This window comes from Bradyrhizobium sp. CCBAU 45394 (assembly GCF_028128655.1).
GTDB lineage: Bacteria > Pseudomonadota > Alphaproteobacteria > Rhizobiales > Xanthobacteraceae > Bradyrhizobium > Bradyrhizobium diazoefficiens.
Genome location: NZ_LBIX01000004.1, coordinates 62,104 through 119,774, shown reverse-complemented (window position 1 = coordinate 119,774; position 57,671 = coordinate 62,104). Strand labels below are relative to the sequence as shown.

The window sequence follows — 57,671 nt, the reverse complement described above, 5'->3', positions numbered from 1 at the left end:
TTGCGCAAGCGTGTCGGCCCTTTCGCGCTCCTTCTGCATCAATTGCCTCAAGTCTGCGGCGCTGGCCTCCGCCGCCCGACTTCGCTGCGACATTTCCTCTTTTGCCTCGTTTGCCTTTACCACCAACGCAGTTTGGGACTCGACGTTTTGCCGCGCCGCTGTGAGATCCTGCTCCAACCGCGCTGTCCGCTCGCTCTCCTGTTGTAGGGCCTTCTGCAGCTCCACGGCTTGGCTCTCTTCTGCCTGTTTCAGCCGGGACGTTTCCTCACCTGCTTTCGTCGCCAGCGCAGTCTGGGTATCGGCATCGTGCCGCGCGGCTGCGAGATCCTGCTCCAACCGCGCTGTCCGCTGGCTCTCCTGTTGTAGGGCCTTCTGCAGCTCCACGGCTTGGCTCTCTCCTGCCTGTTTCAGCCGGGACGTTTCCTCACCTGCTTTCGTCGCCAGCGCAGTCTGGGTTTCGGCATCGTGCCGCGCGGCTGCGAGATCCCGCTCCAGCCGCGCTGTTCGCTCGCTCTCCTGTTGCAGGGCCTTCTGCAGCTCCACGGCTTGGCTCTCTCCCGCCTGTTTCAGCCGGGACGTTTCCTCACCCGCTTTCGTCGCCAGCGCAGTCTGCGTTTCGACATTGCGCAGCGCGGCTGCGAGATCCTGCTCCAGCCGTACCGACCGCTCGCGCTCCTCCTGCAGCGATGCCTGCAACTCAGCCGGCCCACTCTCGCCCGCTCGATTCGGCCGGGAAGCTTCCTTCAGGCGGGAAGCCTCCTCGACGGCCTTCGCCACCAACGCCTTTTGCGTTTCGACCTCGCGCCGCGCAGCGTCAAGATCCTGCGCGAGCCAGTCGGCCCGGTCGCGCTCCTGCTCGAAATGTTGCAGCAGCGCAATGTCGCGCCTTGCAAAGGCAAGTTCGCAAGACAGTGACTCTGCCCAGTCGCGTTGCTGCTCCGGAGGTTGCTGCAGGGCTCCTGTGTGGGGAGTCGTTGCTTGCGCAATCTGTATCGATTTGTCGCTTCCTGAGCGCGGCGGCCAGGTCGCGAACTCGTCAGAACCGCGGTCGCGGGCAGTCGTCGCCTGTTGCGCGTCTGCGAGGTGCCGCGCCTGACGCGGGGAAGCGTCCGTTTCCGAGACCCATGTCATAGCGAGCATGACCGCTGCCATACACAGGGGTGCACGTTCTCGCCGCGTGAGGGAGATCTTCACCACTTTCCCGTTGAACATGACCCTGCGACTCATCTGCAATCACCTGTCGCGTGGCGGTACGATTTCCCCCTGATGCATCATTATGCCCAGCATCTTTACGCGAATCATATAGCTCGGATGGAGGACCCTCCCCACCACTTTCGGGTTAGGCCACAGATTGTGCCCGATCATCGAAGCCGTGAATTGTTCAAAGGCCTCTCCCGTGTATCTGTGTTTCGCGAACGGAACTGATCGCCAACGAACGGTGGCGGGCCCGCCGTCTTCGCCAATGAGCGGCTCCAGTGAGCTCGAGCCTGGGACCGCCCATTCCGGGCCTGCCTTCAGGGTGCACCAAGAACAAGAACGGCAAGCGCGCTCTATCGCGCCTGGATAGGGGCGCGGAGCAAGCACTACAGGTTGCTACTGCCTTCGGCCGAAACAAACGGGTCGTCAGTTCTTACGTGCAACCACAGCAGCTATTGTTGCCAAGAAGCAGCTCTTCAGAACAACTGCCATGGATGGGTACTCCCTATGCATGGCAGCCTGTACCAGATCGAGCGTCTAATGATGTTTTGCACGCTGCGTACGAAGAATACTCGCTGACTCGTTATGAGTATTGAAGTTGCCGTTTGCGGTGGGTGGAGGGAACATGCTCTTGATATCGAGTCTCGGAAATGAAAAGCCCCGGCTGGGGCTACCAATCGGGGCGCGTTAATGGTTCGCACCGCTCTTCTTCGGCTTGTCGCGTGGCTGCTCGCGGCGGCTGTCACTTTCGTAACGCTCGGACCTGAGGACGTTCGGCCTCACCCTGTTCTCGGACAGCAAGGCGATCACGCGCTCGCCTTTCTTCTGGTGGGGATTCTCTTTTCCCTAGCCTATCCGCAGCGACGCTGGACTGTTTCAGCGATCGCCGTTGCCCTGATCGGCCTGCTTGAGATTATGCAATTATGGGTGCCGGGACGGCACGCGAGGTTTGCGGATTTTGTGGTCGATGCGCTCTCGGCCTGCGCTGGCTTCGCGCTGTCCGCCGCGGCCGGCCGGCCGATAGCGCAAGTTGGCGAAGATCCCGACCCACTGACACGCGAACGTCCCCAATGAGCAGGGCTGATCTGCCTAAACCAAAGCTTCTTGCGCGTCACATACCACGCGCGGAATCTGAGAGCACGGTGAGCAGCACCGCGACGGTCAGGCGGTGTTACCGGTGTTTCCTGCCGCCTTCGCCGAGGAGATAGTTCACCATGGAAGCGACGTCCTCAACCGCCGGCAGGCGGCGCGACGCGCTAACGCCGGCGATGCGCGGGTGGCCGTCGCAGTGCGCGATGATGAAGCCGGCTTGCTCATGCGGAGCGGGTCGCTGTCGACGCCTTGAAAGCGCGTACCGGCGAGTAGTTGGCAGTCGAGCCGCAATACAAATTGTCTGTGGAGCGGACCGAGGCGAACGCGCAACGCTCAATCGAGCACTCAGTGCATTGGTGCGCGGACACTTCGTCGCCGCCTGGATCGGTGCTGCGGAGCGTCGAATTTGAGCTCGGCAACCAGTCGCCAAATCTGAACCTCGTGACCATCCGCCAGCCGCCCGGCCCGCTTGGTTGCGGACGCGTCGTCAGGGCAGTGAAGGTTGACCACGCTTCCCAATTGGCCGTGTTCATCCAGGACGTACGCACGATAGTGTGGCATCGCAAATCCCCACGCGCGACTGCATCTTACCTGCAGGCTTGCTCCGGGGTGAGGGTCATTACGAGCTACCTCTGATGGGGGCATGCGCGCTGCCGCGGCTCGCCCCGAACTCCACTCATGCGGTCAGCCGCTCCGGTGCGCGTTCCAACACCTCGGACGCGCACGCTCACGCATGATGACGGAGATGCCTGGACCGCTCTCGGACCTTCGGAAGCTCGCTGCCCTGATAGCCATTGGGGTTCTGCAATTGCCAACGCCAGTGGTCCGCACACATTTGCTCCAACGACCGCGTCGATGCCCAGCCCAACACGTCCTTCGCAAACGTCGGGTCGGCATAGCAGGCGGCGACATCACCGGCCCGGCGCTCCCCGATTTCATAGGGGATTGGTCGCCCGCTCACCGATGCAAACGTACGGACGATGTCCAGAACGCTGCTGCCGTTGCCCGTTCCAAGATTGACGGTGATCAGGCCGGGTTGCTGGAGATGGCGCAGGGCACTCAAATGCCCGGATGCGAGATCGACCACGTGAATGAAGTCGCGGATTCCGGTGCCATCGGGCGTATCATAGTCGTTTCCCCAGATCCGCAGCTTCTCCCGTCGTCCAATCGCCACCTGCGCCACAAACGGCAACAGGTTGCTGGGAACGCCCAGCGGGTCTTCCCCGACGAGCCCGCTTTCGTGCGCGCCAACCGGATTGAAGTAGCGCAGATTGCCGATCCTCCAACGGTCGTCGGACCTGCAGAGATCCTTCAGCATCTCTTCGATGACGAGCTTTGTGCGGCCGTACGGATTGGTCGGACCGAGGGGATGCTTCTCGTCGAGTGGCAGGTACCTGGGTATCCCATAGACGGTCGCGGACGAGCTGAAGACGAGCGTCTTTACATTCGCCCTCTTCATGGCCGACACCAGCCGCATCGTTCCCAGGACGTTGTTCTCGTAGTACATCATGGGCCGTACGTTGGAATCGCCCACCGCCTTCAGCCCTGCAAGGTGAATGACTGCAGTCACTCCGCAGGCACGAAGCATGTCGCAGATCACCACTTCATTCCGGATGTCTGCGTGCCGGAAGACGAGCGATCGCCCGCAGATGGATTGGACCCGCTCAAGCGAGGCCTTGTTGCTGTTGGAAAGATTATCGACGGCAACGACGTCGAACCCGGCGTCCAGCAACGCGATACAAACGTGGGACCCGATATAGCCGGCACCTCCGGTCACCAAGATCATCTCGGACACCTTCCGTGTGCGCAACGATGTGCGGGAAGACGCCGCAGCTTCCGTTCCGGAATTGCGTCGGTCCTTATCATCTCTGTCCGACGCGCAGTGAATCGCCCGCGGCCGCATCGGTCCGGCCTGCCTCTGATGGAATGGTTGAACTGCCTAGCCTTCGAGGAGAGACGGCAGGACCATCCTGGTAGTGGAGGCTGACCTCGACAGCGTCACCCGGCTGCAGCTCGGTATCTTCGCTTGCGATGATCCGTTCCTGCCCCTTATCGCCCTTCCTGATGACGGCGATCTCTACGTGGTTGCCGGCGCCTTGCACGAGTTGTGATCGAACCATTGTGGTGTACTGAAGCTTCTCGCCGACGCTCTGCAGCTTTTCGCGAATCTGATTGAGCCTTACGCTGGTCTCTTGCAGCTCACGGAGCAGGTCGAGCCTCCGCTGGTCATCCAGCTTCGCCAGCTTTCTGACGAACTCGTCCTGCTGCTTCTTGACCTGCAGCAGTTGCGCAGAGGTCTGCAGCTTCCGGGTTGATGACAGCAGCACCGCGCGACGCGCATCCGTAACGCGAGGGCTGATCAGGGACCCCTTGCCGAAGAGCTCGGTCGCTTTCTGCAGCTCTTCAAGATCCCCCTGAAGTCCTTCTTCGTCCTTCTTCTGCTGCTCTGACAGCACGCGGACCTCGTCGTCTCCCTGTCGAATACCGCGCTGAAGGAAGGTTTTTTCCTGCTGATAATCACTCTGCTTGGTCTTCAGATATTCCTTTTCTGAATTCACGATCTCCGAAATTGCCGATCGAGCTAGGGGCGCGTCCATCAAAGCGCCTGGACTGATCTGAGCTCCCTCTCCAAGTTCAGTCTTGATGCGCCACATGCGCGCCTGCTCTTTGGCCAGCTCCGTCCAAAGCGAACCATACTCGCTTCTCAGGTCTGCTGACTCGAGATATGGGTTGTTCATTCTGATGCGCATGATGTCGTAGCCGCCGGCCACGGCGACGAGCTGGCGTGCGGTGATGGACGGACGATAGGGGTACTCACCCGGCTTCGATACATCCCCGTTTACGTAGATCGGCTTGTATTCCGCGATGACCGTCGTGACCTCGTCTGCGTCGATCACGACGGCCGTCTCACGGCCATCGGACGTCCTCTGTCGAAATACCTTCCTCGCCAGTGCAGCCCCGATTTTGGCTCGGATCTGCGGTAAGGGCAGGCCGGCCACCGGAAGCGTTCCGACCAGTGGCAACGAAACGTTCCCGTCCATTTGGACGGCCGCGCGATGTCGCAGCTCCGGCACGCCCGCAACCGCGACCTCCAGAACATCTCCGACGTTCACCAGATATTCGGCCTTTGCTTGAGTGACGGAAATCGTCAGACCAACAGCCAACAAGCCCCATTTGATGCAACGACCCAGACGGCAGCCAGGGACGCCGATATTGATATGGAGGCTATTGCGCAGTCTGGAGTTCGGCATGGCGTCAATCCCGCACGAAGTTGTTACCGCTTCAAATGTGTTCGCGGAAGGCAGCACGTCAACAACCGTCCGAGTAATCGTCCGGACAGGCGATCCGCAAAATTTCGTTCTGCTCTCTCATTGACGCCGAACCGCTCGGTGCCTTCTTCCACTCTGTTCGACTGATCGGTCCTCTATCAATATTGGGCATTCCCATCGAACCCATCGGGGAGGGCGCTTCGACGGCTGCCCGAATCTAATCCCGCGCCGTCGCGGCTCAATCGACCATCGTAGTTACCTACTTTTTGCCCGTCCCATCCGGCTATTGCGAATTTCCATCCAATGACCCGGACTGTCCTGGTTCGGCTCAAGTGGCGAGTGATCGGGTAGCTCACTGCTAGGAGTTGTGCGTCCTTCCAACTTGCCGGCGTCTACCGAGCTTCCGGCACGTTAGGTCGATGGCGGCAGGGCGATCGAGGAGCCGTGGGAAGGGGCAGATTGACTGCTCTATTGATATTGGCACCAGCCGGCTCGTGGTGTGCCGTTTTCGGATCTTCGGTACAGCGATGCGTCGCCGGCGAGCAAATGCCAGCAGGCATGTTTCGGAAATCTGAAAAGCACGCCTCGAGCCTTGCCGATCCGTGCGGGCACTACACTCTACAGCAATTCTGCGCAGCAGCAGGATTGTCCCACGGCTCCATTCCGGTCGACACGTTCACCAGATACGCATTGTCAGCAGCGTCTCGTTCCCGTGGTGGAAGATGTATTGGTAAGGGCGCTCGAAAGAGCAGACGAGTTTGACTTGAGGCTGGCGGACGGGCAGTTGCCCGGAGAGCTGCGATCACACAGCAGCGTCCATCGCGACCTGAGCCACATCAAAGATCGCGACGTTTAGCCGGGATGACCCTCTGCCCTTCCTGATGGCACGGGCTCGTATTGCGATGCGGGGCAAAATACTCTGGATTGGACCGTTCGAGTCCAACGCCACCCGTCAGTCGACTAGCGCGGGTCAACGGTGCAAACCGGATCAGGCGATGCCGATTACAGGATACGGTGCGCGGTCCCGCTCGATGTCGATCATGGGTCCACTATGGCGGTCTCTGGCGCGGCCGTGGTCGGATTGACGGATGCCGCGCACTTGCTCGCTCCCAATGGCCGCCTTCCAGTTACCTGCATGCTCATCGATGATCCTCCGCTTCGCCTACCGCTCCCGCAGCGACTCCTGCTTGTATCTCGCCAGCGGCGAGAGGAGGTAGCTGATGATCCTGCGCGCACCGGTCTTGATCTCGACCGTCACCGCCATGCCGGGGCCGAGCTTGACGAGCTTGTCCTCCACCTGCATGTGCGTGCGGTCGAGGGAGATCCGCGCCGCATATTCCAGCTCCTGGCCTTTCGGCTCGCTGCTGCCTTGCGCCGTGCCCGACGCGCGGTCGTTCGGTCCGCCCTGCCTGTCCCGCGTGATGGCGTCGGTCGACACGCTGAGCACGTCCCCATGCAGGAGCCCGTAGCGCGTAAAGTTGAAGGTATCGATCTTGATCTCCGCCTTCTGTCCAGGATGGACGAAGCCGATGTCGCGGTTGGAGAGCATGGCCTCGATCTCGAGCTGGCTCTCGCTTGGAACCACGATGGCCAGCGCCTGTGCCGGCGTCACCACGCCTCCCACCGTGTGAACGGCGAGTTGTTGCACGACGCCGTCGACCGGCGCAGTCAAATGCTGAAGCTTCGTGCGCCGCTCCGCCTTGACCACTTCCTGCGCAGCGCTCGCCGCCTTCTGCTCGGCTTTCGCGAGTGCGTCATAGGTGGCGCGCCGATACTCCGCGGCAGTCCTTTCTTTCGTTTCCTTCAGCAAGGCGATGGCGGCGTCGGCTTCGCCGAGCCGGCTCTGCTGGAGGACCAGATCCTGCTGAAGGCCAACCAGCTCCTGATACTCGGAGAGATAGACAACCTTCGAAGCCAGGGCCTTGTCGACGAGACCCTTGCGAATGTCGACCCGCTCCTGCAGCACCGGTATCGTCGCCTGGAGCTTCGCCACGCTCGCCGATGTGGTCGCCCGCTCCGCTTCCTTCTGACCTTGCTGGCGTTCGATCTCCGCGAGCTTGGCACTCTGCTCGGCGCGCTGGCTGATCAGAAACTGACGATGCATCTCGATCTCCGCGGCACTTGCGCCCTGTGGTGATCGGAAGGCGGCGAGCGGATCGCTGGTGAGCGCCGCGCGCAGCCGCGCGACGTCGAGTTCGGCTGCAACGAGATCGCTTCTCTGGCGCTCCTGATCGGCTTCCGTCATCGTCGGGTCGAGTTCGATCAGAACGTCGCCGGCCTTGACGCTCTGTCCATCACGCACGTGAATGGCGCGGACGACGCCAGTCTCGAACGGCTGGATCAGCTTGGTACGTCCGCCAGGCACGATCTTGCCCGTCGCAGTGGCGACGATGTCGACGCTGCCCAATGATGCCCACAACAGCGCGACGCAAAAGACCGCGATGATGCTCGCCCCGATCGCGCGGCCGATCGGCGACGGCGGCGATTCGGTGATCTCGAGCGCCGCGGGCAGAAATGCAATCTCCTGCTCACGCCGTCGAACCTCGGCTCTCGGAAACGGAACGATATTCCGGCTAGCGGACGTCATGGATACCGGCCTGCAGATAGTGGAGATTTGCGTAGCGCCCGTTCGAGCGAATGAGTTCATCATGGCTTCCGTCCTCGACGATGCGGCCATGCTCGAGAGTGATGATGCGGTTCGCATTGCGCACGGTGGAAAGCCGATGAGCGATGACGATGACAGTCCGGCCGGCGGAGATCCGTTTCATGTTCTGCTGGATGGCGCGCTCGCTTTCGTAATCGAGCGCGCTGGTGGCCTCGTCGAGGATAAGGATGCGGGGGTTGGTAATGAGTGCGCGCGCGATCGCGACACGCTGGCGCTGCCCGCCGGATAAACTACTGCCGCGCTCGCCCACGATGGTGTCATAGCCCTCGGGCAGCTCCAAGATGAAGTCGTGAGCGCCGGCGAGTGACGCCGCCTCGATGACGCGCTCCATCGGCATGGCCGGGTCCGCGAGTGCAATATTCTCGCGAATCGAGCGATTGAAGAGCACGTTCTCCTGCAAAACCACGCCGATTTGGCGCCGAAGCCAGGTCAGGTCGACCGTCGCGAGGTCAACGCCGTCGACCAGCACGCGTCCGCTCTCCGGTACGTAGAGACGCTGGATCAGTTTGCCGATGGTGCTCTTGCCCGAGCCCGAAGAGCCCACGATACCGATGACCTGGCCGGGCTCGATGCCGAAGGACACATCGTGCAGCACCTCGGGGCCGTCGACACGGTAGCGGAAGGTCGTGTGCTCGAATACGACCTTGCCGCGGATCGCCGGCAGCGCGGCGCGGGCCGAGCTGAAGCTCGGCTCCGGAATAGTGTTGAGAATGTCGCCGAGACGATCGACCGACAGCCGGGCCTGATGGAAATCCTGCCACATCTGCGCGAGCCGAAGCACCGGCATGCTCACCCGCGCCGCCAGCATGTTGAACGCGACCAGCTCTCCGACGGTCAGGTCGCCGCCGATCACGAACCTGGCGCCGAAGTAGAGCGTTGCGGCCGTGACCAGCTTGTTGATCATCTGGACCGCTTGGCTCGCCGTATTGTTTAGGCTGAGTACGCGGAAACTCGCCCCCACATAGCCGGCGAGTTGCTCCTCCCAGCGGCGTTGCATCTGGGGCTCGACTGCCATTGCCTTCAGAGTCTCGACGCCCGTGACGCTTTCGACCAGGAAGGCCTGGTTCTCCGAGCCGCGATTGAACTTCTCGTCGAGTCGCCGGCGAAACAGCGGCGCGGCGCCGGCGGAAATTCCGATGTAGAACGGGAACGACGCCAGAACGATCCACGTCAACGCCGTCGAGTAGTAGAACATGACCGCAAGGAAGACGACAGTGAACAAAAGATCGACGACAAGAGTGAGCGCCGAGCTCGTCAGGAACTGACGGATGTTCTCAAGCTCGCGAACGCGTGCGACCGAATCGCCGACGCGACGCGTCTGGAAGTATGCGATCGGCAACGCCATCAGGTGACGAAACAGCCGGGCGCCGAGCTCGACGTCGATGCGGTTCGTCGTGTGCGCGAACAGATGGACGCGCAACGTGCCGAGAACGGTTTCGAACAAGGTCAACGCGACGAGACCCGCGACCAGGACATCGAGCGTACTGATGCTTCGATGCACGAGTACCTTGTCGATGACGACCTGGAAGAACAGCGGCGCGACGAGGGCAAAGACCTGAAGGAAGAACGACGCGATCAGCACTTCGCCGAGAAGACGGCGATACTTGTGGACCGCACCGAGAAACCAGCCGATATCGAACCGCCTGGAGAGATCCGTCAGGGCCGCACGCCGGGTCATCAGGATGATGTCGCCGTCCCAGATGGCCTCGAGTTCGGCCTGCGTCATGGATTCGGGTCGGGAAGCCAATGGACGCTGAACGAGAAGGCTGTCGTCGACGACCTTGCCCAGGATCAGGAAGCTGCCGTCGCGCAGCGCGGCTATTGCCGGCAACGGCGTGACGGCAAGCCTATTCCAGCTTGACCGTTGTGCCCTGGCCTTGAGGCCGAACTCCCTGCTACAGCGCAGGATTTCGGTCACACCGATCCGCGAGGTGCCCATGCGATGGCGTATTTGCTCCGGGTCGGCCGCAATGCCATGGCACCGCAGCAATATCGCCATCGCAATGAGCCCCGACTCATCGCCATCCGTAGGTTCAGGACCCGACTCCTGGACGGGCATATCGCTACGTTCGGCGGAGCGTGCAGACGCCAGAGCATCGCCGGCGAGCGCAACCAGGTCACGCCCGCGCGCAATCAGACCGGCAAAGGCATGCTGCGCCCGATCGGCAAGGCTTTGAGATCCGGCCAGGAGCAAGCGGCCGTCCCAGATTTCTTCAAATTCCGCACGCGGCATCAACTTCGGATGTGACGAGGTCGGATGCAGCACAAGCGCGGCGTCGTCCTCGACCTTCCCGAGCAGCAGAAATCCGCCATCACGCAGCGCTGCGATTCCGGGAAGGCTGATGCCTGCGAGCTGTTTCCAATGTGTCGTGCGCGAACCGACCTTCAGTCCGAAATCGCGGGCGCAGCGAAGCATCGCACGGATGCCGATTGCGCTTTCCCCGCAACGATCGCGGAGCTGGTCGGGCTCGGCGTTCACGCCATGAAGGCGCAGGAACAGAGCCAGGGATCGAAGCCCGAGATCTGCGGCATGGGCATTTCCATTCTGGATCGCCATTTAATACTCAACCCTTCGCGGCTACCGGCCGCGTATGATGTTCCTTCTCATGCATTCCCAAACATTGACGGGGCCGCACCCAGGCGCTGAACCTGGGTGCGGCTCGGCCTTAGTGTTGCGGTCGGGCCAGCAACGAGTCGTGCCCCCAACCGGTCGCCTGCGACACAGCCGCCACGATCTGACCGGGATCCACCTGGCCGGTGTGAGCGGCCAAGTACTGGTTCAGCAGCGCAAAGCTCTGGCTTGCGAACGACGCCATCGTGGTACCGGTCGCAGCCGGATGATCTGCCGGCATGGTCGGATGGGCAGCGGTCGTTGCCAGGGTGCTGGCAGCCGGGTCAAAATGCTGCTGGAGCAGCGCAAAGCCCCGGCTTGCCAAGAACCCCGTGTTTGCAGCGGCCGCCTGCTGATGATCCGTAGGCTCGATCGTCTGCGAGGTCGTTGGGGCCGCGGCCGTCGTGGTGGCAACAGGCTGCTGATCCGTCGCGGTGTGGTGGTGGTGCGACGACGTTGTGGTCGTGGCGGCCTCAGGTCGGGGATCCACCACGGTGATGCTCTGCGGCGAGGCCGTAGCAACGGCACCGGTGGTCGGATCCTTTGCGCTTGCGGTCAGCGTGAGCGTTGCGGTCGGGTGGCCCCCGCCGCGATAGTACGAGTGCAGTTCGAGTCCGCTGTCGACCTGCGCTGCCGTCAAGGTGATGTTATTCCCCCGGAACGTCTGACCATCGAGCTTGTCGGTGATCGTCTCGTACTTGGGCAACCCCGTGATGTTCACGGTCACGATGTCGTTGGAGTCGGTCGTGGTCACCTTCGTGCCCAGGTCGACGGTACCGCCTCTCCCGGCCACCCAGAGCGAGTTATCCGCGATCGTGAGGACAGGCGTGGCCACGGATGGGGTCGGCGGAGTCGTTGGCGACGTTGGCGACGTTGGCGACGTGGGCGTCGTTGACGTCGGGTCGATCTGCAGACCGGAGAACGTCTTCACGGCGCCAGCAAGATTGGCAGCGACACCGCTCGCGTCCTTGATGGCCGCACCGCTCGGTAGATTGACACCGGTGATGGCGAGCGCCGAGGTGCTGGTGTTGGTCGACGCGACGGTTGTTTTGAAGGAGAGCGTACCCGTGCCCGAACCACCGACATAGGTGGCCGTGCCGCCGTCATTGAGCGACAGCGTGGGCGTGCCCGTCACCGTCACGGCCTCGTTGAAGCCAAGCGCCAGCGTGATCGTGTTCCCGACGTGCTCGGTGCCCGTTCCCGGAACAGCCGTGGCCTGGGTCACCGCCGGCAAGACCGGATCGATCTGGAGACCGGTGAACGTCTTCACCGCACCCGACAGGTTCGCCGCGACCCCAGAGGCGTCCTTGATGCCCGCACCGCTCGGAAGATTGACGCCGGTGATGGCGAGCGCCGAGGTGTTCGTGTCGGTCGACGCAACGGTCGTTTTGAAGGTGAGCGTGCTCGTGCCCGAGCCGCCTGCATAGGTGGCGATATTGCCGTCGTTGAGCGACAGCGTCGGCGTGCCCGTCACCGTCACGGCCTTGTTGAAGGCAAGCGACAGGGTGATGGTATCTCCGGCATGCTCGATGCCCGTTCCCGGAGAGGCCGTGGCCTGCGTCACGGCCGGCGTCACCGTGGGCGTTGTGGGTTGTGTCGGAGCCGTGGCGCCCACACCCGTCCAACTGGCCGCCTGCGATCCGGTGACCAGTGTCATGTTGCGATAATCAACCGCGGCTGTCTCGCTCGCCGTCGAGCGATAGATGCCGTATTCCCAATAGGTGCCTTGCCCATAACCCAGCGGACCCTGGTAGTTCACAACCTGCTTGCCGTTGATCCAGACGTCCAGGTACCCGCCGCCGCTGTTGGAAACATTGGCTTGGATCCTGATGTCGTTGTAGACACCGGTCTGGATCGGATTCGGGTCGGTCCAGAGCGTCATCAGATGGAGATCGGATGAGGAATTGCTGGGATTCCCACCGGGCTGAACATAGCGGGCGACAATTTGCAGATGGTCGCCGTCCATCTGGATCGCGAACGGCGGTGAGGTCCCCACGCCGCTCGCAATGTCGTCATTGTGCATCTGACCGACGATAAACCAGCCGTTCGAGCTGTTTTGAGTGTTTACAAATGACCCATTGGGCCCATTGGCCTCCACCATCAACTGATAGTCCATGCCAATCGGAGTGCCGGCCGGGATCACTGCGCCCCAGCTGGTCCCGACGCTCGCCGAGTCGTTCTGAATTTCAGAGCGATCAACGTGTGAGCTATCACCACCCCCTGTCCAATTGTCGCCCTGGTGGACCTCGAACCGCAGGGTCTGCGAGTCCGGACTGGTCATGCTATAGCTCTTGCCCGCCGTCTCAATGCCGTAGACGTCGCCCCCGACGCCACTAAACCGAGTTCCAGGCGTGGTCGTGAAATTCGTGATAGTTCCGGTAGTATCCAATTTCAGGCCTCCGAGTTACAGAGAGTCTCTTTGACGTTGACAAGGGAATTCCACTGCCGCGTGCGCGATGGCGAGCGACATACCGCGTGCTCGCAAGCGGTTGGCATTGCGAGCCGATTTCATAGCAGTGGGAATTGCCCCCCCAACTGCTGATGGCCGGCTGGTTAATGAGCGAGTGTGGCCAAAAAAATAAGCGAGTAAGGCAAAAATTCCCGCAAATGCGGCGCGCCAGGGGCACTTGCCGGCAAGTCCCTGGAACTGCTTCCGATTTCGGCGACCTGCCTTGGGAAGGCAACTTGGTTTCTACACATAATACCAACGTATGTGCTTGCCCTTGCGAATGATCGCGTGGGCTCGCTCCAAGCAGCTCGCCAGCGGGACCCTGGCAAACGTTGCGGGTATTACGGGGCGCCTCCGTAGCGCGTGATCTCGTGCTCTCCAGGCGCAATCCGCAAGTGGCGATCGTCAATGCCGGTAAACCGCCGATCACGGAGCCCGGTCTCGAAGGAGCCTCTGTAGAGCGTGCCGTTAGGAAAGGTCTGCTGAGCGCGGTCAAGCATGGGAGCGACCAGCGCGTCGGACCGTTCTCGCAATCTGAGCTCTGTCGTGGAGGCGTCCCCTCAAAATCGCGGATGTCGGTCTTCCAGACGCGACCATCACGATCCGGCTGTGCTTGACCGCTGCCGGCTCCTCACGAGCTCTGGCCATGAGCGAGGCGCTGAGAGCACATTGCCGCGTTCGACGCGATCGAGAGGAATACGATCGAATGATTAATCATCGACCATATCTCTAGTAATCGCTCCTTCCTCTGTCGCGCGCCCCGTCCTATACGCCATCCTCCGATAAAGGCAGAGATATGCGTTACACATCGCATCGAGCGAGAATGCTGTTTCAACACGCCGACGCCCTTCGATACCGAATTGACTGGCAAGCGCTCGGTCATCGAGGAGTCTGAGCACACGATCGGTCAACATTCCAGCGTCGTGGCTCGGCACAAGAAATCCCGTCTGTCCGTCCAGGACCAATTCAGGAGTGCCCCCATCGTTTGTTGCAACGATCGGCTTACCCAATGCCATGCATTCGGTGATTGCGTTGGAGATGCCTTCCCCGTGCAGACGGTTGTTGGTGGCGAGTACCCCCACAGTGAAGAGATTAGCGATGCTCTCTATATCTTTCCGCCGCCCCAGAAACTTTATACGCGGCGAATGTTCTGGTGGAACGCTATCGCGCACTCGCGGCAACATCTTGCCGCTGCCAACAGCCAGAAAAGTAACATCGTCCCTAAGGCGGCAAATGCGGCACGCCATCTCGACAAAGGTTGCGTAATCTTTTCCGGGCCTGAAGTTAGCAACCATCCCGACAATGTGGGGGGTCGTGATGCCCAGCGTGCTACGAAGCTCTGTTCCGTCCGTTAAGTTAAGGACTCTCGCAGGATTAAACCCATTGTAGATCGATAGACCTTTGCGCTCGGGAATATGGTAGGCAGCTAGGCCCGCGCGCGAATTGGCGACGACAATGTCTGAAAATGGGACTGTCAGCTTGCCCATTACATAGTCTTTATTCCACAGCGTCAGATGCGACGGCGCGTCTCGCACGAAGCCATTGACGAAAGCCGCGCCGCACAATTTCGCAACTGGAGCAGCATAAATGGAGCATATGGAGCCCCATGAGTGGACGATATCAATTTTCAAACTAGAGGTCAGATCGTACAAACTCTTGAAAAGGTGCAAATCCCTCCTGCCTTTGCGAAGGAGCGGAATGTATTGCGCATGTTCACTGTCAATTTCGAATTGATCATCCTCCTCATAGATAACCGCGACGAATGACTCAATGTCGCGATGAGGGGAGAGTCCCCCCAAAAGTTCGACGATTTGCCGTTCTTTCCCTCCCCGGCCTATGCATTCAGTGAAGTGTAGTATACGCATCTCAGCGCTCTCCCACGTGGACTGATTCAGTCCAAGTCGCAACGGGGCGGTTCACCACGAAATTCAACGTTCAAGCGCGCTCGATGTAAAGCTTCTCATTTGCAGCATGCGAGCCGCCGCCGCTTGAATGCCGCTCATGCGAACCTCGAACCTGATCCTCGTATCGAATGGCCCCCCAACGCCGACACGAGGAAGCGCAAAACGATCTGATTTGCTATCGGATACTTGCCCACTCCGCGTCGTTACTGCGGTCGAAAAGCCGATTTCCTTCGCGAGATGTGCTTCGCGGGGACCACATGCTTTAGAGTCGCCGTAAGGATAAGCGAAGTGCCGAACCGGAAGCTGCAGCAATTGTTCCAGATAGCAGCGGTTATCCGCCATTTCGGCCCGCGCTGAAAGAACGTCCAGGGCCGACAGTGCTGCGTGCGAAACGGTGTGCCCGCCAATCGACGCGAGAGGATGCTGGGCCAGCTTTTGAAGCTCGCGTTCATTGAGGAAATACGCCTCGTTCAAAGCCGATAGCGATATACCCGCCTTTTTGAACGTTGAGGCGAGCGTTTCAACTCGGTTATAGTCTTGGTGAATCCACTCAATGACCTTGTTTAAGCCCGACACCTTTTCGTGAAACTCCGGACAGTGGAGGCGCATGCCCATCGCGTCGATCGTAACCGCGTCTCCAATGCGAAACAATTCGCGCAATCCCAGCCACCACGATTGCAGCGTTCGTGTTGGAGCGCCGGTGGGAACGTACATCATGAACGGGGCGTTGTTTCGCTCGAGGATTGGAAGCGCGGTCGCGAGATTGTCTCTATAGCCGTCGTCAAAGGTAATCACCGCATAGCGACGTGGTCCAGGATCCGTGGCCAATCGCTCGAGGCATGTTTCGAAACTGACGATCTCCCACCCTTCCTGACGCAGCCAGTTGAGTGAATGTTCGAAAAGGGCAACTGAGGTCCCGGTCGTCAGCTCCGAGCGATAATCTTGTTGAATCTCATGGAACATCAGAATAGCTGCCCTGCCGGCAAAGATCCTGCGGCAGGTTGGCATTAGCCCAGACCGATGAGCCAAGTGGATCATGCCGTCCTTGAGAGCCTGCTTCATGCTAACCCTCGATTGGTCGGCGCTGAAATGCCTCTTCGAGGCTCCGTTGGTCGGTGAAGGTCCAGCCGTCGCATTGTCGTCATCCGCTCCGCAGCAAACGCTTGCCCACTGCCTTTGCCCTGAGGTTGGAGAGAACGTCGTCATATACCCCGACGATCTTTTCCACCGTGAGCACCTGATCGTATCTCGCCATTGCCGCCCGACCCCGGAACTCGCTGCTCCGCGACCAGTCAAAAACCTCTCGAAGGTTGCGGGCAATCGTGCCGGCGTCCTGCGGACAGATCCGCGTTCCCGCGATGCCGTTTAACAGCTCGCCAACGTCGCCGACGTCCGTCGCCACCACCGGACGATTGCACGCGAGAGCTTCCTTGATAGAGGTCGGCGACCCCTCATAATCCGAGCAGAGAAGCAGGGCGTCGGCCGCGCTGTAGCACCACGGCATTTCGCCGTTCGGCACATTGACAACCGTCATCAACTCCGCGTCGACGCCTTCCTGCACGAGTCGCTCGATTGACGCTCTTGCAAGATCGTATCTCTTCTCAGGGCGCGCCGGATCAAATGGAAACAGAACGATATGCTTGTCTTTCGGCCACCCCAGCCGTGCTCGTGCTTTATCGCGATCGTACGGCTTGAATACGCCGAGGTCGACCCCGCAGGGAATCACGATTCCCGGAATCCGTCTCCGCAGCTCCTCCGAAACGACTATGACGGCATCGGCGAAATGCGACACGGCCCGCGTGCTCAACCTTTCAAAGATGCTCTGCCCAATTACGTCGGTCCCGTGCAGCGTGATGACGAGCGGCGCCCGCAATCGAAACATTGCAGGATATGCCGAATAACCGTAATGCGCATGGACGATGTCGTATGCCACCGCGCTCGTCATTCGCACGACATCAAGAGTGCATCTCAGGTAATTCATCTTGGACTGGGATCCGAGAATATCGATGACGTCGACCGTGTGGCCAAACCGGCGCAGCTGCTCCACCTGCTGGCACACGAAGGCTCCGGAGCCCGGCCTCTGCGGACTCGGATACATATTGGTGACACAGAGGATTCTCACGATTGGTGTTCCCTCGACGCTTGGCACGAACTGCCATCGAGTCACTGGTCCGCGTCGCTAACCTCGTTGAGCCGTCGTCGGATCCCCGCCGGAACGCCCATCACGAGCGCACCGTCGGGCACGTCCTTCGTCACCACCGCGCCGGCGCCGACGACGGCGCCAGCGCCGATTCTGACGCCTGGCAGCAGGTTGGCTCCCAGGCCGATTGCCGCGCCGCGCGCGATATGGGGCCCGAGCATGGGCGAACCGTCGTAACCGTTGCGGCCGATCGCATTGTCGTTCGAAGTGCCGACGCAACCCGAAATGAACACGTCGTCTTCGATCGTCATATTGCCCGCCAGCCAGGTATGATCCTGCACCCGAACGCGGTCGCCAATTCGCGTATTGTAGTTGATCGTGACGTAACGTCCGATGACGGTCTTCGAGCCGATCCGCGATTGTTCACGGATCGAGGCGCCATCCCCGACCAGGGTCCCCGCGCCGAGCGAGACGTCGTAGAAAATCACCGCGTGCGGTCCGATCGAACAATCTGCGCCGATATCGACCCACGCCTCGAAATGCGGCGGGCGCGACAACGCGCCGGCACCTTTGGGCGCCTTGCCGATATAGGCTCCCGGAAAGATCTCGACGTTGTCGCCGATTCTAGCGCCGCTCTCAATCACGACATGCGGGTGAATGACCACCCCGTTGCCAATCGTAACACCAGGCCGCACCACGGCGAACTCGGCGATCGTCACGGCCGCACCGATGGCCTCGGTCTGGACCACCGCCCATGCGCTGATTCGATTCATCGGCACTCCTTCCCGCCGTCGGCGCTCAGCGCGGCGGGCGAATACGTCGGCCTCCGCTGCGCGATCTTGTGACCGTGCCGCTCGGCTGCAGCGCGCGCAATCGCGGCGACATGGCGTACCGCGTCGCGTGTGAGTTCGGGAAACATGGGCAGGGACAATGATCGAGCGGCCATCGCTTCGCAGCACGGCAAGTCGCCCTGCCTGTAGCCGAGATGTGCGAGAGCTGGCTGTAGGTGGAGCGGCAACGGATAGTGGATCCCGGTTGCCACGCCGGCCTCGTCGAGCTTGATCCGCATTGCGTCCCGCTCGTTCGTGGTGATCACATACAAATGGTAGACGTGCGTCGAGCCCTTTCGAACGAACGGCGTCTCGATCCCAGATTGCGCCAACTCCCCCGCGTACCACTCCGCAGCGCGCCGCCGATTGGCGTTCCATTCATCCAGACGCCGGAGCTTGATCTGCAGGATTGCCGCCTGGAGAGCGTCGAGCCGGCTGTTGAACCCGATCTCGGCGTGGCTGTAGTGGGTGGTTCGACCGTGGTCACGCAATCGTTCTATCCGCTCGGCGATTGCGGCACTGTTGGTGGTGATCGCTCCCCCGTCGCCATAGGCCCCGAGGTTCTTCGCCGGATAAAACGAGAAACATGCGACGTCGCCGAGCGCCCCGGTTCGGACCCCCCGATATTCCGCTCCGTGTGCCTGGGCCGCGTCTTCCACTACATAGAGCCCGCGCCGCCGCGCGATGTCCTTGATTGGACCCATGTCAGCCGGCTGTCCGAAGAGGTGGACTGCGATAATCGCTTTTGTGCGATCCGTTACGGCGCGCTCGATCATCGTGGGATCGATCGTGTAGGTCTCCGGATCGATGTCGACAAATACGGGGCGCGCTCCCGTCGCCGCGATGGCGGCCGCAGTGGCGATGAAGGTATGGGCGGTCGTAATCACCTCGTCGCCGTGACCAATACCCAAGGCCCGTAGCGCCAGATGAATCGCGTCCGTGCCGTTCGCCACGCCGCGCGCATGGCGCACCTGGCAATACGCGGCGAAATCTTTCTCAAACGAGGCAAGCGCCTCGCCGCCTATGAACTGCGTGGAGTTGAGAACACCCCGAATTGCTTCGGCTACCTCGTCTCTTATCGTCTCATATTGCGCTTTAAGATCGACAAACGGAATTTGCATTTTCGAACCTCACGAGAATCCGTCTTTGTGTCTTGAGAACGTCAGCGGGCCCCGTGCCCCCGCAGCACCGCGGGAAACGTCAGGGCAATCAACTTCAGGTCGGTCCATAAGGTCCAGTTCATTGCATAGTCGACGTCCATCTCGAGCATCACTTCGGGGCTGACACGACCCCGACCGCGCACCTGGCAAATTCCGGTTATTCCGGGCCTCACAATGTGACGCTTATGGTGCCAGTCGCGGAAGTGTTCGAGTTCATAAGGAATCGCGGGCCGCGGACCGACGATGCTCATGTCGCCCCGCAATACGTTGAGGAATTGAGGCAGCTCGTCGAGGCTGGTTCTCCGCAGCCACCGTCCGACGCGCGTCACGCGAGGATCGTCTGTCAGCTTGTACGGGGCGGCGGGGTCGTTCGACAGGGGTTGCTTTGCCCAGGCCCTCCGGATCGCCTCGCGATGGATGTTTTCGTCGGCGTTGTGTTGGAGTGTCCGGAATTTGAAGCAGTTGAACGGTTTCTCGTCTCGCCCGATCCGACGTTGGCGAAACACCGCTGGTCCTGGACTGTCGAGATGGATTGCTATCCACACCACCACGAAGACGACGGACAGCAACACGATGGCGAGAACGCTGATCACGACGTCGAGCGCCCGCTTGCCAAATTCCCGCGGGGTTGTCTTCCGTCGCGTGGCTTCATGCAACGGCAATTTCTGGACCCCCCGCCGGCATGTTACGCCGCCGAACCATCCGGTGATCGTTGCCGTTGCTACTGTGCTTGTGCTTCAGCCGTAGACACGCCGATGCCGCCTCGAGCGCTTCGACAACGCGCAGCCCGTGAAGTCCGTCCGCGCGCGGCCTTTCCCCCGTTATGATCGAATTGACGAAGTCGAGTACCTCGAGTTTCAGCGGTTCGCTGCTGGATATCGCGGGTATATGAACGTCGCCATGATGATAGGCCGACTGAAAGTCGGCGTAGGAGTCGCCGTCGATCCTCGGCCTGAATCGCTTCTGGTATACGCGCACTTTCTCGGACGGCTGCACGTCATCGAACACCAGCATCGCATCGCTTCCGACGATCGTGATTTGGCGTACTTTTACCGGGTCCAACCAGGAAACATGCACATGGGCCGTCGGGCCGCTCTTGAAGCCCATCTTGGCGTAAACAACATCCTCGACGTTGGGCAGAACGTGCGCGCACCCCCAGGCGCCGATGGTTTGCGGCACTTCCTCCAGCAGGCAGAAGATGATCGAGAGGTCGTGCGGCGCCAAGTCCCAAAGGACATTGGCGTCCTGCCGGTAGAGACCGAGATTCAGACGCCGCGAGTCAATGTAATAAAGCTCGCCGAGAGAGCCGCTCTGGATCATCTGGCGCATGACACCGACCGCCGGGTGATACTCGAACGTGTGCCCGACCATCAGCACGCGCTTGCGCGCTTCGGCGATCGCATTCAACTCCCGGCATTGCGCGCTCGTCATGGCCAACGGCTTCTCGACGAGCACGTGCTTTCCGGCCTGGAGGATCGCTCGCGCCAATTCAAAATGCGTCTCTACAGGGGTGGCGACAATGACACCGTCTATAGAGGGGTTATTCAGTACCGCGCCGATATCACGCGAAACAGCCACAGAAGGGTATTGTGAGCGGATATATTCCAATCTGTCAGGACGCGGATCAACCGCCATCGACATCCTTGCATCGCGTACGTCGCAGCTGACGCGGATGTGTTTCGAACCCCAGTAGCCGCAACCGATGACCGCGAGCGACGGGCCGCCGTTCGCGATCTGAACTTTCACGTCCTCACGATCACGGGTATTCGCCATGTTGGCTCCTTGTCTGCGAGTGTCGATTCAAGATAGCCGATTGGGCGTGCGCGCTGCTGAAGCACACGGGTTACGATCTACGCTCTTTTGGGGTACACAGGTCGGAATACCCCCCGTGCTTGCGCGTGCTGTGGCCTTGACAAGGCGGAGCCGGGCGACGCAGCTGCGGGGTAGGACCCAAATTACTTTTTGCGTCGAATCGCGCCGGGATCGGTCCACTCAATTAACACGGAGCTTTGCCGACGCGCCGCAGCATTCGAATTCAGGCCGCTGTGCTTGCGTCGGGTCAAAGGCGCTGAAGACCGACCTTGTTCGTTGCTTCGCGCACGACGCTGTCCGTCTCGGCAATTCCGGCGAGCGAATTGATACCGGCAGGGTCGCTGACGCTGTGGGATTCCAAGCGCCGTTGACAGCAGCCGATCAAGAGCAGGGCCTCGGCGTCGTCACCGGCCTGGCAGGCAAATAGGCGGAAGGGGAGGCGCCGAGGACCGGCAGGAAGGGCAGGACCATGACTTTCCATCATGCAGTACGGCAACTTGTTATGGTGGCAAGCAGCAGCTGCAACTCCGTTCTCTTGACGGTCCCGGCTCGCACTCATCCATCAGTCGTTCGGTTTCGGCAGACATCGTGGCGCTTCGACGGGCATGGAGCGTCTCACCGGCGAGAAATTCCTCAGCGGCTTGGCGTTTGAACGCGATTCTGTATGTGCGGCATGTGCGGTGCTTGGCAATGGGTTTGCACCACAATTTGTCCCCGCGTACTCACAAATGGGTACCCAATCAGCCGTCGGCAGCAACCCTTTTGCCTGCCCTGGCTGGGCGCGCCCGAACGCTACTCTAAGGGCAGTGGAAGTGAGGGACTACAATGAGACGTGCGATGTTTGAACTTGGCTACGTCGGTATGACAGTCGCCGCCTGCCTCTCCAGGATGGCGACGAAGTCATTGGCGTCTGAGCGCAACGAAGAATGTGAGCCAACAAACGCCTAGCGCCCCGGACGATCTCACAACATGAGCCTTATCGTGGAGCTTTCCCGTCAGATCGCGGAGTTTGTCGACCCCGCTCAAGCGACGCCATGGTCGTCTCGCGAAGGGTGATGCGACAGTCCAGGATGGAACGAGGCACCATGGACACAGGTTCTTCGATCGCGCTCTTGCTCCGCAGCGACGACACTCCATTGCCCGACGATTGCAATCTGTCGGAAATCCTCGAGTTTTTTGGAATCCCATGGATGGCGCTGACAGTCAGCGAAGCGAACGAGGGCAATGTAGCCTCGCTGATGGCAAGTCATCCGCAGTTCTCCGTCCTGACTTCCGCGTCATGTCTCGCCGAAGCCCTGCGGCCCTGCAAGGCCGGAACGTTTCCGGACTGGTTGGCGGCAGCTACTTCCGTGTTCGTCTATGGATTTCAAGCTGCGGATCGCGGCAGGGCTCTGTTGCGCCAGATCACTGGAGACCCGGACGCGGAGATCGACGGCATTGAGGCGCGGCCAACAACCGTGTTCGTCACTGATACTTTTCCAGACATGTGCGGTCCAATGTCGGCCCTGCAGATTCAACTGGAGCCCGGCGCCGCGGATGCTGCGCTTGTCATCCGGGATGATGGCGAATTGCAGAGCATCCTCGGGGCACCCGAGGGGCACCTGTTCGTCGGATTTGCTAATGCCGGCGTGCGCTTCTTTGCCGATGCTTCACTGGCGATGGTGGACATTTGCGAACGCGCTGCGACCTATTTCGATGTGAAGAAGCGCTTTGCTGGTGCGGTGCCCGTCGTTATGTATCTGAAGTGGTCGTTCCGCGACGTCTGCTGGACCACCTCCGAAACAAACGCGTGCCTGATCATCGATGATCCACCTCTGTGGCCACGGTACGGCTTTCTCGACTTTGGCGAACTTTTGCGGTTGGCCGACAAGCAAACGTTCGCGACGACTGTCGCCTTCATTCCATGGAACTGGCGGCGAACAAATCGCGACACCGTTGCCGCCTTTCGGCGAAACAGCGGAAAGCTGTCCGTCTGCGTGCACGGCTGCGATCACACCCGTGGTGAATTTTCAGCCCGTTCAGCGGACCTGCTCGACAGAAGGCTGAAGACCGCCAGGCGTCGGATGAAATCCCTGCTCAACGAGACCGCGCTTGATCATGAAAACGTGATGGTTTTCCCGCAAGGGGCATTCTCGCCCGAGGCAGCGTCCGCTCTCAAGCGAAATGGCTTCTTCGCGGCAGTGAACACGGAAGTCGCACCAGCCGATGACGCGTCGAACGAAACGACACTTGCAGACCTGTGGAGTGTCGCCATCGTCCGGTATGGGGGATTCTCGATTTATACCCGGCGGTACATCCACCACGGCATTGAGAACTTCGCATTTGACGGAATCCTGGGCAAGCCGTGCTTTGTTGCCGGGCATCACGACATTTTCCGAGACCACGGTAGCCAACTGGCGGAGTTCCTCCAACAGCTTGCATCCTTGCGGTGGAAACTCTGTTGGCGGACCCTCGGGGACGCCGTCTGCCGCAGCTACGGCATTCGCCCTGACGACGGAACGATCACAGTAAAGATGTTTGCTGAGCAACTCCGCATCGAAAACGGGGAGGCGATGGCGCGACGGATCCTAGTCGTGAAGCAAGAACCACAGATCGCTTCTTTGAAAGAAGTTACAGTCAACCAGGACGCTGTCGCGTACGAATACGGGGATGGATGTGTTCGAGTGGTCGTCGATATCCCGCCCGGCAGGGCGGCGGACATACGCTGCGTTCATCACGAGCGGCCGGATGCTTGCCCGGATTCAGAATCGGTCTCATACCGGATTCAGGTTGCGGTTCGGCGGTATCTGTCCGAACTTCGTGACAATTACGGGCACCTCTTTCGTTTTGGCGTATAGCCGAGAGGCGGACCGCAACGAGCGTGATTATGTGCACGAAGCTCCCAGTATGGCGCTCCTTGCAGATCGGCAGGTCTCAAGTGTTGATCGCAGCCAAGTGTCTCGGCGAGGGCACGCCCAAGGCCACGTGACCACTCTTCTGCCTGTCTTCTCTTCGTCACAGCCAGAATAGGTAGCCCAAAAAAGTGGAGGTTCTGCGCGGATGAGTTGAAGCTCACCCCGGACGAAAGAATACACTCGGGTGCCGGGTCCGAATGATTGGATCCTTCCTTTAAAGACGCACGATGCGCTTCGGTGGTTGGCGCGTGAAGGCGTCATAGGGGGCTGATCGACATATTGTCTCTGAATCAGAACGTCGACCTTGCAGGCATGAGTAGCCGCCAGCGTTTCCAGCAGAACGGAATGCTTGAAGGATTAAGATGAAGATTGCGGTGTTCGGACTTGGTTACGTCGGCATGACGACGGCCGCTTGCCTCGCCAGGCAAGGCCACGAAGTCGTCGGTGTCGACGTCAACGATGAAAAGGTGGCGATCGTAAATGCGGGTAAATCGCCAATCACGGAGCCTGGTCTCGATCAACTTGTAGAGCGCGCTGTCAGGAAGAATTTGCTGAGCGCGACGAAGGACGCGAGCGGGCATCTCGATAGTTGCACCATGGCCATAGTCTGTGTGGGAACGCCCAGTGCGCCGGACGGATCTCACAATATGAGCTTCATCGCGGAAGTTTCCCATCAGATCGCGGAGTTAGTCGGCCCCACCCGCGCGACGACGTTGACTCTCGTATTTCGCTCCACAATGCGGCCCGGTACCATCGAGGAACTGGTCCTCCCGATCTTCGAGAGCGCATTGAGAGACAGGATGGACCTGGTCGAGGTTGTCTATAACCCCGAATTCTTGCGCGAATCCGTGGCGATCGATGACTTCCTCAATCCACCGAAGATCGTGATTGGGACGAAGGACGGAGAGAGGTGCGCGGCTCTTGACGAGTTGAACGCAAATATCGCGGCGCCGGTCTTCTACACGAATTATCGCGCGGCGGAGATGACAAAATTCGTCGATAACTCGTTTCACGCAGTAAAGATTGCCTTTGCCAATGAAGTCGGTCGCGTTTGCGACAAGCTCGGTATTAGCGCGACGACTGTCCATAAGATCTTTGTCTCGGATACAAAGCTCAACATCTCACCCTACTATTTGAGGCCAGGTGGCGCATTCGGCGGTTCCTGCCTGCCGAAAGACGTTCGCGCGCTCCAACACATCGCAAGTGACGTCGGGGCACATACTTGGCTAGTGGATTCGGTTCTCAGATCGAATGATGAGCACAAGAATTTCCTGTTTGAGAATTGCCTGAAGGCCGTTCCGGCGGGCGGGCGGGTGCTCATGCTCGGGCTTGCCTTCAAGGAGGACAGCGACGATCTTCGCGAGAGTCCCAATATCGACTTGGCTCGCAAATTCCTCCGGTTGCACGTTGGCTTGTCGATATACGATCCGCACGTCGAGCCGTCGAAATTGCTGGGGCAGAATCTTGGCTATGCATTCTCCAATTTGCCTGCGCTCCGCAAGTTGCTAGTCCCGAAGTCGGTCGCCGAGTCGGAGCTGTTCGAACTCGTCATCGATACCAGAGGGTGGGCGAAGCATATGGCGCTACATGCGAGGCAGATCATTGATGTCAACACTCTCTCGTGACGATGGCGTTGCGCGCCACGATCAAGCGAGTGTTGGTTCGGTTCGCCGCCGGGTGCTTATCATCGTCGAAAATCTTCCAGTGCCGTTCGATGGCCGAGTGTGGTCGGAAGCCACGACATTATCGCGGCATGGCTATGAAGTGTCTGTAATTTGTCCGAAGGGACCGGGCGCAACGGCCTCCTTTGAGATTATCGAGGGAATCTCGGTCTATCGCCACTGGTTGCCGGTAGAAGGTAGTGGGGTGCTGGGCTATCTCGTCGAGTACAGCGCGGCACTATTTTGGGAGTTCGTGCTGAGTGTGAAAATTCTCACAACGCGCGGGTTTGATGTGATCCACGCGTGCAATCCGCCGGATCTCATTTTCATAGTTGGTGCATTTCATAAGTTTCTATTCGGAAAATCGTTCATTTTCGATCACCACGATATCAACCCGGAGCTTTACGAGGCAAAATTCGGGCGTCGTGGTTTTCTCTGGCGGGTTATGGTTCTACTTGAGCGGATTACATTCGCATTGTCGGACGTATCGATAGCAACCAACCACTCATATCGCACCATTGCCATTGAACGAGGGCGAATGAAGCCAGATCGGGTGTTCGTTGTGCGCTCCGCTCCGAACTTTTCGCGCGTGCGCTCACTTCCACCAGACCCGGCTTGGAAGAAGGGACGGAAATTCCTTGTCGGATATGTAGGTGTTATTGCCAGGCAGGAGGGGATCGATCTGCTACTGGAGGCAATCAAGCACATCCGCTGGACACGAAACCGCGACAATGTCCAGTTCGTCATTGTCGGGAGTGGGCGGGAATTGGAGGAGATCAAGAAGCTTGCAATGGCCCTTGAAGTGGACGAATTGGTTACGTTCACGGGTCGTGTCGATGATGCGACACTATTCACCATACTCTCCACGGCAGACGTCTGCGTAAATCCGGACCGCCCTAGCTCGATGAACGACAAATCAACGATGCACAAGATCATGGAGTATATGGCGCTGGGTAAGGCTATTGTGCAATTTGACCTGACCGAGGGCCGTTTTTCGGCAGGAGAGGCATCTTTATATGTACAGAATTCGGATACTGCGGAGTTCGGCGACAGGATACTGGAACTTGTAGATGATCCGGTGCGGCGCGATGCGATGGGTGCATTCGGTCAGAAAAGGATCCACGACGAACTCGCTTGGCACCACGAGTCGACAAAGCTTTTGGGTGCTTATGAAAAAGTATTCAAACTTAGGGGGAAATGCGGATAGGACCTATTCTGTTCGCATCTCAGCCAGCCTTCGATGATACCGCGCAGCGAGGCTGCGCACCGTCAGTCAGGGTCGTCGTGACGAGACAGGCGTTGACGATTCGATTGTTAACATCAAATTTCGGTAACGGACGGCACTCGTCTCGCGCGCCGTCGAGCGATAGATGCCGTATTCCCAATAGGTACCTTGCCCATAACCCAGCGGCCCCTGGTAGTTCACAACCTGTTTGGCGTTGATCCAGACGTCCAGGTACCCGCTGCCGCTGTTGGAAAAATTGGCTCGAACGCGAATGTCGTTGTAGACGCCAGTCTGAATCGGATTCGGGTCGGTCCAGAGCGTCAGCATATGGAGAGCGGATGAGGAATTGCTGGGATTCCCACCGGGCTGAACATAGCGGGCGACGATTTGCAGACGGTCGCCGTCCATCTGGACCGCGAACGGAGGTGAGGTCCCCACGCCGCTCGCAATGTCGTCATTGTGCATTTGACCGACGACAAACCAGCCGTTCGATCTGTTTTGAGTATTTACAAATGACCCGTTGGGCCCATTGGCCTCCACCATGAACTGATAGTCCATGCCAATCGGAGTGCCGGGCGGGATCACCGCACCCCAGCTGGTCGGGACGCCCATCGACTCATTCTGAATTTCAGAGCGATCACAGTTTGAGCCATCACCACCCGCTGCCCAATTGTCGCCCTTCTGGACCTCGAACCGCAGGGTCTGCGGATCGGGGCTGGTTATACTATAGCTCTTACCCGCCGTCTCAATGTGGTAGACGTCGCCACCAATGAGAAAGCGGGTCTGCGACTTAGCCGAAAGCGACGTAACCGATGGAGCAGTTGTTCTATTTGCAGGCTGCGATGGAGCGCTCGTATCGCCGGCGATATCGCTGTGGGTGGCGGCAGAGCTGTGAGTATCGTCGAACAGGCTCTCGGCCTGCAAATTCCACGAACCACCTGCGTCTGCTATCCTCGTATCGAGGGATGTCGATCCATCAGAGATGTTCGCGATGCTGCCTGCCAGCGCAAGGATAAGGGGTATCGTTATTGTCATTGCTATCCCGCTTGTCTGTAGGCGACTTGTAGTCTGAGCAAGAATACAGCAACGCTCTGTCGTGAAATTCGGTCAGCCTACTGCCGTATCAATGCTTGGTCCCGCGTGAAAGGAACTCATTCAAATCACGATACAATTTTCGACTGATCCAATCGAAGGAAAATAAGGACTACCGCAGGCATGAGCCCCCGAGGAATGCATCACGAATTGTATGGCGATGTGCAGAATGCGAGGCAACACGGTGCGCACCGAGCATCACGCCTCGTGGCCGGATCCGAAGCTGATGACCGGACGGTTCGGCGCGAACAGCGTCTCGGCCTGGAGCAATGGCGACATGACGATCCTCGCTCCTGGCGCAGCGGTTCACACCCTGGCTTCGGACAGAGGCCCAGGCAGTCCGCTCCGGGTGTTCCTCGCGATAGAGACGGAACTGCTGTGGTTCATGACAAGTCCCTCATGGCGCATCAGCACGAACAGGCGGCGATAGCCGAAGCGACGGCGAACCGCTGGAAGCTCGCGCAACCAATTCCGCACAGCCTTATCGCCAGATAGTTAGCACGGTAGCGAACCGAGCTTCGATCCGCGCCGGTGACCCACACGCCCGCCGTTCGCTTACATCGAACTGCTGGGCAAATGAGCGACGGCCTCTCGCGCTGCGGCCGGCGTCAGCATCTTTTCAGCCGCATCCTTCAGCGAGGTCATGTCGAGCGTAGAGCTTGCGCCAGCAGCTTCTTCAGCTCCGCGTTATCGTCCTCAAGCGCCTGCAGCCGCTTGGCGTCGGAAACCTCCAGCCCGCCGTACTTGGCCTTCCATTTGTAGAACGTCGCGCTCGAGATCCCGTGCTTGCGGCAGATATCGGCGGTCGTCGCACCCGCGTCCTGCTCCGGAAAAATCCCGATCATCTGCTCTTCCGTGAAACGGCTCGGCATCATGGGTGCAGTTTGCGGGGCTCAGACCACACCTCGTAGGTAACCCCAATTATCCGCCAAAACCGCTTCTTATCCGCCAAAACGGCTTCGGGACTGCTGAACACCTGATATGCATTTGGCTATGCTCGTTCTTGAACGGCTACGAACCTTTGACTTCGCCCGGGGGAAGAGATGACGCGCGTCGAGCAGACAGCCAGAGCTTTTCTTTGGTGCGACTGATTTATCGCCGCCTCTTCGATGTCGGTGACCGGACCAATTACGCAGCAAGGCCCATGTCGGAATCCCGCGGTATCAGGCACGACCTGTGGAGATGCGATCGTCAGCGCGTTCGCTGCACGTTTCCATTGCACTACTACGCAGGAAGTACGAAGGCCTTGCTGGAGGAGGCCGCACGCATGAGGCGCGCGAGCGGAGGTCTCGGAGTCGACACCCAATGGGGCGCGGCAGCGAATTTTCCGAACTCGTCCTTTGCGCTCATCTCGATTGCATCAGCGGTCATGGCTATCGGTACGTTGACCGGCCAGCCTCTTGGCAATGCGCTTCTGTCCAACGTCGTGACCTCGCGCGCACGCGAGCCCGTTGCAGCACAAGAGCTTTATGAGACAATTTGGGCATGAGTATATCCACAAATCTCGAGGAAAAGGCTCCCCCGCGCGATGGCTCGCTCAAAAGCCGGGGGACCGTGATTCACGTTGGCCGCGCCATCTCGGTCGTCTTCTATGTCACCGTTGCCGGCCGGCTGCTCGGCATCGTCAGCCAGGTGCTCACGGCCTCGGCCTTTGGCGCTGGCCCCACCATGGACGCCTATACGGTGGCGCTGATCGTGCCCACAACCATTTCTGGCATCCTGACCGCGGCGGTAGGCGCGGCATTGATTCCGGTCTTTGTGGACTACCGCGAAAACAAAGGCGAGGCGGAGTCCATGCGCCTGCTCTGGGCAGCGATGACGCTGGGCACGCTGATTGCGCTGGTGGTGACGGCGGCGCTGGTCGCGGGCGCGCCGCTGGTGGTGACGGTCTTCGCCCGGCAGATGGATGCCCCCACGCAGGCGCTGGCGGTCGTCCTCCTGCGCTTCTTGGTGCCCGTGCTCTTGTTGCAAGTGCTGGTGACGCTGGTCGGCTCCGTTTTGAATGCCTATGGGCGGTTTGCTGTGCCATCGCTGGCTCCCGTCACGATTACCCTGAGCACCATCGCGTTTTTGCTGTTTGCGCGTTCCTGGGGCATCTACGCCCTGGGCTGGGCTACGATTGTGGGTTATTCGCTGAATCTCTTGCTGGTCGTTGTTGCCTATCTGCGCATGGGTCTGCGCTTTCATTTCGATTTTTCCTGGCGGCATCCGGGCATTCAGCGCATCGCCGCGCTTTCCACGCCCGCGCTGATTGGGGCGCTGCTGGTCAACGGCAACAATCTGGTCGATCAGTTTATGTCTTCGCTCCTGCCGCCGGGCAGCATCGCCTCGCTCAGCTACGCGATCAAGCTGGTGGAGATGCCCTCGGGGATCTTTTCTACGGCGCTCTCCACGGCGCTTTTGCCGATCTTCGCGTTGCATGTGGCCCGCCGCGAATTTTCGCTCTTAACCACCACCTTCCGCCAAGCGGTCATTTTTTCCGCAATCATCCTCTTGCCCGCCGGCGCGCTGCTGAGTTCGTTGTCGCGCCCGGTGGTGGAGGGTTTCTATCACCATGGCAACTTTAGCGCGCAGGCCACCGATGTGGTGGCGACCGCCGTGATGTTTCTCGCGCCGAATATATTCATCGTGACCTACGGCTTTATCAACGGACGGATCTATAACGCCCTGCAAGACAATCGTACGCTGCGCAACGTTGCCGTGCTTTCGCTGGTGCTCAACGCCGTCCTCGACTATCTGCTGATGCAAATCTGGGGCGTAGCAGGCATAGCGTTCTCTACCACGCTGACTTATCTGATTGGCGCGCTGACGCTGCTGCTCATTCTCAACAGACGGCTGCAAGGGCTGCGCCTGCCGCAGCTAGGCCTTTCGCTGACCAAAACCGCGGTGGCGGCAGCGTTCCTGTGGCTGACATGCGCGCTGTTGGCGATGCTGCCCCAGGTGGCCGCACTGCCGCTGCTGGCACAGATCGCCTTGCCGAGCGCCGCGGGCCTGGTGATCTATGCTGCGCTGCTGCTGGCCTTGCGCGTGCCAGAGGTCGGCGAGCTCTGGGCCATGCTGTCCAGTCGACTACCCTGGGGCTGCGTGCGGGCAAAACCCGCATAGACCGCCGATGAGCGTATCGATGTTTGCGTCCCTCGCGAGCAAGGAAGAATTTCCATGAGTGTACAAGCGGCTAGCTCCCCACCCAAAACCCTTAGCTTTGCAGACCTGGTCAGGCAGGCGCGTGGTATGGTCCATGTCATCAGACGAACACGCTCGTGGACCTGCATGCGCCTCTTCTGGTTGGGCGAACACAACCCTCGCCGCGTCCCCGGCGCGTTTCGCTTCCCCTTCGGGCCGGTGCGCTATATGGACGCCGGGGTGATGCTGTCGCTCTATCGTGAGATTTTTCTGGACCGCGGCTATGAGGTCGCCGGATTAGGCGACGCGCCCGTGATCCTTGATTGCGGCGGAAACATTGGCATGAGTGTGATCTGGTTCAAGCAGCGCTATCCGCGTGCCCGCATCACCGTCTTTGAGGCCGACCCGCAGACCGCTGACCTTCTGGAAGAGAATGTACGCGCGCTGGGCCTCACCTCGGTCACGGTGGTTCGCGCCGCCGTCAGCGATGCCGCTGGCAAGGTATCGTTTGTGCCTGAGGGATCGCTGGGCGGCCATGTCGGCAATGGGGCAGGGGTGCTGGTCGACGCGGTGCGTTTAAGTGACCTGATTACCGAGCCGGTGGATTATCTCAAGGTCGATATTGAGGGCAGCGAATTTGGCGTGCTCAAAGACCTGTGCGCCACAGGCAAAATGAGGATGGTCAAGTATGTGGCATGCGAACTGCACGGCAATCCTGCTGTGCAAGACCAGGTTGCGGAACTGTGGACGGCGCTTTCGCGAGCGGGCTTCCGCATCACGGTTAGAGACGCGACGGTGTGTGAAGATCTGCCAGGGCCACCCATGCCCACCCCGTTTTTGTCAGCACCGAGCGCCAAATATCTCGTCTGGCTCTATGCTTGGCGTGTGTAGGGATTCGGACCTCATCTTGCCATCAGCGAAGAGGAGGACGTCATTCAGCTCTATTGGGATGGCGACGCGTGACAGCAACCTATCTAGTGAACTTGCCGAACCGCTCACCCGGCTTGACTGGGGCTTTGGGCGTTTGGTTTCGGCCGGCAGGCCGCGACGATTGGCGCGATATCGCTCATGCTGTCAATTGCCTTGACCTTGGCTTACAGTTATTCGGCCTATCCGGCGCGCTGGCAGCAAGTATCGGCAGTCTCGCTCCTTGGCAGTCGGTGTGCTGGTCGCTCACATCGTCTTCTCTGAGCTAGGCACATCCGTTTTTGCGACCCGTGGCCCAGTCTTCGGCTTGATGACCGTGCTGCTTGGGTTCGTGCTCACAAAATTCATCAGTCGTGATATCTCTCGTTCGCGGCGCGAGTGAAGAAGCGTCTTAGGAGCGTTTGCAAATGCCGACGCGGGACACGAACTCTGTCGCCTGGTCGACACGGATTGTCTAGGCGGAGAACGAGTTCCCTTGCTCCGCGGATCCAAAGGCCGCCATGCCGATTGACTTCCCGGCTTAGCGCTTTCCCCATTTCCGCGATCTGCGGGTCTGGGCGTCTCCTGTGATCGAGAATGGGTAGTCCGAAAGGGTCAAGCCGCGGACCGGTTCAAAATACTAAACTGCTAGGATCTGAGTTTGGCCGTGCGTTGACGTCCGCTCATCAGGGGGGAGCTCCTTTCAAGCATGTGCGGAATTTCCGGTATTTGGGAGCGCGATGGTTGCACCCTGCAAGATCTGAAAAGGCGGGCGTCTGCAATGACGCAAACCTTGAGTCACCGCGGGCCGGACGACAGCGGAGTGTGGTTGAGCGAGCAAGCCGGCATTGCCTTCGGGCAGCGCCGCCTGGCAATTATCGACTTGTCCTCGCTGGGACATCAACCAATGGTCTCGGCCAACGGCCGTTATACAATTACGTTCAACGGTGAAATATACAATTTCCGAGAACTGAAGGCCGAATTGGATCGTTGCGGAGTTCAGTTTCGTGGGCATTCAGATACAGAAGTTGTTGTCGAAGGATTCGCCCAATGGGGCGTCAAATCGACCATCACGCGCTTGAACGGGATGTTCGCGATCGCAGCGTGGGACGCCGGTGAGCGTCAACTGTTCCTAGCTCGTGATCGAATGGGCGAAAAGCCGCTCTATTGGGCGATTTTTGACGGACTAGTTTTGTTCGGATCGGAATTGAAGGCGCTGCGCGCCCATCCCGGTTGGAAGCCGAGTCTCAATCGTGGAGCGATCGCCGCCTTTCTTCGGCAGGGTTATGTGCCAGGTCCATTCACGATCTATGAAGGTGTCTACAAACTGCCGCCCGCCGGCTTCGTCAAAATTCCGAGGGGCGGCGGTCCCGAAGTGGGCGCGTACTGGGATCTGGCCGATGTTGTTTCGCAGGGGCAGCGTAGCACGCTGCGAGCCGACGAAGAGGGACTGGTCGATGAGCTCGAGGCATTGCTGCACGATGCAGTATCACGCCGCATGATAGCGGATGTTCCGCTTGGCGCCTTTCTGTCAGGCGGCTACGACTCATCAACTGTCGTCGCACTGATGCAGAAAGCGTCTCTGAGGCCAGTCAGGACGTTTACCATCAGCTTTGAGAACCCGGCATTCGACGAAGCGAAACACGCTGAGGCTGTTGCGCGACATCTTGGGACCGACCATACGACCTTTCCCGTTAGCGGCGCTGACGCTCTCGATGTGGTGCCGAAGTTGGCCGAGATGTATGATGAGCCATTCGCCGACCCCTCCCAGATCCCGACCCATATTGTTTCCGCGTTGACGCGAAAACGTGTCACGGTGGCTCTGTCGGGAGATGGTGGAGACGAGTTGTTTTCCGGGTACGGCCGGTATCAATCGACGGCGGACGTTTGGCGATCGCGTGCGAAGATTCCGCTCGCGCTCCGCCGCCTCGTGTCTTCAAGCATTTGCGCCGTGCCGCCTAGCACTTACGACAGCATCGCGCGCCATGCACCGTACTTTTGGCGCGTGCCGCGTGTTGGCCAAAAGGCCCATCGGTTGGCGCAAATCCTCTCAATGTCGTCGATCGGTTCCGTGTACTATGAAGTGTTCTCACAGAACCAAGACAAACTTGTAAAAGGATCACAAGAGGTCCGGACGGCCTGCTGGGATCAAGACCTCGAGGTCCTCTTGCCAGATCCGGTGGACCGTATGCGCTACCTGGATATGTGCACGTACTTGCCCGATGACATACTGACTAAGGTTGATCGAGCTTCGATGGCTGTCGCGCTTGAGGTGCGTGTTCCGCTCCTCGACCATCGCGTGGTTGAATGGGTCTGGAGGCTTCCGTCGTCTCAGAACGCGCGTGCCCGGCGCCCCAAACACTTGCTCCGGCGTGTTCTTGCCCGCCATGTGCCCGATAAGTTGGTCGAGCGCCCCAAAATGGGGTTCGGGGTTCCGCTCGCAGATTGGTTGCGCGGTCCGTTACGGGATTGGGCGGAAGACCTGATGAGCGAAACTAGCCTGGGGGCCGGTGATGTGTTTTACGTCGAGGCCATTCGCTCGCTCTGGGCCGAATTCTTGAGCGGAGATAGTGAGCGAGATTTCCTCATTTGGAATATTCTGATGTTCCAGGCGTGGCATCGTCGGTGGGGCGATGCTTCGGTGGCGGACACCGGAACAAGACGCTTAGCATCGCTTTTGAATTGAAGATATGGCGATGACACCTTCATGGTTTCTGCCGGACACCAGCGGGCATGCGACCTTACACGAGCGCTCTTGATGTTGGCGTCCTCTGTGGTCCGTTCGAAGAGCGGATCTATCAAACGCGGTTTGGGAGGACGGCGGGGTGTGTCTGTTTGCCAAGACGCTTGAGGAGACGCAGTTCTGCTGGCGTTTGCGCGGCGATGCGTACCAACTCCGTCATGGCAGTCTCGGTATGCTGCTTGTTCAATGATTTCCGCCGGCGAACGCCCAACCGCGATGGCGGTTCCAGTGATCATGGGATCCGTGCCGAATTATCGAACAATATTCCGCAGTGTGGCGTTGATCAGCGCTAGGTCGGTCGATCGCGAGAGAGCATCGAGGAGATGGGCGGGCCGCCGCCACAGCTCCAGATCTCTACCAGCTGATTATCGCGCCGTTGGTAAGCACCGCCATGCACCGTCGAGCCCGCTTCGCCATTGGAGCCGATCACCAGCACACCGCCTTCGTGCAACGAGTCCCGCAAATTAGATATTGCATGAGTAAGCTGGGCCGGTGAGAAGTAGCTCGGATTGAGAACATTCATGGCCCGCACCACGTGATAGCGGCCGGCCGGTGGCGAAAAGATATCATAGTTCTTGATATGAAAGTTGGCGCGGCTATCGAGATATTTTCGCGCCTCGCTGCACAAGAGCAGGATATGGTCCCGAATCACGGCCCCATCACCTGCGCGCGCAGCTTCAAGCGCAGCCATGGCCCGAGGCCGCCAAAACATCCGCAACAAGTGATTGACAGGGTAGAGCCAACTTTCTGTCCGCGCCAAATTTAGTACAAATGGCGGCCGTACGAGCTGCAGTGGGACGTCGTTCTCGTCGACCACGACACTTAGCCGCACCTTGGGAAAAGAAAGTCTGGTGACGCGCAGGCAGAGATCGCTCGCCAGGAACTCGAGCTCGCTGAAATGCGCCGACAGGACACGATAGAAGTCACAGGCAGTCCGCCCATCGGACACGGCAACATCGTGGACGCTCAGCGGTGCATTTGAGGAGAAAAGCCGCGCCAATATACTTAGCACCTCGCGGTCAAATGTACCAAAGCGCTCGCGGCTGGTGCGCTTGTAAGCGCCATTGGTAATAGGAAATAGATTCAGCACTGCCGCCTGCAGAGCCTCATCGCCCGACCCGCCACGGCGTGCCAGTGCTTCGTAAAGCGCAATATCGCAAAGCCGGTGGAAAAAGCGTCGCGTCTCCGCAAAACGTCCCAGCTCGGAGCGATCAAGTTGTTCGAGCGTGCAAATGCCGTGTTTGAGCATCCTCTGCCCTCCAAACATTTGTGGCGTGCGAAATCGCGGCAGCGTTTGGTGCACGAAATCACGGTATGGGCGTCTATACCATTGCCCGACCGGGCTGGTCTCGTCTTCTCCTGTGACCGAGAATGGGTAATCCGAAAGGGTCGAGCCGCGGACCGGTTCAAGAGATTATGCTGCAGGGTGTGAGTTTGGACGTCGTGCGCTGACGTCCTCTCATTAGGGAGCTCTTTTCAAGGATGTGCGCAGGTGCGAATTCTCTCGATAGATTTTTCCATTCCCTATCTATTGAAGGATGATAACTATCCGATCGGCGGCTGGGCCGTCCAGCTGTCAATATGGCTTCGCGCGCTTGAAAATGCCGGTCACGAAGCCGCTCTCCTTACCTGGAAGGGCGCTTTGGCCCATGTAGGTTCGGGCCAGCAAATCAAACTTATTGAAACCTATGATCCCGCGCGTGGGGTGCGGGTTGCGAAGTATTTCTACTCATATATCCCAAAAATATTGGTGGCCGCCCGCGCCTATCATCCAGATATCATGATCCAGGGCGCAAGTGCTGTCCATACCGCCATCATGGCTTTCGTCGCCGGCCAACTGGGGATTCCGTTCGTTCATCGCATCGTCAACGACATACACGTCGACGAACGATGCAGAAGCGGTCTTCGTTCTTATGAATGGTTAGCCTATTCTTGGGCTCGGCATCGAACGGCCGCATTCCTCTGTCAAAACGAGTATCAACGCGAAAAATTGGCAGCTCTTTTTCCGGGCAAGCCCATACACGTCATTCAGAATGCCGTTGTCGTAGCAGAGGACGCGCCCGCTCCTTTGCCGCGCGCAGAACGCAGATATGTCGCCTGGCTTGGTGTCTTCCGCTATGGAAAGAACTTGCCATTGCTGCTTCGAATCGCCCAGGAATTTCCGGCCGTCAAATTCCGCGTGGCGGGGCTGCCTGAGCGATATGTCGATCAACCGACACTGGAAGCCGTGAATGGCCTGCGCCATCTGCCAAACGTGGAGCTGGTCGGCCATGTCCGGCGGGCAGACGTTCGACAATTTCTAGCAGAAGCGACGATGCTTCTGTGCACATCGGATTTCGAGGGCTTCTCGAACGCGCTCCTGGAGGCTCTCGCCGTGGGCACACCTGTCGTGACGCGCCGGCAAGTTGATCCGGACTCGATCGTCGTGCGTCATGCCCTCGGTGCATCGGCTGAGGACGAGTTGGCACTTTCTAAATCCGTGAAGGCATTCTGGGACATGGACGCGAATGAATACGACGCGGTCGCTCGACGATGTCAGATCTATGTTAAGGCCAATCACTCTCCGACCGCAAAAGCCCGCGAGTTAATTGCGGCCTTGACGCCCCTTGTCGCTAAGTCAAGACGCTCCGGGGCAACCACTTTGAATTGACTCACTCGAAGTGGACGCCATTTGAACGAAATGTCCTCATGAGCAACGAAGAAGCCTCGTCAGCACGCTAGCCGACTTTGAGAACAGCGTATTGCCGCCGTGATGCTCCGACTAGGACAACAATGCGCACGGGAAGACAAGACGATGGCTCCGCACGGCGAGACGAGATGTCGGGAGTTCATGGGACGGTGAGATCCGCAGGTCCACAAATGAGTGCATCCTTGAGCCATAACGGCCGAGCGCCTGATTATCTCACGTTTCCGAATTCGGTCGCGCAAGCTGGAACGTTCTTCTTTCTGCTGTTTGTGTTCGTGTGGCCTTTGCAGCGCGTACCATTTATGACGGACAATCTATTCGGCGTCCAAGGGCTCAAGCCCTTCAACCTATTATCAGCAGTAGTCTTGGCTTATCTGGTGTTCGACACTGCGCCCCTACACGCGACCGACAAAATCGAACGAACATCGATCAGAATTTTTCTCCTGTACTTCGCAACGTTTGCCATAGCTCTCATTCGATCAGTGCCAAACGCGCCGCTTCTGCATAGTCGCTTCCCTGAGTCATTTCCAGAGTCCTACGTCGACTTTGTACTATCGGCTTGCGTCGTGCCGAGCTTTTACACGCTATCCTTCCTGTTTATCCTTAAGCGTATGTGCTCCTTTCAGGAGCTCGAGAAAATTACGACGGCAATTTGCCTTTCGATACTATTGCTATCAATCTCGTTTATCGCGCTTGTGCTGATGAATCCGTCCGTTCTGCTTTCACCTCACGCGAGCGGAATGACTGATAGCGACCGGGACGAAATGGCCCAGTTGTGCATAGCGTATTTCGGATCCCATTATAATGTGATTGGAAGCATGTTCATTTCTACCGTGCCGTTGTTGCTCTATCGAGCTCTTACGCGCGGCGGTCTCTGGATCGCCCCCCTGTGTCTATCGCTTTTGGCGGTTCTTCTCCTCGAGTCACGAACGGCGCTCGTCACAGTAGCGGCTTCGTGTTCCCTGTTTCTGATCCTGCGGCGCAGCTTTGTCATTTTGGTTCTTGGTGCTGCAGCGGTTGGCGTCACATCGTTGGTGTGGATCGGACCAACCGTTGACGCTCTTCTTTCGATCGGGTTTGGCGGCAGTTCCGGCTTCTCGGCAGATGCGCTGCTGACGGGCCGAGTTGATTACGTTTGGCGTCCGCTGCTAGAGGAATGGACGAGTGATATCGGTCTGTTCCTGTTTGGCGCTGGTCGCTACGGAATAGGTACGAGCCAACTTTGGGACACAGGAACCCTGATACAGGTCACCGTAGCGCATAATGCAATTATCGAATTCTTTCTTGATTGCGGGGTGATTTTAACCGGTGTTCTTCTAGTTTTCCTATTTGTTGGAATAGCTACCGCATGGCGAGTTGGGCGAAGGTTGAATAGCGATCTATATTGGGCTCTGTTCGCGAGCATCTTTGGTTGTGGGATTAGTATGACGACCGGGCGTGACATCCTTCCAACAATTGAAAACATGTATGCATTTCCGATCATTGCGATGATGATCAACGTGACGCGGTTGCGGTATCTCGCGAGCCGACCGGCCCACGCGAATGATGGGCTTGCAGACGACCCATTGCGCCGAGCCGTTACCGATACCAAGTGGCTGCCGTAACAACGATCCGCTGCGTTTCTTCCAGTGGGCGCGCGATTTGACGTGCCGCCCGAAGATGCTGGTGTCGAGACCACTGCAAAAGCGCTTGCCGACCAGCTCGCGGTCGCGCTCGATCCTCGGCGATCGCTGCTCGCCGACCATGCAGAAGAGCCTCAATTTGAAGGTCAAATAGCGCGGGGGATTTCGGCCCTTCGCGCCCGCGGTGTTACGGGAGGGCGTCGCGGGACTGGTTCGAGCTCGACTCCGACAGTCCCTATATGCTGATCGTCGCCGACGTCCTGAAGGACAAGCGGCGACAATGTTCGAGTCGATCTCAGGGAACCCGCGTATCAGACGGGAAGGGCAGCGCTGACGTGCAGGTCTGCCCTCGAGGGGAGAGCCGGTTTGCGGATGATAAAGATGACGTCGTTGTATTCGGAGCTCAGGCGGCCCAGGGACAGGACCTGAAGCGTCTTCGTGTACGCTTTCACCAGTTGCTGCTTAAAGTTGCTCTTGAGTGGGTCGCTAAGCATCCCATATTCGGCGGTCAAGACCAGTCCGTTCTCTTCGCAGAATGCACGAATGCCTTCGCGCGACACCGCCTTGTCGTAGATGACCGGGTAGGGGCCGAAGCCTGGCTTGCCGGCGTTCTTCTGTCCGCGAATTAGACGGTAGTAGAGCAGGTGAACCCAGTGCGGCGTCATCCTGGCGGTGAAACCGTACGCCGAATAGGGGTCGGGGATCATGATGATGATCAGCCCGCCCGGCTTCAGCCATCTGTTGAAGTTCTCCAGGACCTGTTGCGCCCCCGGTATATGCTCCAGGACGAAGGAGCTGAAGACGACGTCGAAGGTTCGATGACCGAAATCCGTCGTGCGCAGGTCCCCGACGATGGCTTCGTGGAGGTCCTTCGTTTCGTCGCGCCGGATGCGAAGGGCTTCGGGATCGAGGTCGACGCCGGTCAGTACATGGCCATCATCGCCGATATCGAGATGCCACCTCGGACCGCAACCAGCCTCGAGGATCTCAAGACGCTTGCCAGGATCCTTGATCGAGCGAATCTCGTGGGACATCACCTGCATCGCGTGACTCCAACTGTTCGTCAGCGGAATCCGGGTACGTGCTTTCATCCACTTGGCTCCCTTGGCGCTGGCTGACTTCCCGTCCGGCAGGCCTCTCCTTGGCGGCGCACTCAGCACGAGCGTTCTGCCCCGGCGACCTGGGCGATCTGCGGAGGGTTTCAGGGTAACTGGTTTAGGCGCTTGTCCTATCGTCAAATTCGCCGCAAGTGGCGGCCATTTCGGATTAACTCCTCGGCTTCCCGTGGATTGGCTGTCGCGACATAATCCTGATCGCGGGCAAGATCGCGGTCGATGAGATCAATGCACCGGTGCTGGATCCCGGCCGTGGCCGCATCAAGAAGGCCTTCCCTGGGGCAATCGCGCGTCGGCGGGGGGATGCCGATCGTCGGCGAAGATGGCGGTCTTCACCCCGAACCCGTGAGGCGCACTGGCTTTGCTTTTGCCGATGCGTCAAATTGACGATCTGGTCGAACTCCGTCTGGAAGAGGTCGTTCGATCCTGCCGTCCTCCGCGCTTGGACAAGTTTTCTGCCCGCTGGTGCGGATGCGATCAGACAGATCGCGCAGCACTCCTAAAGCGCTTCCAAGAAGCAGCCCTCCAACGATCGCTATTCCAAGCACGATTCTAGGTTTTGGCGAGCTGGCCCTCAAAGGAGGCGACGCCCCGGTGACGAGACTGGCCTCAAACACCGGCGGGGATTGTTGTTGCGTCACTTCTGTCTTACGCAGCGCGTGGCGAAAGTTATCATAGGCGCTCTTTGATGATTCAGCCGCGGCGGCTAGTCTATCGCGGGTATCAGTGGAATCCGCTGCATCTTTCGCCTTGTTCCTATCGTAATCCTTCAAGGCCGCTTCTGCGGTCAATGCTTGAGTGCTCAAGTCGTTCAGTCGATCCGTAACCCATTTCACGTCTTGTAGACTTGTCTTGTTCATTTGATGAGTAATATAGGTTTCCGCAACAGCGTTTAGGATCTGCGCCGCCCGATCCGGATTCTTGGAATCGAAGGTAATCTCGACAAGAAATGTAGGGCCGACGCGCTTGACCGAAAGCTTGCGTTCGAACGGTTCCACGGCATAGCGCGCGGCGTTAGCTTCCGTCTTCGGTTGACTCAAGCCGAGCAGCCGGGAAATCATGCCGCTACCTTGGCCCGTTTCAAATTCCGGATCTTGAGCAAGGCCGAGCTTCTCGATTACGGCGGTAGCGATGCTCTCAGATTTTATGATTGAGATCTGACTTTCCACGACCGTCGACAGCGCCGCAGCATCCACTACGGGCACTTTCGAGTTTACGAGAAGTTGCGCCTTGGCGGTGAACGTGGGTGCTACGATGATGAGGTATAGGATGGCAATGCAGAGCCCCGCGAAACACGTCAGCAACATGATCGATAGATGTCGTCGGATGAACGCCAGCACGGCCAGTACTTCTGCTAACGAAACGGCCGGCCCCGGGCGAAATTCAGGCGGCATATTGTCACGACTTACCCAATTATCTGTGCTGTTGGTCTGGAGCATTTTCACGCCACTGCTGATAGTTGAGGCTCCGGGGGTGCAAGCGAATTGCGTGTCGAACTTTAATCCGGCAGTGCTGCCACTCAATGGACCATCATAGTTACCCATTTTTTGCCGATTCCCGTCCAGTGACTCGGAAAGTACTGATTGCCCGGAGATGAGCGATTGGGTCGTAGATTGCGATGGGATATGCGTTTTCGACACGGTCGGCGATCTCGGAAATCGTCAATGCGGAAACAGAATATTTAAGACCAGGCAGAGTGACTATCAGCAGGGAAAGGCGTTCCTCCAGGGCGGCGTCCGAGAGGGAGACGAGGAGGTCCGCGTGCGGTTCAGAGCAGCAGAAGAACGAGGAGGAGGGACTTCAGTCAACCCTCGAGGGATTGCTGAAAATGTTTGATCTCTTGGGCAAGGGTTCTGTGACTGGCATTCGCTTTACGGATGCGCGTCGCGCCGTGCTGCTGCTGTCATCAACACGGAAGCTGCAGACCTCTGCGCACCTGCTGCAGGAAGGAACAGGACGAACTCACCAGAAAGCTGGCAAAGCTCGACGACCAGCGGAGGCTCGATCTCCGTGAGCTGCAAGAGACCAGCGTGAAGCTCGACCAAATTCGCGAAAGCTGCAGAGCGTCGGCGAGAAGCTTCGGTACACCGCATGGTGCGATCACAACTCGTACGAGGAGCCGCGAGCCAAGCTGAGATTGCCATCATCGGAAAAATGCAAGAAGGGACCGGAACGGATTTTCGCAGGCGAAGATACCGAGTTGCGACCGGGTGACGCCGTCGAGGTTGCCCTGCAGTACCAGAACAGTCCTGGCGGTGACGGTCGAGATCAAGATCGGCGCGCGCACGATCATCAGCGACCTTCTCTCGCCGCTGGCGCGGTACAAGCAGGAATGGCTGCGGGAGCGGTAAGAAATGTCCCGCAGCCTGCGCGTTGCGCGTCGTCCACCCGTCAAGACCCGCTGCGATCTCGCGTGCCAGTCACGCAAGGACAGCAAGGAGCACCCTGCTAAGGCGTCCGGGCGTCGGGACTCAGCGAAAGTGTCGCAGCTTACTTCCTTCGCGCTCGGATCACTCGCGCGACGGCAATCGTTTCCGGGGCCCTGAACCTACTTGCAGAGCCGAGCAGCCGCCGCGAGAGCCCCTCGGCCCACACCCTTGCGGACCAGGCCGTCGATACGGGATACCACAACGTGGTTAGAGTGGGGAACCAATGGAGCCGGCTCGTTGAGCTGCTCCATTTCAGAGATCATCTCGATGGGCTTCGTGATCCCTCTGCCCGCATCGACGGTTGAGGGGGCGCGATCGTTTGCCGGTCGCACCAGCGACTCATGGTTCATGCCCCAGATCGCCGCCTGTGTCCGGTTCTGGACCCTGATCTTGCGCAGGATCGCCTTGACGTGAACCTTCACGGTCGCCTCGGCGATATTGATTTTTCTGGCAACGCACTTGTTGGAGTCGCCTTCGATAAGGCAGGATAGAATTGCCTTTTCTCGCGGAGAGAGCTGCGGCAAGATCGCGTCGTCTGCAGCGGCGAGGATGGCCTGTCGTCTGCCGGGCTCCGCCGTTTCAGGCTCGTGATCGCGACCGGCATCAAGGGCGAATGACAGGAATGCAGGCGGGAAGACGGTCTCGCCCATAATCACGAGCTCGACGGATTTGATGAATGCGTCGCACGAATTGACGTTCACGAAGTATCCGTTGGCCCCTGCTCGAAATGCGGAGGCAAGATCGACCGGCCGATAATTGTCGGACACGATCGCGATGCGCGCGTCCGGATACCGATCCTTCACAAATCCGATTTGTTCTATCGCGACATTGAAGCCATCGCCGGTATGGACGATGAGGAACATCAGTTTTTCTGCTTGAAGTGTGCTCGGCAGTTCCTCGGGGCTCGACGCCGATACCGGGATGTGAAAATTTGCCGTGTGCAGGATTCTAGCAATGCCTTCTCTAATCAAAACGTTCTTTCCAATAAGAACGGTCTCGCAAGACTGCCGCCTCCTCATTTTACCCTCCAGCCTACTACGCAATGACACAACAGCGATGGGCGGTTGAACTCAATTATTTTCTTGGTCCTCGACGTAAGAACGAGCCCTTGTTGTTCGGTTGGTCGTTCTCCGTCGGCTTGTGGTCTCTAGATATATTGAGCTACCTCGATCATGGACCTCCGTTCTTTGCCTAGTCTCGTTGGTGAATTTCGAGCCATCCATCTTGCTTAAGCTTTTATGAATGTTAGATGCGAATTTCGGATCGCCCTATATATCGTTGGTTATAGAGGTGGGTCTGCGTATACCCGTGCGGTTACGGTGCCCAAAAATACCGTCTGGCGCATCCTCTGCGTGAATTAGATCGAGATGCTCACTCAACATTGAAGGACTTTTCGATGGTCTTTGTTCGTCGATACTATCTCTGCGTGAACGCATTTTGTGAGCGAGTTAACGGCCCTGCGCATATGAACATTGAGGAGATGTCGGAGTGTGCACTTACGCTGTTATCCGGACTGGATAACCACAGAGGCTGGTCCGCCGCAGTCTGATCACCGGATTCTTACGGGCATTCCAGCCCGAGTGAGAGTCGGGAAGCGAGCAGTGCCGCGCGCCTGTTAATCCTAGCTTGCGATGCGATATCGATCCTGCTTGTATTAAGAGAAATTTATGGTGATTCTATCGATAGTGGTGGAAACAGCAGCAGGTGCGCGGGGTTTATGTTTAGGGGACGATCCGCTGAGGAGCGCCCAATGCGACGTATCAGTGTAGTCATTGCAGACCGGCATCCGGTGGTCTTGGAAGGGCTGAGCAAGGTGCTCGGTGCCGTAGCCGATTTCAATATCGTTGCATCTTGTAACGACGCCGCCAGCTGCATAGAAGCGATCCGGCGCCTGGCGCCCGATATGGCGATTGTCGATCCCGCAATGCCCGGGCTCGCCGCCGCGAAAATTCTTTCGACCGTCAATTCAGAAAATCGTTCGACGCATTTGGTGTTCTTCGTCGCGAGTGAAGATTGCGAACTGGTGTTCTCGGCCACGCCCGTGACCTGTAGCATCATCCTGAGAGATACCGATACCGAGGCTCTGGTGGAGTCGTTGCGGCACATCGCCAATGGTCACAACGTGCTGCCATCGACCCCATCCGAGTCGATCGCGTCGCGCGAGCAGGGCACGAATTCGGAGAGCGGGCTGACAGCGCTGACGGAACGCGAGCGTCAGATCATGCGTCTGGTCTCCGAAGGATTGTCGAACAAGGAAATCGGGCGGCGGTTGAACACGACCGACGGCACGATCAAGGTGCACCTTCACAACATCTTTCAAAAACTTGAAATCAGCAATCGGACGGTGCTCGCGGCCCTCGCCATCTCGCAACATGATCGCGCGACTGCCCCGCGGGAGAAGGCGCCGCATCCCGGATCGACAAGTGGGGAGCGCTGAGAGGCTCGTCACGCACCAGCATTCCCGGTCGTCGCTCCCACTGCAGTGGGCAGGTGGCCTCCATTGGATGCAGCGACCCGGCCGGAGAGATCCTCGTGAGCCCGCCCGACGCCGGCTTTCTTGCCGGAGACCCTGGTTCAGTCGCGCGTGCGGCGGGCTATCCGTAACATCGACGGCCACTGAGCCGGTCCCAGGCCAAGATCGATAGCGACCACCCGGCCCATCATCCGTCTCCTTGGCGGCCGGTGATGAAAGTGCGTCTGTCATGGCGGCGCCCCACCCCCGCAAAGCAGTCGATCGGCTGGAACAAGTGGGGGCTGAAGACTGATTTCAAGCGCCGCTTGATTGGCGAGGTCGATGTCCGGGAAGCCTAATGGGGTAGTCCCTCAGGCTTCGCGCCTGATCCAGAATCGCAGCCAAGGCATCGGGCGGGACGTGTATTTTAGTCGTCATCTGCGGCTCTGGGTCGATCGCAGTTTGTCCGCTGTCAGGTAAAACGTAGTCGCGGGCTATAACGAACGACTTCAGACATGATCGCAGAGATGTGCCGATTGGATCTCGGCACATCCGGAGCGACGGCCCTGGCCCTCCTTCCTGCCCCCCCAGTGGTCAGGGTCGTTCCCTCCTGACGGCCTGCTGTCAGGACCGGAGTTCTGTGGTTGAGCCGAAAGCGAGTGCGCGGACGCATCTTGATGTCCCTTCTGTTTCACCGTGCCGTCGAGGACATGGAAATCTGGAGTGCGGCCGGCGACGGCTTTTCCTTTGTGATCACGTATGAGACCCCTGCTGGTGCCGGCTTTCATGGTCGTGCCGGCTATGTGGCGTCGTGGCGGCCGCTCTATCGGGGTAACGGCGCGATCAAGATTGGCGGTTCGGCGTTTTCAACCTTCGCGGAGGCGGAGAAAGCCTGCAACACGATGCTCGAGTATCTGAAGGGGCTATCGCCGGAATGACGCGTCCAGGCAAGCTCGACTTCAGAGGAGATGTCGCCCTCGACGGCGGATGCCCGATTGTCGGCGCTCAGGCAGTGTTGCCGGCGTCGACCGTCACCACGGTGCCGGTGATGTTCCGGCCGCCTTCGCCGAGAAGATATTCGACCATGGAAGCGACGTCGTCGGCTTCAGGCAGGCGCCGCAAGCTACTCGCTCTCGCGGCGCGCGACGGCGATCACATTGTATCCGCCGGACGCGGCGAGCCTGCGCGCAATGGCAAGGCCGATCCCGCGACTGCCGCCGGTGACGATGACGTTACGCATCGGTGCGTGCCAGTTTCCCCGCTGCCGTGACGTCGAGCCGCTCGACGAAGCGGATCACCGCGGGCACCTTCCATACTGCCAGGCAGTCCTTGCACTGGCTGAGGATCTCCGCGCGGATCGTCTCATGGCGGTCCCCATCAGTGCCGTTGGTGAGGATGACGTCGGCGACCACAATGGCGCCGGTGATCGGGCTCCTGCGCGACCGCGCACGCGACATCTGGACTGACGCGTGCCGGTTGATCACTGCTTCCACCTCCTCCGGATGCACCTTCAGCCCGCCGATGTTGATAACGCCGCCTCGACGGCCCACGAAGTGGTATCGTTCGCCGCGCAGCTCGACCATATCGCCGGTATCGACGAAGCCCTCGGTGTCGGCGAGTGGCGGTGCATCGGTGCCGACATAGGCGCGCGCCGTACGCCGGGAACGGATCCGCAGTGAGCCGTCGACCACCTTCATCTCGACGCCGGCGTGATTCTGCCCGATCAGGTGGGCAGGAAAACCCTCGCGCCCATCGTCCACGCTGAAACCGACGCCCGCCTCGGTCGAGGCATAGGCGTGTCCGATTGACGCATGTGGAAATGCTCTGGCCAAGCCGTCCAGCACTGCCTGGTCCGCGATTTCGCCCGACAGGCGGACATAGTGCGGCGCGAAATTGGCGGACGCGCCGCTCATCAGGAGCTTGCGCCAGTGCGACGGCGTTCCGGAGACGTGGGTGACGCCGCCCGCGCGCAGCCGCGCCACATGCACGGCAATGGCTTCCCCGGGCTCCGAAAGCACCATCGATCCGCCGCCGATCACGGCCCGCAGGAAAATTTGCAGGCCGCCATAGCGGCGAATGTCGTAGAACGTCGCCCAGGTTGCGTTCCGGTAGCGCGCGGGCCCGTCGGCGATAATCGCGCCGGCGAGTCCATCGAGCGTATGTCGAACGATCTTCGGCAGCCCCGACGTCCCCGAGGTCAGCATCAACCATTCGGTCGCATGGTCGACCTTCCGTCCCACGGCCTTCCGTTCGGGCAGGTCGACGCCGATAATAGCGCGCTTGCCAGCACTGCATCGGTGTAGCGGCTGATCGGTGACGATGGTGTCGATCCCGGCCTGATCGAGCAGGACCTGCAGGCGATCCCAATCGAGGTCGGGCGGGCCTAGAAGGATGCGGCGGGCGACGCCGTCGAGCTCGATCATTGCAAGCGCGGACAGCAGCTGTCTCGACGTCGCAAGCAGCACCGAGCGGCCGGATAATTCGAAGGACCCGCCGGTCAGGCAGCTGTGCTCGATCATGTCGGTCAGCGATACACTGTGCCGGGCATCGGAAATCGTGCGGTCCTTCGGCCCCGCGCCGAGATATTGGCGCAACGCAATGATGTCAGGCGGGGACATTCTCGTAGGCCCTGACGAACTCACCGAGGGTAGACGGGAAGGCTGCGTCCTCGGCGACAGTGAACGGATCGATACCGAGCTCGTCCTCCAGCCGCGCAACCAGGATGGCGAATGCCAGCGAATCGAACCCGGTTTCGTTCAGTGACAGATCGTCCTCGAGCGGCGGAAGCGTGACCTTCTGTTCTTCGGCGATCTGCTCCATCGCGGAGAAAATCTTCGATTTGACCGACATGGTACACCTCACATTTCGGCTTTCCGAGCCGATGTCAGAGCCTGATTTCGCCCTCAACGACGCGCGCGTAGACGGCCCGGTCGATCGAACGATAGCCGCCGGTCGCCGGATCACGCAGGAACAGCGGATCGTCCACCAGCGAAGGATCGAATCCCTCGCGGATCAGCCGCTGCTTTTGCTGCTTAAAGGTGTCGGTCGTCTCGAGCGCCGGGCACAGCCTGACGAAGGCTGGAACTGCATAAGGCGGCAGCCGATGCGAAAGGTGTTCGTTGAATATCCCGAGATCGAAATCTCGGTCCACCACCAAGGCCGCCATGCCGGCGCGGCCATCGGCCCCGGACACCGCAACTCCATAGGTCGAGGCGTCGAGAACGCCGGGGCAGTCCCTGATTGCGTCGTTCACTTCGCTGGTCGCGACGTTCTCGCCCTTCCAGCGGAAGGTGTCGCCGACGCGGTCGATGAAGTGCAAGTAGCCCTGCGCATCGCGCAACATCAGATCACCGGTGCGGAACCAGGCATCGCCCACAGCGAAGACGTCGTGCAGAACCTTTTTCTTGGTCTCCTCGGGATCCGTGTAGCCCTCGAAAGGCCGGCCGTCGCGATCGCCGCCACCGATACGTCCGACAGCCTCGCCGATCTCGCCAGGTGCGCAGGCGATGCAGAGCCCCGCAGCGCTCCGGACCGGGCTGCCGCTGTCGGCATCGATCTTGACGATCGAGGCGGGAAAGCGATGCGCCAGAACCGGCGGGACCCGGCCGATCGCGCCCGGTTTTCCATCGACATTAAACAGCGAGAAATTGCCTTCGGTTGCGGCATAGAATTCGAGAATCTGCGGAATCGCGAACCGGTTGGCGAACGTCTCCCAGATGTCGCCGCGCAATCCGTTACCGACCGCCAGCCGCAGCCGGTGTCGCGCCTCTTGTTCAGACGCTGGCGCCTTCAGCAAATAGCGGCAAAGCTCACCAATATACTGGAAGACGGTGCAGTCGAAACGTTCGATGTCGTCCCAGAAGCTGCCAGCGGAAAACTTCTCCGCAATCGCGACCGAACCGCCCGCGCAGAGCATGCTGCAGGGAGCGGCGACGCCGCCCACGGAGTGATACAGCGGCAGGCAATCGTAGAGACGATCCTCGATGGACGCGTCCGTCAGTCCGGAGAACCATCCGCCCCAAGCGAGAATGCGACGATGACTGACGTTCGCCGCCTTCGGTAGGCCCGTGGTGCCCGAGGTGTAGATGAGGAGCGCGCGTTCGTCGATCGTGACGTCGCCGCGTTCGGCGGAGGACAGCGGACGTGGCTCGAATGCGGCGAGCGCCGCATCCAGATCGCCGCTTGGATCGCCGGTGCCGAGGCTCCAACATTGCGGCTCGCGGTGCAGGTGCGGACGTGAGCTCTCGAACGCATCCACGCAATCGGCAGCGAGGATGAGGTGATCGGCATGAGCGACGTCGATACAGTGGGCGAGCGACTGGCCGACCAGCCTGGTGTTGATCAGTGCCACCGTCCCGCCGACGCTGCTGATGCCGAGCCAGCAGGCGAGGTAGTCCGGCCGGTTCGGCATCAGCACGCAGACGGTGCGGCCGGCTTGGAGGCCGACGTCCCGCGCCCAGCGCGCATACCGGTTGATCCGGGCAGCGAGTTCGCCATAGGTGAAGGATTGGCCATCCGAGAGCAACGCGGGCCGCCCGGGCTGACGCTGTGCCCAATCCTCCACGATGTCGGCGAACAACCGATGCGGCTGGGCTTCGAGCCGTGCGGTGAGTGCGATGGCTTGCAGCCAGGTCTTGGCGGCGGACCGTCTGCGCCGCGGGGCGTCTCGTCTGGTCGCCTGCGGCTGAGCTGGCTCGGGGTGCGCGCGCACCCGTTCATTGCGGCTCGCCTGGTTGTCGAAGCAGAACCTCTGTTCAACTGGCTTCATCCCGACCCGGATCCCAGCTGGTTGAGGATCATCCGCTCCATTGCCTTTACCGATCGAAAATTCTCGGGCGTGATCTCGAACTGGGGAAGGATGAGATCGAACTCGGCTTCGACCTTGAGCATCAACTCGACCATCCCCATCGAGCTGAGTCCGATATCCACGAGTCGCGACTCCGGGTGGACATCGGCGCTGATCGCGTTCTGCTGGAGGACGCTCCTGACGACCGACAGAACACGGTTCTGAACGTTGATGGCAGTGTTGTGCATTTCAGCCGGTCTCCTGCCGTGGCCAGGCGTGATCACATTCGGGGCGACGATACCCAACTGTTCCTTCGGTCAATAGCTCTGCTTCGGAGGTACCTCGCCCGGGAGTGGAAGCTCCTTGACACCCACTTCTGCGCCAGCGACGCGGCAGGGGAAGTGAGCTACTTGTCGATTTTGAGCGGCATTCATCTCGATCTGGCTCGCATTGTCCAATCATGACAACCATGAAACGGGAGGCTCGGGCCCATGACTGTGCAGGAAGTTCAGTTCCGCAACGTCGCCACGGAAATTGGCCGAATAGCATTCTCTCCCGACGGCTCCTCGTTCCAGCAGCGAACGGCAAATGTCGCGCAGGTCGCCGCGGCGGAGGCCGAGGCGGTCGATCGCGAGGCGCGATTCCCGCGGAAGGCGATCGACGCGGCGCGCAAGGAGGGACTTCTGGGCGCCCAGATTCCGGTCGAGTTCGGCGGAGACGGTGCGCCTATCTCCGAGGTGGCCGATATGTGTTACGCGCTCGGCCGCGCCTGCGCTTCGGTCGGGATGATCTTCGCGATGCATCAGACCAAGGTCGCGTGCCTGGTTCGCCACGGCGCGGGCAGTGGTTGGCATGAGAGCCTCATGCGCCGCGTGGCTGCCGAGCAGATGCTGCTGGCGTCGTCGACCACGGAAGGCCAGAACGGCGGAAACATACGCTTCAGCTCGGCCGCAGTGGAGAGCGCCGGCACCGAGATTTCGCTGGTGCGCGACGCGACCGTGATTTCGTACGGCGCCGAGGCGGACGGCATCATCACCGTCGCCCGCCGCTCGGACTCCGCCGCCGGATCCGATCAGGTGTTACTCGCCATCACCCGTGACGACTACACGCTGGAGCCCACTCTCGGGTGGGAAACGCTCGGCATGCGCGGGACCTGCAGCGCCGGCTTCAAGTTGAATTTCAGGGGCGCTGCGGACCAGATATTCCCCGTAGCATACGAAAAGATCCATGCGCAGACGATGACGCCCGTCGCCCACCTGTGCTGGTCCTCAGTCTGGGCGGGGATCGCGGCTGCGGCGGTGGACCGGGCGCAGCTCTTCATTCGCAAGGCCGCCCGCGGATCGGGCGGCAACATGCCTCCCGGCGCGGCGCACTTCACCGCCGCCAAAATGACCCTGACGAAATTACGCGCCGTCATCGCCGCAAATCTCCAGCTCTATGGAGCTCGCGAACGGGACGTGCGCGCGCTTTCGTCCGTCGACTTCCAGTCCTCGATCAATCTTCTCAAGGTGGAGGCCTCGGAGCTCGCGGTTGCGACCGTCATGCACGCGATGCGCGCCTGCGGCCTGTCCGGATACCGCAACGACACCGACGTCAGTATCGGTCGCCACCTGCGTGACGTGCTTTCCGCTCCGATCATGATCAATAACGATCGCATCCTCTCCAGCATGGGTACCGCCACGCTGATGAGCACCGTTCCGGGCTCTTTGTGCGATTGATCTCCTTCTGAAAAGGAAACGGCCTAATGAACCTGGCCATTGTCGAAGCACCGGCTGACTCCACTCCGCCTCCGGCCGATCCGCTGGACCATCTTGCGGATGCGCTGTTCCACGAGATGGGCTCTCCCGGCGTCTATGGCCGCACCGCACTCTATGAAGACGTTGTGGAGCGAATTGCGGCGGTGATCTCGCGCAATCGCGAGCCGAACACCGAGGTGATGCGCTTCCCGCCCGTCATGAACCGCGCCCAGCTTGAGAGGTCGGGCTATCTGAAGAGCTTTCCCAATCTTCTCGGCTGCGTCTGTGGCCTGCACGGCATAGAAAGCGAGATCGACGCGGCGATCAGCCGCTTCGATGCCGGCGGCGACTGGACCGAATCGCTATCGCCAGCCGATCTCGTGCTGTCGCCGGCAGCCTGCTATCCGCTCTATCCGATCGCCGCGAGCCGTGGGCCCGTGCCGGCAGCCGGCTGGAGCTTCGACGTGGCCGCCGACTGTTTCCGTCGCGAACCTTCGCGCCATCTCGACCGGCTGCAGTCCTTCAGGATGCGCGAATTCGTCTGCATCGGGAGCGCCGATCACGTCTCGGCGTTCCGGGAGCGCTGGATCATACGCGCACAGAAGATCGCCCGAGATCTCGGGCTGACCTTCAGGATCGACCATGCCAACGACCCGTTCTTTGGCCGGGTCGGGCAGATGATGGCGGTGAGCCAAAAGCAGCTGTCGCTTAAGTTCGAACTGCTGGTGCCTCTGCGCTCCGAGGAGCGACCGACCGCCTGCATGAGCTTCAACTACCACCGCGATCATTTCGGCACCACCTGGGGCATCGTCGATGCGGCCGGCGAGCCGGCCCACACTGCCTGCGTAGCCTTCGGAATGGACCGTCTCGCCGTCGCCATGTTCCATACCCACGGCAAAGACGTCGCGCTGTGGCCGATCGCAGTGCGGGACCTGCTTGGCCTGGCGCAGACCGACCGCGGGGCACCGTCAGCATTCGAGGAGTACCGATGCGCCAGGGAAGCCGGGAGCTAGCCCGGGATCGGAGAGCGGAAGGGAGCGCCTCCATGAGGAGAGAGACTCTCGCCGTTCACGGCGGCTTCGAAAGCGATCCGGCAACGAAAGCCGTTGCCGTGCCGATCTACCAGACGGCCTCGTATGCATTCGACAGTGCGGATCATGGAGCCGCGCTGTTCAACCTTGAAGTGGACGGCTTCCGCTACACCCGGATCGGCAATCCGACCAACGCCGTGCTGGAGAAGCGCGTCGCCGCCCTGGAAGGAGGCATCGAGGCACTTAGCGTGGCCTGCGGTCAGGCCGCGGTGAACTATGCGGTCGTGAACCTCGCGGAGATGGGCTCCAACGTCGTCTCGGTTCCGCAGCTCTATGGCACCACGCATACGCTGTTCGCGCACATCCTGCCGAGGCAGGGCATTGCGGTCCGTTTTTCGGACGACGACCGGCCGGAAAGCGTCGAAAGGCTGATCGACGACGATACACGGGCGGTGTTCTGCGAGAGCGTCGGGAATCCGGCCGGAAATGTCTGCGACATCCAGGCGATGGCCGATGCCGCGCACAGGCACGGCGTCCCGCTCATCGTCGACAACACGGTGCCGACACCGATCCTGCTCAGGCCGATCGAATACGGCGCAGACATCGTCGTGGAGTCGCTGACGAAATTCATGGGCGGGCATGGCACGACGCTTGGTGGAATTATCGTCGACGGCGGCAGGTTCCCGTGGGCGGAGCATCGCCGGCGCTTCCCGATGATGAACGAGCCGGAGAAATCCTACCACGGGCTGGTCTTTACCGAGCGCTACGGCGCCGCCGCCTACATTGCGCGTTGCCGCGCCGTCTCCCAGAGGACCACCGGCGCCGTCCTGGCGCCGATGAACGCTTTCCTGCTGCTCCAGGGCATCGAGACCGTCGCGCTCCGGATCGAGCGGCACGTCGAGAATGGCGCAAAGGTCGCGCAGTTCTTGCGCAATAACCGCCGTGTCGAGTGGGTGAACTATGCCGGCTTTCACGACAGCCCCTATTTCGTGCTGACGCAGAAGTATCTGGGTGGCCGGGCGTGTTCACTGCTGACTTTTGGCGTGGCTGGAGGCTTCGAGGCGGGCAAGCGGTTCTACGACGCGCTGAAGCTCTGCAAGCGGCTGGTCAATATTGGCGACGCGAAAACGCTCGCCTGCCACCCCGCATCGACAACGCACCGGCAAATGTCGGCCGAAGAACAGGACAAAGCCGGCGTACGGCCCGAGATGATCAGGCTGAGCGTCGGAATTGAGCACATCGACGACATCGTCGCGGATCTCGATCAGGCCCTCTGCGCCGCGAATTGACGTTCGTCAACCATGAAGGCACTCGCATGACTGTCTTGATCGACGTAGACTCGGACGAGCACCACCTCTTATCGAGAGCGCCCGGCAACGGCGCCCGCGCGATGGCGTCACCGGGAAACCGGGCGGAGTGCCTCGACATCGGGCTCATCAACAACATGTCGGATGCGGCCTTGATGTCGACCGAGCGCCAGCTGTTCGACTTGCTGGCTGCGGCTGCCGGACGACTTTGCGTCAGGCTGCATTTCTATACGATGGAAGCGACCCCCCGTTCGGAATGGGGGCGCGATTACGTTCGTCGATACTACCGTGGCACCGACGATCTGCTGAACAGACGCCTCGACGGCGTGATCGTGACCGGCGCCGAACCCAGAGCCGCCAGTCTGACGGACGAGCCGTACTGGACCACCTTCGCCGAGATCGCGGACTGGGCCCGGGAGAATACGGTGTCGTCGGTGTTTTCCTGTCTGGCCGTCCATGGGGCCGTCCTGCACCTGGACGGCGTTACGCGCCACAAGCTGCCTACCAAATGCATCGGTGTCTTCACTCAAACGAAGACGAGAAATCATCCGTTGATGCACGATGTTCCTGCGAATTTCAGAATGCCGCACGCCCGCTGGAACGAGGTGCAGGATGAAACTCTCGAGAGCTGCGGATATTCCATTCTCACCTGGTCGGCGGAGGCAGGTGTCGATTGCTTCGTCAAGCAACAGAAGAAGAGCCTTTTCGTCCATTTCCAGGGCCACCCGGAATACGAAACGCAGACCCTGCTGGGCGAATACAGAAGGGACATGGGCCGTTTCCTCCGGGGCGAGAACGAAGTTTGTCCGACGATACCGACGGGTTATCTGGACGAGGAGGCAGAAGAGATCCTGGGCGCCTATCGGCGAACGGCCCTTTTGGACAGACGTCCGGAGTTTTTCGATGATTTCCCTGCCAATCAGCTGGCAAGGGATCTGCAAAACGGCTGGCAACTTCCGGCCAGACGCATCTACCGCAACTGGCTGCTTTACCTGGCGTCGCAGCGAGCCGAACGCTCAAAAGCGTTGCACTCCAACGGGACGTGCCGAACGAGGCCGCATTCCGGAATTTCGGCCCGTCAAAGTCGACACCGGTTGGTCGCCGTCCGATCCGGGGGTCCCCACGCGCCGGGCTCAAAGTCAGGGACACGAGTATGATGTCCGAAACAGGTACGAGAACGGCGCACCTTTATCCACCAGGGCCGGACGAGCCCTGCAGCCCAACTCAAGATCTCCTGAGCTGGATGAGCAAATGCTTCAAACGATACGGCAACATCTATAGGGCGTCTGTCTACGGTTCCGACGTGTATGTGATCAGTACTCCGGAGTACGCGGAGCACGTCCTTCGCAAGAATTGGCAGAACTACAAGAAAGGCCTGGCGATCAAGCGCATTGCCTGGCTCCTCGGTAATGGCCTTATGGTGAGCGAGGGAGAGTTCTGGAAACATCAGCGGCGGATGATCCAGCCTGCTTTCCGCCACAACGCGATCGGAGCGTTCAGTCACGTCATTACAGCGGCCAATGTGGCGTTGCTTGAAAGATGGAAGCAGGCAGCTCGGGAGAAGAAGAGCGTCAATGCCACTCGCGACATCAGCCGCATGGTCGCGGAGTCGGTTCTCAGCGCAATCTTCGGAGCCGACTACGAATACGTGCGCCCGCATTTCAGTATTCTGACCGACGAGTCTGCGCGCAACCTCGAGTTTGCGAAAGAGTTCAGGTCTTTGGGAGAAATCGTGAGCCGGGTTGCCGCCGAAAGGAGGAAGAAGAACATCAGATCCGCCGACATGCTCGGCATGCTTATGGAAGCGCGCGACCGGGACAGTGGCCAAATAATGCCAGACCGCCAATTGGTCAACGAAACGATGACCCTGATTGTCGCCGGACACGAAACGACGGCTTCCACCCTGAATTGGATCTGGTACTTGCTCTCTCAGCACCCGGAGGTCGAGGAAAAATTATGGAGGGAGCTCGACAATGTGCCTGCGAGCGAGCTTCCTGACCTCAATGATCTCGGGAGGTTTAGCTACACGCGGCGCATTATCGAGGAGGCGCTACGCCTGTATCCGCCCGGCTGGCTGATGACGCGCAGGGCGCTGAAGGACGATTACCTTGGCGACTATTTCGTGCCTGCCGGAACTGAAGTATATATTTCCACTTACCACATCCAGCGACACCGCAAGCTCTGGGAAGCAGCGGATAGTTTCCGTCCGGATCGCTTCGGTCCCGATTTCTTGCAGGAACGACATCCGCCGACGATGCTCCCGTTTTCCGTAGGGCCGAGGAACTGCATCGGTGAAATCTTTGCGCGCCTCGAAATGCAGATTCACCTGGTGATGATCGCCAGGCAGCTGCGGCTGGGCTACGATGAAGAAAAGCCTCCCGAGCTGGAGGCTGCCGTGAACTTGCGCAGCAAGCATGATTTCGTCATGACCCCGGAGATCAGAACTTCGGCGAATAGTTATGAAACCCGCCGGCGGGGACCAGAGACGCGAGCGATGAGTTCCGGGGGAGGGGCGTGAACCCGGCGCCTCGCGGCCGCCGGGAAGGGTGCAAGCCTCAGGGGCCGATGTCGAAGAGCGCTATCTCTGTATAAGCCAAATCTCCCAACCGCGGCCGATCCGATCCGCGGAAATATCTATTGGCCTTCCCTGGGAAGTATTTGCCGACCAGTCCGTCAATTGGTCCGTTCGCGTCGAGCAATACCACGACATGCCAGGTATGCCGGGCAAGAAATGAGCCTATCGGCCGCGCAAAGCGTACGAAGTCGTCCACACCGCGGCAATAGACAAGTTGCGCGCATGGAACCCTGCTGAATTGCCGGATTCGAAATACAAAAGGATAAGCATCTTGAGGTGTAACGCACCACAGACTGATGCATCCGCAATCTGCGTGCTCGAGCAGCAGGTCGCGATCGTGTGGATCCAATCGAACATCAAGCTTGGTGTGCACATCGACGACCCTTGCAGGCGCCTCCTTGCTAGCTCGACCGAGCAAGGGAATTGAGGCAAAGAGTCCACCGCAATATCTGACGTAGCTCAAGGCTTCTATCATGCGAAACGTATTTTTCGCCGGCGTCAGGTTGAGCACCGTGGCCTCCTTGAAATCGGAGGCCTTTTTTATGAGCTGTGGCGCGCACATTCTAAATGCCGGATCAACATACAAGCCTAACCCGTTGCAACGGATCTTGGCTTTGCCATTTTCCCAAACTGTCGAGAATATCAAGAGCAAGATACCAACAAGCTCGCCGTCACTGTCGATCACATATCCGTAGCGTGGCAATTCTTCTGCGGGCAGTAGTCGGTGACTCAAGCAGGAGAAAATATCCTCCCAGAAACTGCGAGGGCGCCCTGACCCATATCCGCCGGTCAGCAGGTCTATGGCCGCCGGGATGTCGGCATCAGTTATGAGACGGATTTTGATGCAGGACAACGCCTACCAACCTCTCAACCCCATGCGACCGTGATCTCAATTTTCGCACTCGGGAGCACAGGCGCACTCGAATTCCAATACGCCAGGGCCCCACGAGCACTGCCAACGAATCTTGCCAGTACTCTTTCGCCAGTAGATGCGGAAATTGACGCCGGCCGGGGGAAACAAAAAGGGTCGAAGAAGTTCGCCTTCATTTGAGCGAGCACATCTAATCTCGCTTTCATGCGCTTTGAGTTTCTCCAGCAAATCGTTGTAGGCCAAATCCTTCGTATCTCCGTAGCCGACTACGGCCCTCGCATCATTGAC

42 protein-coding genes and 3 pseudogenes (1 of these 45 running past the window's edge) are annotated in these 57,671 nt (G+C 59.6%); 19 read left to right on the top strand and 26 right to left on the bottom strand.

Going from position 1 to position 57,671, the window contains the following annotated elements:
- Nucleotides 1-1,227, bottom strand: the 5' portion of a protein-coding gene (locus WN73_RS01335) for a hypothetical protein (RefSeq protein WP_271551196.1). 1,143 nt of this gene lie to the left of the window's left edge; 1,227 of the gene's 2,370 nt are visible here — the first part of the coding sequence; its start codon is at nt 1,225-1,227; the stop codon falls past the left edge of the window.
- A 660-nt stretch (nt 1,228-1,887) separates the two neighbouring features.
- Between WN73_RS01335 and WN73_RS01330 the strand changes: the two genes are divergently transcribed.
- Nucleotides 1,888-2,271, top strand: a complete 384-nt coding sequence (locus WN73_RS01330) for a VanZ family protein (RefSeq protein WP_161533803.1) — start codon at nt 1,888-1,890, stop codon at nt 2,269-2,271.
- A 745-nt stretch (nt 2,272-3,016) separates the two neighbouring features.
- Here the strand turns inward: WN73_RS01330 and galE are convergent.
- The 12 genes from galE to WN73_RS01270 all read right to left on the bottom strand — a co-directional run bounded on the left by galE (nt 3,017) and on the right by WN73_RS01270 (nt 21,090).
- On the bottom strand, nt 3,017-4,075 hold the full coding sequence (gene galE / locus WN73_RS01325; protein WP_271551191.1) for a UDP-glucose 4-epimerase GalE: 1,059 nt from the start codon (nt 4,073-4,075) through the stop codon (nt 3,017-3,019).
- Nucleotides 4,076-4,151: 76 nt separating this feature from the next.
- Nucleotides 4,152-5,540, bottom strand: coding sequence for a polysaccharide biosynthesis/export family protein (locus WN73_RS01320; protein ID WP_271551189.1), 1,389 nt, complete (start codon nt 5,538-5,540; stop codon nt 4,152-4,154).
- Nucleotides 5,541-6,720: 1,180 nt separating this feature from the next.
- Nucleotides 6,721-8,145 carry an HlyD family type I secretion periplasmic adaptor subunit gene (locus tag WN73_RS01315; protein WP_161533811.1) on the bottom strand — a complete coding sequence of 475 codons (1,425 nt, stop codon included), beginning with the start codon at nt 8,143-8,145 and terminating at the stop codon, nt 6,721-6,723.
- A complete protein-coding gene (locus WN73_RS01310; protein ID WP_271551186.1) occupies nt 8,132-10,780 on the bottom strand; it encodes a type I secretion system permease/ATPase in 2,649 nt (882 codons plus the stop codon). The genes WN73_RS01315 and WN73_RS01310 overlap by 14 nt, the downstream gene beginning before the upstream one ends.
- A 109-nt stretch (nt 10,781-10,889) precedes the next feature.
- Nucleotides 10,890-13,115 carry a heparin lyase I family protein gene (locus WN73_RS01305; protein WP_271551184.1) on the bottom strand — a complete coding sequence of 742 codons (2,226 nt, stop codon included), beginning with the start codon at nt 13,113-13,115 and terminating at the stop codon, nt 10,890-10,892.
- Between the two features lie 878 nt (nt 13,116-13,993).
- On the bottom strand, nt 13,994-15,148 hold the full coding sequence (locus WN73_RS01300; RefSeq protein ID WP_271551182.1) for a glycosyltransferase family 4 protein: 1,155 nt from the start codon (nt 15,146-15,148) through the stop codon (nt 13,994-13,996).
- A gap of 63 nt (nt 15,149-15,211) precedes the next feature.
- Nucleotides 15,212-16,249: a polysaccharide deacetylase family protein gene (locus tag WN73_RS01295; protein ID WP_271551180.1), complete on the bottom strand. Its 1,038-nt coding sequence runs from the start codon at nt 16,247-16,249 to the stop codon at nt 15,212-15,214.
- Nucleotides 16,250-16,328: 79 nt separating this feature from the next.
- A complete protein-coding gene (locus WN73_RS01290) occupies nt 16,329-17,246 on the bottom strand; it encodes a glycosyltransferase (protein ID WP_271551178.1) in 918 nt (305 codons plus the stop codon).
- A gap of 104 nt (nt 17,247-17,350) precedes the next feature.
- On the bottom strand, nt 17,351-18,076 hold the full coding sequence (locus WN73_RS01285; protein ID WP_271551176.1) for a DapH/DapD/GlmU-related protein: 726 nt from the start codon (nt 18,074-18,076) through the stop codon (nt 17,351-17,353).
- Nucleotides 18,077-18,096: 20 nt separating this feature from the next.
- Nucleotides 18,097-19,278, bottom strand: a complete 1,182-nt coding sequence (locus WN73_RS01280) for a DegT/DnrJ/EryC1/StrS family aminotransferase (RefSeq protein ID WP_271551174.1) — start codon at nt 19,276-19,278, stop codon at nt 18,097-18,099.
- 41 nt (nt 19,279-19,319) lie between these two features.
- Entirely contained in the window at nt 19,320-19,973 is a 654-nt protein-coding gene (locus WN73_RS01275; protein WP_246740550.1) for a sugar transferase, read from the bottom strand.
- Nucleotides 19,966-21,090 carry a Gfo/Idh/MocA family protein gene (locus WN73_RS01270; RefSeq protein ID WP_271551170.1) on the bottom strand — a complete coding sequence of 375 codons (1,125 nt, stop codon included), beginning with the start codon at nt 21,088-21,090 and terminating at the stop codon, nt 19,966-19,968. The genes WN73_RS01275 and WN73_RS01270 overlap by 8 nt, the downstream gene beginning before the upstream one ends.
- 1,124 nt (nt 21,091-22,214) lie before the next feature.
- Here WN73_RS01270 and WN73_RS01265 point away from each other — a divergent pair.
- From WN73_RS01265 to WN73_RS01255, 3 genes are all read left to right on the top strand, one after another.
- Nucleotides 22,215-23,966, top strand: coding sequence for a hypothetical protein (locus tag WN73_RS01265; RefSeq protein ID WP_271551168.1), 1,752 nt, complete (start codon nt 22,215-22,217; stop codon nt 23,964-23,966).
- A gap of 419 nt (nt 23,967-24,385) precedes the next feature.
- On the top strand, nt 24,386-25,648 hold the full coding sequence (locus tag WN73_RS01260; RefSeq protein WP_271551166.1) for a nucleotide sugar dehydrogenase: 1,263 nt from the start codon (nt 24,386-24,388) through the stop codon (nt 25,646-25,648).
- Nucleotides 25,629-26,891 carry a glycosyltransferase family 4 protein gene (locus WN73_RS01255; protein ID WP_271551164.1) on the top strand — a complete coding sequence of 421 codons (1,263 nt, stop codon included), beginning with the start codon at nt 25,629-25,631 and terminating at the stop codon, nt 26,889-26,891. The genes WN73_RS01260 and WN73_RS01255 overlap by 20 nt, the downstream gene beginning before the upstream one ends.
- 66 nt (nt 26,892-26,957) lie before the next feature.
- Here WN73_RS01255 and WN73_RS01250 read toward each other — a convergent pair whose 3' ends face one another.
- Nucleotides 26,958-27,944 carry a heparin lyase I family protein gene (locus WN73_RS01250; protein ID WP_271551161.1) on the bottom strand — a complete coding sequence of 329 codons (987 nt, stop codon included), beginning with the start codon at nt 27,942-27,944 and terminating at the stop codon, nt 26,958-26,960.
- A 450-nt stretch (nt 27,945-28,394) separates the two neighbouring features.
- A pseudogene (locus WN73_RS01245) lies at nt 28,395-28,876 on the bottom strand (transposase); the annotation flags it as partial.
- A 392-nt stretch (nt 28,877-29,268) separates the two neighbouring features.
- On the opposite strand from WN73_RS01245, the gene WN73_RS01240 reads away from it, so the two are divergent.
- From WN73_RS01240 to asnB, 4 genes are all read left to right on the top strand, one after another.
- Nucleotides 29,269-29,490, top strand: coding sequence for a hypothetical protein (locus WN73_RS01240; protein WP_271551159.1), 222 nt, complete (start codon nt 29,269-29,271; stop codon nt 29,488-29,490).
- Entirely contained in the window at nt 29,487-31,106 is a 1,620-nt protein-coding gene (gene murJ, locus WN73_RS01235) for a murein biosynthesis integral membrane protein MurJ (RefSeq protein ID WP_271551157.1), read from the top strand. Before WN73_RS01240 ends, murJ begins: the two co-directional genes overlap by 4 nt.
- 165 nt (nt 31,107-31,271) lie before the next feature.
- Nucleotides 31,272-32,015, top strand: a complete 744-nt coding sequence (locus tag WN73_RS01230) for an FkbM family methyltransferase (protein WP_271551155.1) — start codon at nt 31,272-31,274, stop codon at nt 32,013-32,015.
- A 724-nt stretch (nt 32,016-32,739) separates the two neighbouring features.
- Entirely contained in the window at nt 32,740-34,716 is a 1,977-nt protein-coding gene (asnB, locus tag WN73_RS01225) for an asparagine synthase (glutamine-hydrolyzing) (RefSeq protein WP_271551153.1), read from the top strand.
- A gap of 346 nt (nt 34,717-35,062) precedes the next feature.
- Here asnB and WN73_RS01220 read toward each other — a convergent pair whose 3' ends face one another.
- Nucleotides 35,063-36,022, bottom strand: a complete 960-nt coding sequence (locus tag WN73_RS01220) for a hypothetical protein (protein ID WP_271551151.1) — start codon at nt 36,020-36,022, stop codon at nt 35,063-35,065.
- Nucleotides 36,023-36,265: 243 nt separating this feature from the next.
- On the opposite strand from WN73_RS01220, the gene WN73_RS01215 reads away from it, so the two are divergent.
- From WN73_RS01215 to WN73_RS01205, 3 genes and pseudogenes are all read left to right on the top strand, one after another.
- A complete protein-coding gene (locus tag WN73_RS01215) occupies nt 36,266-37,423 on the top strand; it encodes a glycosyltransferase family 4 protein (RefSeq protein ID WP_271551149.1) in 1,158 nt (385 codons plus the stop codon).
- A gap of 221 nt (nt 37,424-37,644) precedes the next feature.
- Nucleotides 37,645-39,063: an O-antigen ligase family protein gene (locus WN73_RS01210; protein WP_271551147.1), complete on the top strand. Its 1,419-nt coding sequence runs from the start codon at nt 37,645-37,647 to the stop codon at nt 39,061-39,063.
- Nucleotides 39,064-39,166: 103 nt separating this feature from the next.
- Nucleotides 39,167-39,356 (top strand): annotated as a pseudogene (locus WN73_RS01205) (carbamoyltransferase C-terminal domain-containing protein); the annotation flags it as partial.
- Between the two features lie 36 nt (nt 39,357-39,392).
- Here the strand turns inward: WN73_RS01205 and WN73_RS01200 are convergent.
- The 3 genes from WN73_RS01200 to WN73_RS01190 all read right to left on the bottom strand — a co-directional run bounded on the left by WN73_RS01200 (nt 39,393) and on the right by WN73_RS01190 (nt 43,644).
- Nucleotides 39,393-40,172 (bottom strand): class I SAM-dependent methyltransferase, encoded by a 780-nt coding sequence (locus WN73_RS01200; protein WP_271551145.1) that lies wholly within the window; start codon nt 40,170-40,172, stop codon nt 39,393-39,395.
- 356 nt (nt 40,173-40,528) lie between these two features.
- Nucleotides 40,529-41,740: a Wzz/FepE/Etk N-terminal domain-containing protein gene (locus WN73_RS01195; RefSeq protein ID WP_271551143.1), complete on the bottom strand. Its 1,212-nt coding sequence runs from the start codon at nt 41,738-41,740 to the stop codon at nt 40,529-40,531.
- Nucleotides 41,741-42,744: 1,004 nt separating this feature from the next.
- A complete protein-coding gene (locus tag WN73_RS01190) occupies nt 42,745-43,644 on the bottom strand; it encodes a LuxR C-terminal-related transcriptional regulator (RefSeq protein ID WP_271551142.1) in 900 nt (299 codons plus the stop codon).
- Between the two features lie 731 nt (nt 43,645-44,375).
- On the opposite strand from WN73_RS01190, the gene WN73_RS01185 reads away from it, so the two are divergent.
- The 3 genes from WN73_RS01185 (at nt 44,376) to WN73_RS01175 (ending at nt 46,015) form a co-directional block, all read left to right on the top strand.
- Nucleotides 44,376-45,062: a LuxR C-terminal-related transcriptional regulator gene (locus tag WN73_RS01185; RefSeq protein WP_271551140.1), complete on the top strand. Its 687-nt coding sequence runs from the start codon at nt 44,376-44,378 to the stop codon at nt 45,060-45,062.
- Nucleotides 45,063-45,310: 248 nt separating this feature from the next.
- Nucleotides 45,311-45,436 carry a hypothetical protein gene (locus WN73_RS01180; protein WP_271551138.1) on the top strand — a complete coding sequence of 42 codons (126 nt, stop codon included), beginning with the start codon at nt 45,311-45,313 and terminating at the stop codon, nt 45,434-45,436.
- A 318-nt stretch (nt 45,437-45,754) separates the two neighbouring features.
- Nucleotides 45,755-46,015: a hypothetical protein gene (locus WN73_RS01175; RefSeq protein ID WP_161533867.1), complete on the top strand. Its 261-nt coding sequence runs from the start codon at nt 45,755-45,757 to the stop codon at nt 46,013-46,015.
- 67 nt (nt 46,016-46,082) lie between these two features.
- On the opposite strand, the pseudogene WN73_RS01170 reads toward WN73_RS01175, so the two are convergent.
- From WN73_RS01170 to WN73_RS01145, 6 genes and pseudogenes are all read right to left on the bottom strand, one after another.
- A pseudogene (locus WN73_RS01170) lies at nt 46,083-46,214 on the bottom strand (SDR family NAD(P)-dependent oxidoreductase); the annotation flags it as partial.
- A complete protein-coding gene (locus tag WN73_RS01165; RefSeq protein ID WP_271551135.1) occupies nt 46,201-46,317 on the bottom strand; it encodes an SDR family NAD(P)-dependent oxidoreductase in 117 nt (38 codons plus the stop codon). The pseudogene WN73_RS01170 and the gene WN73_RS01165, both read right to left, overlap by 14 nt.
- A complete protein-coding gene (locus WN73_RS01160; protein WP_271551133.1) occupies nt 46,310-47,695 on the bottom strand; it encodes an AMP-binding protein in 1,386 nt (461 codons plus the stop codon). The genes WN73_RS01165 and WN73_RS01160 overlap by 8 nt, the downstream gene beginning before the upstream one ends.
- On the bottom strand, nt 47,682-47,927 hold the full coding sequence (locus WN73_RS01155; RefSeq protein WP_038966762.1) for an acyl carrier protein: 246 nt from the start codon (nt 47,925-47,927) through the stop codon (nt 47,682-47,684). The genes WN73_RS01160 and WN73_RS01155 overlap by 14 nt, the downstream gene beginning before the upstream one ends.
- A gap of 34 nt (nt 47,928-47,961) precedes the next feature.
- Nucleotides 47,962-49,845 (bottom strand): long-chain-acyl-CoA synthetase, encoded by a 1,884-nt coding sequence (locus WN73_RS01150; RefSeq protein WP_161533872.1) that lies wholly within the window; start codon nt 49,843-49,845, stop codon nt 47,962-47,964.
- The gene (locus tag WN73_RS01145) at nt 49,842-50,111 is read right to left on the bottom strand and encodes a phosphopantetheine-binding protein (RefSeq protein WP_038966761.1); all 270 of its coding nucleotides are present in this window, start codon (nt 50,109-50,111) and stop codon (nt 49,842-49,844) included. The genes WN73_RS01150 and WN73_RS01145 overlap by 4 nt, the downstream gene beginning before the upstream one ends.
- A 243-nt stretch (nt 50,112-50,354) precedes the next feature.
- Between WN73_RS01145 and WN73_RS01140 the strand changes: the two genes are divergently transcribed.
- Genes WN73_RS01140 through WN73_RS01120 form a run of 5 tightly spaced genes read left to right on the top strand, consistent with a single transcriptional unit; the run spans nt 50,355 to nt 56,455 of the window.
- Nucleotides 50,355-51,581 (top strand): acyl-CoA dehydrogenase family protein, encoded by a 1,227-nt coding sequence (locus tag WN73_RS01140; RefSeq protein WP_271551128.1) that lies wholly within the window; start codon nt 50,355-50,357, stop codon nt 51,579-51,581.
- A 26-nt stretch (nt 51,582-51,607) separates the two neighbouring features.
- A complete protein-coding gene (locus tag WN73_RS01135; RefSeq protein ID WP_271551126.1) occupies nt 51,608-52,612 on the top strand; it encodes an amino acid--[acyl-carrier-protein] ligase in 1,005 nt (334 codons plus the stop codon).
- 32 nt (nt 52,613-52,644) lie between these two features.
- Entirely contained in the window at nt 52,645-53,919 is a 1,275-nt protein-coding gene (locus tag WN73_RS01130) for an O-acetylhomoserine aminocarboxypropyltransferase/cysteine synthase family protein (protein WP_011089021.1), read from the top strand.
- Between the two features lie 26 nt (nt 53,920-53,945).
- Nucleotides 53,946-55,094, top strand: coding sequence for a homoserine O-succinyltransferase MetA (gene metA, locus WN73_RS01125; protein WP_271551123.1), 1,149 nt, complete (start codon nt 53,946-53,948; stop codon nt 55,092-55,094).
- Complete coding sequence (locus WN73_RS01120; protein WP_271551121.1) at nt 55,091-56,455, top strand: cytochrome P450; 1,365 nt, start codon at nt 55,091-55,093, stop codon at nt 56,453-56,455. The genes metA and WN73_RS01120 overlap by 4 nt, the downstream gene beginning before the upstream one ends.
- 37 nt (nt 56,456-56,492) lie before the next feature.
- On the opposite strand, the gene WN73_RS01115 is transcribed toward WN73_RS01120, so the two are convergent.
- The gene (locus WN73_RS01115; RefSeq protein WP_271551119.1) at nt 56,493-57,365 is read right to left on the bottom strand and encodes an acyl-CoA acyltransferase; all 873 of its coding nucleotides are present in this window, start codon (nt 57,363-57,365) and stop codon (nt 56,493-56,495) included.
- Nucleotides 57,366-57,671 lie beyond the last annotated feature (306 nt).

Bases quoted from the DNA above. Each gene is read 5' to 3' on its own strand.
- WN73_RS01300 (WP_271551182.1), bottom strand. From the start codon at position 15,148: ATGCGTATACTACACTTCACTGAATGCATAGGCCGGGGAGGGAAAGAA.
- WN73_RS01150 (WP_161533872.1), bottom strand. From the start codon at position 49,845: ATGAAGCCAGTTGAACAGAGGTTCTGCTTCGACAACCAGGCGAGCCGC.
- WN73_RS01195 (WP_271551143.1), bottom strand. From the start codon at position 41,740: ATGGGTAACTATGATGGTCCATTGAGTGGCAGCACTGCCGGATTAAAG.
- WN73_RS01130 (WP_011089021.1), top strand. From the start codon at position 52,645: ATGAGGAGAGAGACTCTCGCCGTTCACGGCGGCTTCGAAAGCGATCCG.
- galE (WP_271551191.1), bottom strand. From the start codon at position 4,075: ATGATCTTGGTGACCGGAGGTGCCGGCTATATCGGGTCCCACGTTTGT.
- WN73_RS01165 (WP_271551135.1), bottom strand. From the start codon at position 46,317: ATGCGTAACGTCATCGTCACCGGCGGCAGTCGCGGGATCGGCCTTGCC.
- WN73_RS01145 (WP_038966761.1), bottom strand. From the start codon at position 50,111: ATGCACAACACTGCCATCAACGTTCAGAACCGTGTTCTGTCGGTCGTC.
- WN73_RS01220 (WP_271551151.1), bottom strand. From the start codon at position 36,022: ATGCTCAAACACGGCATTTGCACGCTCGAACAACTTGATCGCTCCGAG.
- WN73_RS01180 (WP_271551138.1), top strand. From the start codon at position 45,311: ATGAAAGTGCGTCTGTCATGGCGGCGCCCCACCCCCGCAAAGCAGTCG.
- WN73_RS01200 (WP_271551145.1), bottom strand. From the start codon at position 40,172: ATGAAAGCACGTACCCGGATTCCGCTGACGAACAGTTGGAGTCACGCG.
- WN73_RS01330 (WP_161533803.1), top strand. From the start codon at position 1,888: ATGGTTCGCACCGCTCTTCTTCGGCTTGTCGCGTGGCTGCTCGCGGCG.
- WN73_RS01310 (WP_271551186.1), bottom strand. From the start codon at position 10,780: ATGGCGATCCAGAATGGAAATGCCCATGCCGCAGATCTCGGGCTTCGA.
- WN73_RS01240 (WP_271551159.1), top strand. From the start codon at position 29,269: ATGAGGCGCGCGAGCGGAGGTCTCGGAGTCGACACCCAATGGGGCGCG.
- WN73_RS01120 (WP_271551121.1), top strand. From the start codon at position 55,091: ATGATGTCCGAAACAGGTACGAGAACGGCGCACCTTTATCCACCAGGG.
- WN73_RS01155 (WP_038966762.1), bottom strand. From the start codon at position 47,927: ATGTCGGTCAAATCGAAGATTTTCTCCGCGATGGAGCAGATCGCCGAA.
- WN73_RS01140 (WP_271551128.1), top strand. From the start codon at position 50,355: ATGACTGTGCAGGAAGTTCAGTTCCGCAACGTCGCCACGGAAATTGGC.
- WN73_RS01190 (WP_271551142.1), bottom strand. From the start codon at position 43,644: ATGAGGAGGCGGCAGTCTTGCGAGACCGTTCTTATTGGAAAGAACGTT.
- WN73_RS01270 (WP_271551170.1), bottom strand. From the start codon at position 21,090: ATGGCGAATACCCGTGATCGTGAGGACGTGAAAGTTCAGATCGCGAAC.
- WN73_RS01160 (WP_271551133.1), bottom strand. From the start codon at position 47,695: ATGTCCCCGCCTGACATCATTGCGTTGCGCCAATATCTCGGCGCGGGG.
- metA (WP_271551123.1), top strand. From the start codon at position 53,946: ATGACTGTCTTGATCGACGTAGACTCGGACGAGCACCACCTCTTATCG.
- WN73_RS01320 (WP_271551189.1), bottom strand. From the start codon at position 5,540: ATGCCGAACTCCAGACTGCGCAATAGCCTCCATATCAATATCGGCGTC.
- murJ (WP_271551157.1), top strand. From the start codon at position 29,487: ATGAGTATATCCACAAATCTCGAGGAAAAGGCTCCCCCGCGCGATGGC.
- WN73_RS01265 (WP_271551168.1), top strand. From the start codon at position 22,215: ATGGACACAGGTTCTTCGATCGCGCTCTTGCTCCGCAGCGACGACACT.
- WN73_RS01250 (WP_271551161.1), bottom strand. From the start codon at position 27,944: ATGACAATAACGATACCCCTTATCCTTGCGCTGGCAGGCAGCATCGCG.
- asnB (WP_271551153.1), top strand. From the start codon at position 32,740: ATGTGCGGAATTTCCGGTATTTGGGAGCGCGATGGTTGCACCCTGCAA.
- WN73_RS01305 (WP_271551184.1), bottom strand. From the start codon at position 13,115: ATGACCAGTCCGGACTCGCAGACCCTGCGGTTCGAGGTCCACCAGGGC.
- WN73_RS01185 (WP_271551140.1), top strand. From the start codon at position 44,376: ATGCGACGTATCAGTGTAGTCATTGCAGACCGGCATCCGGTGGTCTTG.
- WN73_RS01315 (WP_161533811.1), bottom strand. From the start codon at position 8,145: ATGACGTCCGCTAGCCGGAATATCGTTCCGTTTCCGAGAGCCGAGGTT.
- WN73_RS01260 (WP_271551166.1), top strand. From the start codon at position 24,386: ATGAAGATTGCGGTGTTCGGACTTGGTTACGTCGGCATGACGACGGCC.
- WN73_RS01255 (WP_271551164.1), top strand. From the start codon at position 25,629: ATGTCAACACTCTCTCGTGACGATGGCGTTGCGCGCCACGATCAAGCG.
- WN73_RS01280 (WP_271551174.1), bottom strand. From the start codon at position 19,278: ATGCAAATTCCGTTTGTCGATCTTAAAGCGCAATATGAGACGATAAGA.
- WN73_RS01230 (WP_271551155.1), top strand. From the start codon at position 31,272: ATGCGCCTCTTCTGGTTGGGCGAACACAACCCTCGCCGCGTCCCCGGC.
- WN73_RS01295 (WP_271551180.1), bottom strand. From the start codon at position 16,249: ATGAAGCAGGCTCTCAAGGACGGCATGATCCACTTGGCTCATCGGTCT.
- WN73_RS01175 (WP_161533867.1), top strand. From the start codon at position 45,755: ATGTCCCTTCTGTTTCACCGTGCCGTCGAGGACATGGAAATCTGGAGT.
- WN73_RS01135 (WP_271551126.1), top strand. From the start codon at position 51,608: ATGAACCTGGCCATTGTCGAAGCACCGGCTGACTCCACTCCGCCTCCG.